The sequence below is a fragment of the Microbacterium sp. A20 genome (assembly GCF_004794515.1).
Taxonomy (GTDB): Bacteria; Actinomycetota; Actinomycetes; order Actinomycetales; family Microbacteriaceae; genus Microbacterium.
The window spans coordinates 1-54,446 of sequence record NZ_SSDF01000060.1 but is presented as its reverse complement, the minus strand read 5'-3'; the positions used below and the strand labels follow the sequence as shown (position 1 = coordinate 54,446).

Annotated in this window: 63 protein-coding genes and 1 tRNA gene (1 of these 64 running past the window's edge); 49 read left to right on the top strand and 15 right to left on the bottom strand. The window is 68.5% G+C overall.

The annotated features are described in order from the left end of the window. Nucleotides 1-3, top strand: partial view of a DUF4287 domain-containing protein gene (locus tag DW298_RS04985; protein WP_136041352.1) — the 3' end only. Its footprint begins 288 nt before the window's first position; the window shows 3 of its 291 coding nt (coding positions 289-291); the start codon falls outside the window, past its left edge; its stop codon occupies nucleotides 1-3. Between the two features lie 51 nt (nucleotides 4-54). Then, on the top strand, nucleotides 55-1,029 hold the full coding sequence (locus tag DW298_RS04980) for a 1,4-dihydroxy-2-naphthoate polyprenyltransferase (protein WP_136041351.1): 975 nt from the start codon (nucleotides 55-57) through the stop codon (nucleotides 1,027-1,029). 280 nt (nucleotides 1,030-1,309) lie between these two features. On the opposite strand, the gene DW298_RS04975 is transcribed toward DW298_RS04980, so the two are convergent. Together DW298_RS04975 and DW298_RS04970 are read right to left on the bottom strand one after the other, a co-directional pair. Then, a complete protein-coding gene (locus DW298_RS04975) occupies nucleotides 1,310-1,609 on the bottom strand; it encodes a DUF4229 domain-containing protein (RefSeq protein WP_136041350.1) in 300 nt (99 codons plus the stop codon). Nucleotides 1,610-1,618: 9 nt separating this feature from the next. After that, nucleotides 1,619-2,545 carry a hypothetical protein gene (locus tag DW298_RS04970; RefSeq protein ID WP_136041349.1) on the bottom strand — a complete coding sequence of 309 codons (927 nt, stop codon included), beginning with the start codon at nucleotides 2,543-2,545 and terminating at the stop codon, nucleotides 1,619-1,621. Nucleotides 2,546-2,953: 408 nt separating this feature from the next. Between DW298_RS04970 and DW298_RS04965 the strand changes: the two genes are divergently transcribed. From DW298_RS04965 to DW298_RS04950, 5 genes are all read left to right on the top strand, one after another. Next, complete coding sequence (locus tag DW298_RS04965) at nucleotides 2,954-3,934, top strand: glycosyltransferase family 2 protein (protein ID WP_136041348.1); 981 nt, start codon at nucleotides 2,954-2,956, stop codon at nucleotides 3,932-3,934. Further along, the gene (locus DW298_RS04960) at nucleotides 3,931-5,277 is read left to right on the top strand and encodes a polysialyltransferase family glycosyltransferase (RefSeq protein WP_136041347.1); all 1,347 of its coding nucleotides are present in this window, start codon (nucleotides 3,931-3,933) and stop codon (nucleotides 5,275-5,277) included. Before DW298_RS04965 ends, DW298_RS04960 begins: the two co-directional genes overlap by 4 nt. 50 nt (nucleotides 5,278-5,327) lie before the next feature. Further along, nucleotides 5,328-6,488: an acylneuraminate cytidylyltransferase gene (locus DW298_RS19480; RefSeq protein ID WP_136057610.1), complete on the top strand. Its 1,161-nt coding sequence runs from the start codon at nucleotides 5,328-5,330 to the stop codon at nucleotides 6,486-6,488. Between the two features lie 93 nt (nucleotides 6,489-6,581). Further along, nucleotides 6,582-7,454 carry an N-acetylneuraminate synthase family protein gene (locus tag DW298_RS19475; RefSeq protein WP_136057611.1) on the top strand — a complete coding sequence of 291 codons (873 nt, stop codon included), beginning with the start codon at nucleotides 6,582-6,584 and terminating at the stop codon, nucleotides 7,452-7,454. Next, a complete protein-coding gene (locus DW298_RS04950; RefSeq protein ID WP_136041346.1) occupies nucleotides 7,451-8,839 on the top strand; it encodes a DUF6716 putative glycosyltransferase in 1,389 nt (462 codons plus the stop codon). Before DW298_RS19475 ends, DW298_RS04950 begins: the two co-directional genes overlap by 4 nt. A 128-nt stretch (nucleotides 8,840-8,967) precedes the next feature. Here DW298_RS04950 and DW298_RS04945 read toward each other — a convergent pair whose 3' ends face one another. Then, nucleotides 8,968-9,747 (bottom strand): ABC transporter permease, encoded by a 780-nt coding sequence (locus DW298_RS04945; RefSeq protein WP_136041345.1) that lies wholly within the window; start codon nucleotides 9,745-9,747, stop codon nucleotides 8,968-8,970. Next, nucleotides 9,744-10,790: an ATP-binding cassette domain-containing protein gene (locus DW298_RS04940; RefSeq protein WP_136041344.1), complete on the bottom strand. Its 1,047-nt coding sequence runs from the start codon at nucleotides 10,788-10,790 to the stop codon at nucleotides 9,744-9,746. Before DW298_RS04940 ends, DW298_RS04945 begins: the two co-directional genes overlap by 4 nt. A 63-nt stretch (nucleotides 10,791-10,853) precedes the next feature. On the opposite strand from DW298_RS04940, the gene DW298_RS04935 reads away from it, so the two are divergent. The 4 genes from DW298_RS04935 to arfB all read left to right on the top strand — a co-directional run bounded on the left by DW298_RS04935 (nucleotide 10,854) and on the right by arfB (nucleotide 13,608). Then, nucleotides 10,854-11,840, top strand: a complete 987-nt coding sequence (locus tag DW298_RS04935) for a WYL domain-containing protein (protein WP_136041343.1) — start codon at nucleotides 10,854-10,856, stop codon at nucleotides 11,838-11,840. An 87-nt stretch (nucleotides 11,841-11,927) separates the two neighbouring features. Further along, nucleotides 11,928-12,003 (top strand) — tRNA-Met (locus DW298_RS19235). Nucleotides 12,004-12,117: 114 nt separating this feature from the next. Then, on the top strand, nucleotides 12,118-13,119 hold the full coding sequence (locus tag DW298_RS04930) for a TIGR00341 family protein (RefSeq protein ID WP_136041342.1): 1,002 nt from the start codon (nucleotides 12,118-12,120) through the stop codon (nucleotides 13,117-13,119). A 48-nt stretch (nucleotides 13,120-13,167) separates the two neighbouring features. Further along, nucleotides 13,168-13,608 (top strand): alternative ribosome rescue aminoacyl-tRNA hydrolase ArfB, encoded by a 441-nt coding sequence (gene arfB / locus DW298_RS04925; protein WP_136041341.1) that lies wholly within the window; start codon nucleotides 13,168-13,170, stop codon nucleotides 13,606-13,608. A gap of 30 nt (nucleotides 13,609-13,638) precedes the next feature. Here the strand turns inward: arfB and DW298_RS04920 are convergent, their stop codons facing one another. Then, a complete protein-coding gene (locus DW298_RS04920; RefSeq protein ID WP_136041340.1) occupies nucleotides 13,639-14,451 on the bottom strand; it encodes an SDR family oxidoreductase in 813 nt (270 codons plus the stop codon). Between the two features lie 125 nt (nucleotides 14,452-14,576). Then, entirely contained in the window at nucleotides 14,577-15,191 is a 615-nt protein-coding gene (locus DW298_RS04915) for a TetR/AcrR family transcriptional regulator (protein ID WP_136041339.1), read from the bottom strand. A gap of 71 nt (nucleotides 15,192-15,262) precedes the next feature. Here DW298_RS04915 and tet(42) point away from each other — a divergent pair, with 71 nt between their 5' ends. Next, on the top strand, nucleotides 15,263-16,546 hold the full coding sequence (tet(42), locus tag DW298_RS04910; RefSeq protein ID WP_240745017.1) for a tetracycline efflux MFS transporter Tet(42): 1,284 nt from the start codon (nucleotides 15,263-15,265) through the stop codon (nucleotides 16,544-16,546). Nucleotides 16,547-16,589: 43 nt separating this feature from the next. Here tet(42) and DW298_RS04905 read toward each other — a convergent pair whose 3' ends face one another. The 6 genes from DW298_RS04905 to DW298_RS04880 form a co-directional block, all read right to left on the bottom strand. Next, complete coding sequence (locus DW298_RS04905; RefSeq protein ID WP_136041338.1) at nucleotides 16,590-17,414, bottom strand: nucleotidyltransferase domain-containing protein; 825 nt, start codon at nucleotides 17,412-17,414, stop codon at nucleotides 16,590-16,592. A 1-nt stretch (nucleotide 17,415) separates the two neighbouring features. Continuing rightward, nucleotides 17,416-19,494 (bottom strand): DUF2156 domain-containing protein, encoded by a 2,079-nt coding sequence (locus DW298_RS04900; RefSeq protein ID WP_136041337.1) that lies wholly within the window; start codon nucleotides 19,492-19,494, stop codon nucleotides 17,416-17,418. Nucleotides 19,495-19,516: 22 nt separating this feature from the next. Further along, nucleotides 19,517-20,254 carry a hypothetical protein gene (locus DW298_RS04895; RefSeq protein ID WP_136041336.1) on the bottom strand — a complete coding sequence of 246 codons (738 nt, stop codon included), beginning with the start codon at nucleotides 20,252-20,254 and terminating at the stop codon, nucleotides 19,517-19,519. 65 nt (nucleotides 20,255-20,319) lie between these two features. Beyond that, a complete protein-coding gene (locus DW298_RS04890; RefSeq protein WP_136041335.1) occupies nucleotides 20,320-21,126 on the bottom strand; it encodes a tyrosine-protein phosphatase in 807 nt (268 codons plus the stop codon). 152 nt (nucleotides 21,127-21,278) lie between these two features. After that, the gene (locus DW298_RS04885; RefSeq protein ID WP_136041334.1) at nucleotides 21,279-21,929 is read right to left on the bottom strand and encodes a thioredoxin domain-containing protein; all 651 of its coding nucleotides are present in this window, start codon (nucleotides 21,927-21,929) and stop codon (nucleotides 21,279-21,281) included. Between the two features lie 70 nt (nucleotides 21,930-21,999). Next, complete coding sequence (locus tag DW298_RS04880; RefSeq protein ID WP_240745016.1) at nucleotides 22,000-22,428, bottom strand: hypothetical protein; 429 nt, start codon at nucleotides 22,426-22,428, stop codon at nucleotides 22,000-22,002. 74 nt (nucleotides 22,429-22,502) lie between these two features. On the opposite strand from DW298_RS04880, the gene DW298_RS04875 reads away from it, so the two are divergent. The 3 genes from DW298_RS04875 to DW298_RS04865 are packed head-to-tail and all read left to right on the top strand — an operon-like array spanning nucleotide 22,503 to nucleotide 25,376. Next, nucleotides 22,503-22,853 carry a PLD nuclease N-terminal domain-containing protein gene (locus DW298_RS04875; RefSeq protein ID WP_136041333.1) on the top strand — a complete coding sequence of 117 codons (351 nt, stop codon included), beginning with the start codon at nucleotides 22,503-22,505 and terminating at the stop codon, nucleotides 22,851-22,853. Between the two features lie 14 nt (nucleotides 22,854-22,867). Continuing rightward, nucleotides 22,868-24,517 carry a 2-succinyl-5-enolpyruvyl-6-hydroxy-3-cyclohexene-1-carboxylic-acid synthase gene (menD, locus tag DW298_RS04870; protein WP_136041367.1) on the top strand — a complete coding sequence of 550 codons (1,650 nt, stop codon included), beginning with the start codon at nucleotides 22,868-22,870 and terminating at the stop codon, nucleotides 24,515-24,517. 16 nt (nucleotides 24,518-24,533) lie between these two features. Further along, the gene (locus tag DW298_RS04865) at nucleotides 24,534-25,376 is read left to right on the top strand and encodes a PPK2 family polyphosphate kinase (protein WP_136041332.1); all 843 of its coding nucleotides are present in this window, start codon (nucleotides 24,534-24,536) and stop codon (nucleotides 25,374-25,376) included. A gap of 6 nt (nucleotides 25,377-25,382) precedes the next feature. Here DW298_RS04865 and DW298_RS04860 read toward each other — a convergent pair whose 3' ends face one another. Next, nucleotides 25,383-26,636: an isochorismate synthase gene (locus DW298_RS04860; RefSeq protein ID WP_136041331.1), complete on the bottom strand. Its 1,254-nt coding sequence runs from the start codon at nucleotides 26,634-26,636 to the stop codon at nucleotides 25,383-25,385. A 56-nt stretch (nucleotides 26,637-26,692) separates the two neighbouring features. On the opposite strand from DW298_RS04860, the gene DW298_RS04855 reads away from it, so the two are divergent. From DW298_RS04855 to DW298_RS04835, 5 genes are all read left to right on the top strand, one after another. Further along, entirely contained in the window at nucleotides 26,693-27,256 is a 564-nt protein-coding gene (locus tag DW298_RS04855) for a hypothetical protein (protein ID WP_136041330.1), read from the top strand. Continuing rightward, nucleotides 27,253-27,972 (top strand): class I SAM-dependent methyltransferase, encoded by a 720-nt coding sequence (locus DW298_RS04850; RefSeq protein ID WP_136041329.1) that lies wholly within the window; start codon nucleotides 27,253-27,255, stop codon nucleotides 27,970-27,972. Before DW298_RS04855 ends, DW298_RS04850 begins: the two co-directional genes overlap by 4 nt. A gap of 47 nt (nucleotides 27,973-28,019) precedes the next feature. Beyond that, nucleotides 28,020-29,081 (top strand): polyprenyl synthetase family protein, encoded by a 1,062-nt coding sequence (locus DW298_RS04845; protein WP_136041328.1) that lies wholly within the window; start codon nucleotides 28,020-28,022, stop codon nucleotides 29,079-29,081. Between the two features lie 56 nt (nucleotides 29,082-29,137). Then, nucleotides 29,138-30,511 (top strand): FAD-dependent oxidoreductase, encoded by a 1,374-nt coding sequence (locus DW298_RS04840; RefSeq protein ID WP_136041327.1) that lies wholly within the window; start codon nucleotides 29,138-29,140, stop codon nucleotides 30,509-30,511. A 62-nt stretch (nucleotides 30,512-30,573) separates the two neighbouring features. Beyond that, a complete protein-coding gene (locus DW298_RS04835; RefSeq protein ID WP_136041326.1) occupies nucleotides 30,574-31,581 on the top strand; it encodes an alpha/beta hydrolase in 1,008 nt (335 codons plus the stop codon). Nucleotides 31,582-31,588: 7 nt separating this feature from the next. On the opposite strand, the gene DW298_RS04830 is transcribed toward DW298_RS04835, so the two are convergent. After that, nucleotides 31,589-32,221 (bottom strand): GntR family transcriptional regulator, encoded by a 633-nt coding sequence (locus DW298_RS04830; protein WP_136041325.1) that lies wholly within the window; start codon nucleotides 32,219-32,221, stop codon nucleotides 31,589-31,591. 288 nt (nucleotides 32,222-32,509) lie between these two features. Beyond that, entirely contained in the window at nucleotides 32,510-32,998 is a 489-nt protein-coding gene (locus DW298_RS04825; protein ID WP_136041324.1) for a YajQ family cyclic di-GMP-binding protein, read from the bottom strand. A gap of 209 nt (nucleotides 32,999-33,207) precedes the next feature. Here DW298_RS04825 and DW298_RS04820 point away from each other — a divergent pair, with 209 nt between their 5' ends. The 29 genes from DW298_RS04820 (at nucleotide 33,208) to rplE (ending at nucleotide 54,423) form a co-directional block, all read left to right on the top strand. Then, the gene (locus tag DW298_RS04820; RefSeq protein ID WP_136041323.1) at nucleotides 33,208-34,416 is read left to right on the top strand and encodes an extracellular solute-binding protein; all 1,209 of its coding nucleotides are present in this window, start codon (nucleotides 33,208-33,210) and stop codon (nucleotides 34,414-34,416) included. Nucleotides 34,417-34,483: 67 nt separating this feature from the next. Then, entirely contained in the window at nucleotides 34,484-36,088 is a 1,605-nt protein-coding gene (locus DW298_RS04815) for an ABC transporter permease subunit (RefSeq protein WP_136041322.1), read from the top strand. A gap of 1 nt (nucleotide 36,089) precedes the next feature. Continuing rightward, the gene (locus tag DW298_RS04810; protein WP_136041321.1) at nucleotides 36,090-37,013 is read left to right on the top strand and encodes a sugar ABC transporter permease; all 924 of its coding nucleotides are present in this window, start codon (nucleotides 36,090-36,092) and stop codon (nucleotides 37,011-37,013) included. A gap of 70 nt (nucleotides 37,014-37,083) precedes the next feature. Then, a complete protein-coding gene (locus DW298_RS04805; RefSeq protein ID WP_168429575.1) occupies nucleotides 37,084-37,416 on the top strand; it encodes a PadR family transcriptional regulator in 333 nt (110 codons plus the stop codon). Next, nucleotides 37,413-38,066, top strand: coding sequence for a hypothetical protein (locus tag DW298_RS04800; protein ID WP_136041320.1), 654 nt, complete (start codon nucleotides 37,413-37,415; stop codon nucleotides 38,064-38,066). Before DW298_RS04805 ends, DW298_RS04800 begins: the two co-directional genes overlap by 4 nt. Before the next feature lie 62 nt (nucleotides 38,067-38,128). Then, nucleotides 38,129-38,281, top strand: a complete 153-nt coding sequence (locus DW298_RS19230) for a hypothetical protein (protein ID WP_168429576.1) — start codon at nucleotides 38,129-38,131, stop codon at nucleotides 38,279-38,281. A 114-nt stretch (nucleotides 38,282-38,395) separates the two neighbouring features. After that, complete coding sequence (locus tag DW298_RS04795) at nucleotides 38,396-39,439, top strand: ABC transporter (protein WP_136041319.1); 1,044 nt, start codon at nucleotides 38,396-38,398, stop codon at nucleotides 39,437-39,439. 65 nt (nucleotides 39,440-39,504) lie between these two features. After that, nucleotides 39,505-39,939, top strand: coding sequence for a hypothetical protein (locus tag DW298_RS04790; protein WP_136041318.1), 435 nt, complete (start codon nucleotides 39,505-39,507; stop codon nucleotides 39,937-39,939). 172 nt (nucleotides 39,940-40,111) lie between these two features. Continuing rightward, nucleotides 40,112-40,759 carry a spermidine/putrescine ABC transporter substrate-binding protein gene (locus DW298_RS04785; protein WP_205820258.1) on the top strand — a complete coding sequence of 216 codons (648 nt, stop codon included), beginning with the start codon at nucleotides 40,112-40,114 and terminating at the stop codon, nucleotides 40,757-40,759. Between the two features lie 238 nt (nucleotides 40,760-40,997). After that, a complete protein-coding gene (gene rpsL / locus DW298_RS04780) occupies nucleotides 40,998-41,366 on the top strand; it encodes a 30S ribosomal protein S12 (protein ID WP_017201609.1) in 369 nt (122 codons plus the stop codon). Nucleotides 41,367-41,371: 5 nt separating this feature from the next. Further along, nucleotides 41,372-41,842 carry a 30S ribosomal protein S7 gene (gene rpsG / locus DW298_RS04775; protein WP_017201608.1) on the top strand — a complete coding sequence of 157 codons (471 nt, stop codon included), beginning with the start codon at nucleotides 41,372-41,374 and terminating at the stop codon, nucleotides 41,840-41,842. An 87-nt stretch (nucleotides 41,843-41,929) separates the two neighbouring features. Continuing rightward, nucleotides 41,930-44,044: an elongation factor G gene (gene fusA, locus DW298_RS04770; RefSeq protein WP_136041317.1), complete on the top strand. Its 2,115-nt coding sequence runs from the start codon at nucleotides 41,930-41,932 to the stop codon at nucleotides 44,042-44,044. A gap of 169 nt (nucleotides 44,045-44,213) precedes the next feature. After that, nucleotides 44,214-45,404, top strand: a complete 1,191-nt coding sequence (gene tuf / locus DW298_RS04765) for an elongation factor Tu (protein WP_028502475.1) — start codon at nucleotides 44,214-44,216, stop codon at nucleotides 45,402-45,404. A gap of 219 nt (nucleotides 45,405-45,623) precedes the next feature. Continuing rightward, nucleotides 45,624-46,547, top strand: coding sequence for a DUF559 domain-containing protein (locus DW298_RS04760; RefSeq protein ID WP_136041316.1), 924 nt, complete (start codon nucleotides 45,624-45,626; stop codon nucleotides 46,545-46,547). Between the two features lie 163 nt (nucleotides 46,548-46,710). Next, the gene (locus tag DW298_RS04755; protein WP_136041315.1) at nucleotides 46,711-46,923 is read left to right on the top strand and encodes a hypothetical protein; all 213 of its coding nucleotides are present in this window, start codon (nucleotides 46,711-46,713) and stop codon (nucleotides 46,921-46,923) included. Between the two features lie 846 nt (nucleotides 46,924-47,769). Continuing rightward, nucleotides 47,770-48,078, top strand: a complete 309-nt coding sequence (gene rpsJ / locus DW298_RS04750; protein ID WP_017201594.1) for a 30S ribosomal protein S10 — start codon at nucleotides 47,770-47,772, stop codon at nucleotides 48,076-48,078. A gap of 8 nt (nucleotides 48,079-48,086) precedes the next feature. Continuing rightward, nucleotides 48,087-48,746 (top strand): 50S ribosomal protein L3, encoded by a 660-nt coding sequence (rplC, locus tag DW298_RS04745; RefSeq protein WP_029260921.1) that lies wholly within the window; start codon nucleotides 48,087-48,089, stop codon nucleotides 48,744-48,746. A gap of 2 nt (nucleotides 48,747-48,748) precedes the next feature. Next, a complete protein-coding gene (gene rplD, locus DW298_RS04740) occupies nucleotides 48,749-49,411 on the top strand; it encodes a 50S ribosomal protein L4 (RefSeq protein ID WP_021201122.1) in 663 nt (220 codons plus the stop codon). Beyond that, the gene (gene rplW / locus DW298_RS04735; protein ID WP_017829206.1) at nucleotides 49,408-49,731 is read left to right on the top strand and encodes a 50S ribosomal protein L23; all 324 of its coding nucleotides are present in this window, start codon (nucleotides 49,408-49,410) and stop codon (nucleotides 49,729-49,731) included. Before rplD ends, rplW begins: the two co-directional genes overlap by 4 nt. 20 nt (nucleotides 49,732-49,751) lie before the next feature. Then, nucleotides 49,752-50,591, top strand: coding sequence for a 50S ribosomal protein L2 (gene rplB / locus DW298_RS04730; protein WP_017201590.1), 840 nt, complete (start codon nucleotides 49,752-49,754; stop codon nucleotides 50,589-50,591). A gap of 12 nt (nucleotides 50,592-50,603) precedes the next feature. After that, nucleotides 50,604-50,885 (top strand): 30S ribosomal protein S19, encoded by a 282-nt coding sequence (gene rpsS, locus DW298_RS04725; protein ID WP_017829205.1) that lies wholly within the window; start codon nucleotides 50,604-50,606, stop codon nucleotides 50,883-50,885. Continuing rightward, on the top strand, nucleotides 50,885-51,283 hold the full coding sequence (rplV, locus tag DW298_RS04720; protein ID WP_017829204.1) for a 50S ribosomal protein L22: 399 nt from the start codon (nucleotides 50,885-50,887) through the stop codon (nucleotides 51,281-51,283). The genes rpsS and rplV overlap by 1 nt, the downstream gene beginning before the upstream one ends. Continuing rightward, on the top strand, nucleotides 51,283-52,038 hold the full coding sequence (gene rpsC / locus DW298_RS04715) for a 30S ribosomal protein S3 (protein ID WP_017201587.1): 756 nt from the start codon (nucleotides 51,283-51,285) through the stop codon (nucleotides 52,036-52,038). The genes rplV and rpsC overlap by 1 nt, the downstream gene beginning before the upstream one ends. Beyond that, the gene (gene rplP / locus DW298_RS04710; RefSeq protein WP_017829203.1) at nucleotides 52,038-52,457 is read left to right on the top strand and encodes a 50S ribosomal protein L16; all 420 of its coding nucleotides are present in this window, start codon (nucleotides 52,038-52,040) and stop codon (nucleotides 52,455-52,457) included. The genes rpsC and rplP overlap by 1 nt, the downstream gene beginning before the upstream one ends. Beyond that, a complete protein-coding gene (gene rpmC, locus DW298_RS19715; protein ID WP_017829202.1) occupies nucleotides 52,457-52,774 on the top strand; it encodes a 50S ribosomal protein L29 in 318 nt (105 codons plus the stop codon). Before rplP ends, rpmC begins: the two co-directional genes overlap by 1 nt. Then, a complete protein-coding gene (gene rpsQ, locus DW298_RS19710) occupies nucleotides 52,774-53,106 on the top strand; it encodes a 30S ribosomal protein S17 (RefSeq protein WP_021201120.1) in 333 nt (110 codons plus the stop codon). Before rpmC ends, rpsQ begins: the two co-directional genes overlap by 1 nt. Further along, nucleotides 53,103-53,471 carry a 50S ribosomal protein L14 gene (gene rplN, locus DW298_RS04695; protein ID WP_017201583.1) on the top strand — a complete coding sequence of 123 codons (369 nt, stop codon included), beginning with the start codon at nucleotides 53,103-53,105 and terminating at the stop codon, nucleotides 53,469-53,471. Before rpsQ ends, rplN begins: the two co-directional genes overlap by 4 nt. 2 nt (nucleotides 53,472-53,473) lie before the next feature. Continuing rightward, nucleotides 53,474-53,833: a 50S ribosomal protein L24 gene (gene rplX / locus DW298_RS04690; RefSeq protein ID WP_017201582.1), complete on the top strand. Its 360-nt coding sequence runs from the start codon at nucleotides 53,474-53,476 to the stop codon at nucleotides 53,831-53,833. After that, nucleotides 53,833-54,423 carry a 50S ribosomal protein L5 gene (gene rplE / locus DW298_RS04685; protein ID WP_029260923.1) on the top strand — a complete coding sequence of 197 codons (591 nt, stop codon included), beginning with the start codon at nucleotides 53,833-53,835 and terminating at the stop codon, nucleotides 54,421-54,423. The genes rplX and rplE overlap by 1 nt, the downstream gene beginning before the upstream one ends. Nucleotides 54,424-54,446 lie beyond the last annotated feature (23 nt).

Here is a 54,446-nt window from a genome sequence, read left to right as displayed (position 1 = left end):
TGATCCGTCGTCCCGCTGAGGTCCGGCATCGGCCCGGCCAGTAGGATTCCCTGCGTGGCAGCATCCTCCCAGCGCAAGAAGAAGAGTCGGACCGCGAAGCACGCCCCGGCCCGCACCAGCGGCAATCCGGCGCGGCGTCCGGTCGTCGAGGCGGGGCCGGTCACGGCATCCGATTGGATCGGAGCCGCACGGTTGCGCACCCTCCCGCTCGCGATCGCCCCGGTGATCATCGGGACCGGTGCGGCGCGCAGCACCGGTCCCGAATTCCACTGGGTGATCGCGCTCGCGTGCCTCGCCGTCGCGGTGCTGCTGCAGATCGGCGTGAACTTCACGAACGACTACAGCGACGGCGTCCGGGGCACCGATGCCCACCGGGTCGGTCCCGCGCGACTGACGGCATCCGGCCGGGTGAAGCCGCGGACCGTCCTGGTCATCGGACTGATCTTCTTCGCGCTCGCCGCTCTCGTCGGCCTCGCGATCGTCGTGCGCACCGGGCAGTGGTGGATGCTGGCGGTCGGTGCCGCGTGCATCGTCGCGGCCTGGTTCTACACCGGAGGCAAGCGCCCCTACGGCTATTACGGCCTCGGCGAGGTCTTCGTGTTCGTGTTCTTCGGGCTCGTCGCGACGCTCGGCACGACCTGGGTGCAGGTGTTCGAGCTGCCGCTGCAGGCGTGGCTCGGAGCCATCGCGGCCGGCCTGTTCGCGTGTGCCGTACTGCTCGCCAACAACCTGCGTGACATCGACCAGGACCGCGAGGTCGGCAAGCGCACGCTCACGGTCTTGATCGGGCGCCGTGCCACGCAGGTGCTGTTCACGCTCTTCGTCCTGGCGCCGTTCGGGATCGCCGTGGCCATCGCACTGCTCTACCCGATCGCCTGGATCTCGCTCCTCGCGCTGCTGGCGGGGCTCCCTGCCATCGTGATCGTCTGGGCCTACCGGCAGCCGAGGGAGCTGGTGACCGCGCTCGCCCTGACGTCGCTGACGTCACTCCTGTACGCCGGCGCCCTGTTCTGGGCGTTCGTCGGCTGACCTGCCCGGTTTGCCGTCCGGCTGAGCCGTCGCGGTTCGCCGTCCGGCTGAGCCGTCGCGGTTCGCCGTCCGGCTGAGCCGCCGCGGTTCGCCGTCCGGCTGAGCCGTCCCGGTTTGCCGTCCGGCCCACTCCCCGCCGCAGCCTCATCCGCTCCTCGCACAACTTCGGAGATGTGACGCGACACGCCGAACGGAGTGCGGATGCCGTGGCGCGCCGTCGTCGATCTCCGAAGTTGTGTCGGGACGGGACGTGGCGGGAGCGCGGGGCAGGGGAGGGCGGTCAGGCCTTCGGGTCGTCCCCGAGCTCGGTCGCGTCGATCGCCTGGTCCTCGGCGTCGGCATCGGCCTGGCCGCCCGACGACCGGTTCTCGCGACGCTCCGCGAGTCGGGCCGAGGCGTCGGTGAGCGGCGTGCGCAGGAACAGCATCGAGATGCTCATGCCGATGAGCGCGGCGAAGATCGCGGCGAGCCACCAGTACTCGCGGAAGATCGGGAAGAAGAACCAGAGGATGGCGAGCGGGACGAGGAACGCCAGCAGCCGCAGCACGGTGTAGACGAGGAAAGGCGCGGGCTTCTTCACCCCTCCAGTCTACGTTCGCCGCGCGGGCCGCTCGGCGCCCGGGACCTCGATCCCCAGCCGAGCGAACGGGATGCCGCGCACGACCCGATGCCACGGGTGCTCCCCGAGCGACCAGAGCAGCCCCGCGTCGATGTCGAGCGCCAGGTCTTCGCAGCCGACCGGGAGGGGCTCGTCGTCCTGTTTCAGTGCCGTCCGCGGCCCGCTCCACAGCGCCCCGGGTCGCAGGCCGTCGGACTGCGACACGAAGTGGCGGTCTCCCCAGCGCACGGCGCCCTGCATGCGGGGGATGCCGGGCGTGAACATGTGCTCCTCAGCGAATCGGCCGTCGGCGTCCTCGGGGATGGAGAACTCGCCGATCCGCCCGCTGTCGTCGGTGCGGTGCTCGCCGATGAGTACACGCCGGAGCGGAGTGCCGCGCTCGTCGAACACCCGGCCCAAGTACGAGCAGCGCAGCGCGACGGGATGCACGCGCGTGCGAACGGCGACGAGTGCCGTGGTGCGACCGCGCCGAGGTCGCCTGCCGGCGATGCGCTGAGCGGTGGCGCCGCGGACCTCCCGCACGTCGGCGAGGTCGAACTCCCAGATGCCCCGACCGGTCGCCGCGACGAAGAGACGGTCGTCGAACCAGGCGAGTCCGCCGGCGTGGATCGGCGCCGGGTGCAGCTCGCCGTCGTCGCCGGGAATGGCGAGCAGCACGTCCAGATGGCGCGAGCGCTCGAGGTCGACGAAGGTCACGCGGGAGGCGAGGTGCACGCCGTCGAGCTGCTGCCGGAACCAGCTCACCGCCAGGGTGCGTCGCCCCCGCCACTCTCCGAGGTCGATGCCCTGCGGGTACCAGCGTCGAGTCCAGGTGCGGGCGGTCAGCCAACGCAGATCCACCGTCTCGCGCTGCTTCCGTCGCACCGGACGCCATATCGATCCGAACGGCCAGAGCATGCTCCCATGGTCCCCGATGGGACGTGTCCTCGCGAACACCGTCGCGACTCGTGTCCTGTATCTCGGCCTACGTACAGCTTCACGAAATGCGACATGTATCATGTTACGTGTCGTCGCGGGTATCTCTGGGGGGAGGGAACGCGACGATGTCACACGTCCCGAGTCCGGCTGATGGGGGTCAGCAGGGCTCGTGGCGGGTGGGGTCGCCATCGGCGGCCCTGCTCCCCGAACGCTCCGCGTTCGGCAGTGCGCAGCACTGGGAGGTGTGGCTCCGTTCGGGTACGGGGCCACACCTCACTGCCACCACGAGGCTGCGTCGTGTGCGGACACCGATCGTTCACCTTCGCGTCGCCGTCCGGCAACGGCGACCTGGCACGATTCCGGAACACCGCCAGTCCCTGGAGTTCCGTGCGCACACCCCTCGTCACCGTCATCCTGCCCGCGAAAGACGCCGGCGAGTACATCGGGACGACGCTCGAGACACTCACCCGTCAGTTCGAGGATGCGTCGGCACTCAAGCTCGTCGCGATCGACGACGGCTCGCGCGACGACACGGGAGCGCTCATGCGCGCGTATGCGGAGCGGCTCCCGCACGTCGAGGTCATCCGGAACCCCATCGCCCGGGGCCTCGCGACCGCCCGCAACCAGGGCCTGGAACGCGTCGAGGGTGATGCCTTCTGCTTCCTCGACGGTGACGACTGGATGCAGCCGCGGCGGCTCGAGGTACTCGTGTCACGGTTGCGCGAGCTGGACTGCGACTTCCTCCGCACCGACCACGTCACGGTCACCGGTACGCACCGGTCGCTCATTCGCGCCCCGCACCCGTGGCGCGAACGCGTGGTCGTGCCGCGCGAGGCGATCCTGCCCGAGAACGAATCCACGATGGTCGACTACCCCTACGCATGGGCGGGTGTCTTCCACCGACGGGTCCTCGACGACGGACTGGCGCAGTTCCCGGAGGGGCTGTTCACGGCGGAGGACCGTCCCTGGATCTGGCGGCTCCACCTTCGCGCACGGTCGTTCGCGGTCGTGGACGCGCCCGCGCTGCTGTACCGGCGCGGCGTCGCGACCTCCCTCACGCAGGCGAGGGATCGGCGGCAGCTCGACTTCGCCCGGGCGATGGACGAGGTCATCGCCGTGGTCGAGGAGGACCCCGAGGCGGAGCGCTTCCTGCCGAAGGTCGTGTGGACCGCGCTCGCGCTCAGCTCCCACCACCTGGTGCGCGCTCGCCGCATGCACCCGCGGCTGCGTGCCGAGATGCGCGGCGGCATCCGGGACATGCTCCGTCGCCTGCCGGATGCCGAACTCGACGAGACCCTGACCCGCTTCGACGGGCCGCGCCGACGGGTGCTGGCGCGGGTTCTCCGGCAGGCGGGGCGGTCGGTATGACTCAGCTCTTCGCGCTGCACAGCGCCTACGGGCTCGCGACAGCCGCCGCAGCGATCGACGCCGGACTCCTCGGCCACGACGGTGGGGCGGAGCGCATCCTCGCGCCGTTCACCTCGAGCCGGGTGCCGGAGACGGCGGTCGGCATCGCGGACGACCCCGTGCTCGGACCGCTGCGCACGCGGTTCGATCGCGTCGAGCCCCTGGAGGAGCTGCTCGGTCCGCTGCATCCGAGCGGGTGGGAACCTGCCGAGGCCGACCTCCCGATGCTGGAGCGGCTGTTCGAGCGGGCATGGCGACTCGATCCGCGAGAGCTGGAGCTCTTCGTGCAGAGCCCCCAGGTCGCACCGGCCCGCACTCTGATGGCGCTGTTCCCGCACGCGAGGATCACCATCATGGGGGATGGGCTCATGACGTACTCGCCGATGCGCGTGCGGCTGCCGTATGCGGTCGCGGCGCGCATCGAACGAGTGGTCCATGCGGACGTGGTGCCGGGGGTGCGGCCGCTCGTCGGGTCGCCGCGAGCCGAGGTCGTCCCGGTTCCTCCGGCCGCGTTCGCGGCGGTGCTGCGAGAGACGGATGCCGGAGGGCCAGGCGCCGATGACGACGTGCCCAGCGTGCTGGTCCTCGGCCAATACCTGTCGGCGCTCGGACTCATGACCCCCGCCGCGGAGATCGACCTGCAGAAGCAGTTGATCGACCGCGCCGCGCGATGGTCTCCGCAGCGCATCGTCTTCAAGCCGCACCCCGCTGCGCCGCCATTGGTGACCGCGGCGGTCCGCGATCGGGCGCACGTGCACGGGATCGACTTCGTAGAGTATCGCGGCCCGCTCGCGGCGGAGCTGCTGGCCGAACGGCTCGACGCATTGGCCGTCGTCGCCGGATTCTCGACCGCCTTGCCGACCGTGCACACGCTCTTCGGCCGGGCGATCGGATCGGCGGGCAACGACCGGATGCTGGCGGCGCTGACGCCGTTCGAGAACAGCAACCGCATCCCCGTGACCCTGGTCGACGCCCTCACCCGTGACGATTCGCCCTACGACGACCCCGACCGGCTGCAGCTGTTGGTCGACGCGGTGGGCTATGCGATGCAGCCCGAGAACGCCGCCCACCTGCGCGCTCGTGCCGAAGAACTGCTGCGGGGCCTCGACCCGGTCGAGCGGGATCGGTACTTCGCGCCGCGACGGCTCGCGGAGCTGCGGCTGCCGGGGGCGCCGCGGGAGAGCGCCGCGCGTCGGGCGTTGCGCCCCGCCGGGGGAGTGGGCAGGGTCGAGGAGTGGCGGCTCAACGCCCTCGGCGCCCGGCGACGCGTCGGCCGTGCCTGGAAGGCGCTGCGCGGGCGATGACGATGACGACGACGATGACGCGATGACGCGATGACGCGAGGATGAACGACATGGACGAGCAGCAGCCCCTCACGGTGGCGATCATCCCGGCGCGCGGCGGGTCGAAGCAGGTGCCGCGCAAGAACCTCCAGCGGGTGGGCGGAGTGCCGCTGGTCGAGCGCGCCGTCCGGGCCGCGGCCGCGGCATCCGGCATCGACCTGGTCGTGGTGTCCACCGACGACGACGAGATCGCGGCGGTCGCGACCGCGGCAGGCGCCCGCGTCATCCGGCGACCCGCCGAGCTCGCCGGTGACACCGCGACTTCGGAGAGCGCGATCCTGCATGCCCTCGACGACCTCGAGGCACAGGGTGAACGCGTGGAGATCGTGGCGTTCCTGCAGGCGACCTCTCCGTTCATCCCGAGCGACCCGCTCGCCGCGGCCGTCGAGGAGATCCGCGCCGACCGGGCCGACAGCGTGTTCGCGGCCCACGAGACCTACGGGTTCCTGTGGCGGGAGGATGCCGACGGCGCCGCGGTCGCGATCAACCATGAAGCAGCTCACCGCCCGCGGCGCCAGGACCGCGAGCCGCACCACCTCGAGACCGGTGCCTTCTACGTGTTCCGCGCCGACGGCTTCCGTGAGAGCCGGCATCGGTTCTTCGGCAGGGTCCGCATCGCGGCGGTGCCGGAGTGGACGGCGATCGAGATCGACGATGCGGATCAGCTCCGGGTCGCCCGCGCTCTCGCGACCCTGCACGAGGTCCCAGAGCGCATCCCGGTGCGGGCGGTCGTGACCGACTTCGACGGCGTGCACACCGACGACACCGCGATCATCGATGCCGACGGCGGGGAACGGGTGCGGGTCAGTCGCGAGGACGGGATGGGCGTGGCCCTGCTGCGCCGCGCCGGGGTTCCCCTGCTGATCCTGTCGACCGAGGTGAACCCGGTCGTCCGCGCTCGTGCCGACAAACTCCGCGTGCCGGTCCTGCACGGCATCGATGACAAGGAGACGGCGCTGCGGAAGTGGGCCCGGGAGAACGACGTGCCCCTCGCCGACATCGCCTACCTCGGCAACGACGTCAATGACCTCCCGGCGCTGCGGATCGTGGGGTGGCCGGTCGCGGTCGCGAACGCGCATCCGCTCGTCATCGAAGAGGCCAGGGTCGTACTCCGCCGCCGGGGAGGAGAGGGCGCGGTGCGGGAGCTGATCGAACGGGTGTTGTCGAGCTGACCGATGCCGGTAACCCGGCCGTCGCCCGGTGTTCACTCTGGCCCCGTAGTCAGGAGGGAGGGGTTGCACCAGCGCTCGACGACCGGAGGAATCATGACTGTCAGCATCGGCTCACGAGTGATCGGCGGCGGGCGTCCTGCCTACGTCATCGCCGAGATCGGACTCAACCACAACGGCGATGTCGACATCGCGAAGAAGCTCATCGATGTCGCGGCCCGCGCCGGTGCCGACGCCGTGAAGTTCCAGAAGCGCACGCCCGAGATCTCGACTCCCGAGCACATGCGCGATGTTCCGCGCGAGACGCCGTGGGGCGTCATGAGCTACCTCGACTACCGTCGTCGCGTCGAGTTCGGCCGCGCGGAGTACGTCGAGATCGGCGACCACGCCACCATGCTCGGCCTCGACTGGTTCGCGTCGCCGTGGGATGTGCCGAGCGTCGACTTCCTCGAGGACCTCAACGTGGTGGCGCACAAGGTCGCCTCGGCGAGCCTCACCGACACCGAGCTGCTCGTCCGTCTGCGCGAGACCGGCAAGCCCGTCATCCTCTCGACCGGCATGTCGACCATCGAGCAGATCGACCGGGCGCTGGACACGCTCGGCACCGACCGCGTGGTCCTCATGCATGCGACCTCGACCTACCCGCTCGAGCCCGAAGAGGCGAACCTGCGCGTGATCGCCACCCTGCGCGACCGCTACCCCGGTGTGCCCGTCGGCTACTCGGGGCACGAGCGCGGCCTCCAGATCTCGCTCGCCGCCGTGGCGATCGGTGCGGTCGCGGTCGAGCGTCACATCACCCTCGATCGCACGATGTGGGGCTCCGACCACGCCGCCTCCCTCGAGCCGACCGGCCTCGAGCACCTCGTGCGCGACATCCGGGTGATCGAGCGGGCGACCGGCGACGGCGTCAAGCGCGTGTTCGACAGCGAGCGCGCGCCGATGGCGAAGCTGCGTCGCGTCTCCGCATGACCGACGCCCCCGGCATCCGCGTCGTCGCCATCGCGGACGCCGACTCCTTCGTGAAGTGGGCGGCATCCCTGCTGGGCTCGGTCCCGGGCCTGCAGCCGCATCTGCTGGTCGTGCGTACGCCGCTCACGGCCAGCGCCGAGCAGCAGCGCACCGCGCTCGCCGGCACGACGCTCGGACCCGACGACGTCACCCGCATCGGCTTCGCGGAGGCGGCGGACTGGCTGGCCGGGCAGCGACCGGACGTGGTCCTGCTCGCGGGGCGCGGACCGTTCGTGCGCCTGATGGGGCGGGTGATCGACACGCTGGAGCACCGACCGGTCACCGTCTCGGGCCTGCCGGGGATGGCGATCCCCGCGCAGCGCGGAGCGCTCGACTATCGCCGTCACACCGACCTGCTGGTGGTGCACTCGCATCGTGAGGTGCGGGCGTTCGAAGAGCTGGGGCGGCGCATCGGCGTACAGACGCCGGTTGCTCTCGCGACCCTGCCGTTCGCCCGGCGTCGGCAGCGGATGCTGCGCCCGGAGCGGATGCGGATCGACGCTGCTGCGGGCAGTCGCGGTGGCATCGCGGTCGCCGAACGCGCGTCTCCGACGGTGGCGGAGCGACCTCCCGCGACCGACATCGTGTTCGCCGCGCAGGCGCTCGTGCCCGTCGGGAAGGACGAGCGTGCCGAGATCGCGGCCATGCTGGTTCGGGCGGCGGAGGCCGAGCCCGCTCGACGCGTGGTGGTGAAGCTGCGGTCGCGGCCGGGGGAATCGGAGACGCACCTCGAACGCGAGCCCTACGCGGGGTTGCTGCCGTCGCGCCTTCCGCAGAACCTCGTGTTCTCCTACGACTCGATGTCCGCCGCATTGCAGACCGCGGCCGGCCTGGTCACGGTGAGCTCGACCGCCGCGATCGAGGCCACGGCCCTCGGGGTGCCCGTGATTGCGCTCGACTCGTTCGGGGTGAGCAAGAGTCTGCTGAACACGGTGTTCGTGGGAAGCGGACTGCTCGGCGGTCGGAGCGAGGTCGTCGCCGGGCGGTTCCGGCATCCGCATCCGGATTGGCTCCGCGACAACTACTTCCATCCCGAGGCGGAGTCGACGTGGTGGGAGCGGGTCGAACAGCTCGTCGCCCTGCGGCGCTCGGGGGCGTTGCCGGCGCGGCGTGTCCCGGCGGCTCGAGGAGGTGCCCTGCACGAGGCCTGGCATCGGGCGAGCGTGCTCGGGGCCGAGGATCGCACGGCGCAGGGGAGAGTGGCGCTCGCGATCGGCGTTCCCGCCACCCGCGCGATGGCCGCGGCCCGCACGCGCCGGGCTCCGGCAGGCGGCGGCACCTGGTCCGACGCGTCGACCGACTACACGCTCGAGCCGAACCCGTTCGACGACTCGATCCGGCGCTGAGTCGCCCGGCGCGACCAAAAACCAGACGAGGCCTGTTCCCGTCCGTGTGTCGAGGTCGGACACGCCGACGGCGGGCCGCTGCGTCTGGGTTTTGGCATCCCCGCGCCGCGGCGCACCGTCGGGTCGAATCAGTTGCTGCGGCGGATGGCGCGCACTCCGACGATCAGTCCGACCACCGCGACCGCCAGTGCCGACACCCAGCCCCAGAGCACGGTCACATCTCCCAGGTCGCCGGCGAATAGCGCCCGCTCGGCCTGCACGACCCAGTTGACCGGATTGACCGAGGCCACGGCGCGCATCCACTCCGGAGCATCGTCGAGCGGCAACAGCATCCCCGAGAGGATCAGCAGCGGGAAGATCAGCGACTGCTGCACGCCCCAGAACAGCCATTCCCGGTCTTTCGTCGCCAGAGCCAGCGAGTACGACAGTGAGCCCAGGCCCACACCGAACACGGCCAGCAGTGCGAGTCCGATGAGAAGGCCGGGGATGTCGGCCGCGAAACCGAACGGCCAGGCGATCAACACAATCACGAGCGCCTGCACCACGATCGGCGCGATCTCCTTGAGAGCACGTCCGATCAGCAGCGAGGAGCGCGCGAGCGGGGCGACCAGGGTGCGCTCGTGCGAGCCGGTCATCATCTCGTACTGCAGGTTCGAGCCGGTGGCCCCGGTGCCGAACAGCACGATCATCACGAGCACGCCCGGCACGAACCAGGCCAGGGTCTCGCCGGCCGGCTGCCCCGAGTCGCCGATCAGCAGAGGAGCGAACAGTCCGAGGAAGACGAGCGGCTGCAGCAGGCTGAAGATCAGCGTGAACGGATCGCGGAGCACGGGCTTGAGCTCACGCGTCAGCACGTTCCGGGTGTCGCGCGCGAGGTTGGGGCGCACGAGGGTGTCGGTGGTGGTCATGAGAGGGCTCCTGTCGTGCTGTTCGCTGAGGGGGTGGGGGTGTCGGCGGATTCGGGTGCCGCGCCCACGGCATCCGCTCCTTCGCCGGCGTCGCGCAGTGTGCGGCCGGTGAGGGCGAGGAACACGTCGTCCAGCGTGGGTGGCACTCCGGTCGCGCGGCGGACGAGGATGCCGGCGGCGTCGAGCTCGCGCACGATCACCGGCAGCAGTCGGTCGCCGTCCGGCACGGCGAGCGAGATCGCCTCGCCGTCAACGGTCACTTCGGCGCTGCTGAGACGGGCCACCACGGCACGTGCGCTCGCCGCCTCGGCGGCATCCGAGAATCCGAAGGTCAGCACGTCGCCGGCCAGTGTCGCCTTGAGGGAGGCGGCGTCGTCGTCGGCGATGATGCGGCCCTTGTCCATGACCATCACGCGCTCGGCGTAACGGTCGGCCTCTTCCAGGTAGTGCGTGGTGAGGAAGACCGTGGTGCCGTGCTGCGTGCGCAGGTCGAGGATGTGCTCCCACAGGTTCGCCCTGCTCTGCGGGTCGAGTCCGGTGGAGGGCTCGTCGAGGAAGATCAGCGGCGGCGCGTGCATGAGCCCGAGGGCGATGTCGAGCCGGCGCTTCTGTCCGCCGCTGAGCTGCTGCACGCTGCGAGTTGCGAAGGAGGAGAGGTCGAGCGACTCGATCAGCTCGTCGGCCCGCTTCGCGCTGTCGCGTCGCGACATCCCGTAGAAGGCGCCCTGGCTGAGCAGCTCGTCGCGCACGCGCTGCGAGAAGCTGCCGCTCGTGAGCTGGCCGACGTAGCCGATGCGGGCGCGAACCCCGGCCGCGTCGGTGCGGATGTCGTGCCCGACCACTCGCGCGCTCCCCGAGGTGGGCGGGATCAGAGTGGTCAGCATCCGCAGGGTCGTCGACTTTCCGGCACCGTTCGGTCCGAGGAAGGCGACGAGTTCGCCGCGCACGGCGGTGAAGGAGACGTCGGTCACGGCATGCACCGGCGTCTTCTTGACGGTGAAGACCTTGGTCAGGCCTTCGGTCTCGATGAGGGATTCGTTCATGGGAGTGAGCGTAGAAAGCCATGCGGACAGATCCTGTCCGCATCATCTGGCAATCTGAGACGCATGACCGACACCACCTCGCGTGCACTCGCTCTGCTCAACCTCCTGCAGACCCACCGGCACTGGCCGGGCACCGAACTCGCCACCCGGCTGGGCGTCACCGAGCGCACCGTGCGACGCGACGTCGACCGGCTGCGCGAACTCGGATACCGGGTGGAGTCGACCCCGGGCGTCGCCGGCGGCTACCGCCTCGAGGCCGGAAGTGCGGTGCCACCGCTCCTGCTGAACGACGACGAGGCGGTCACGATGGCAATCGGCCTGCGCGTCGCCGCCACCCAGCAGCTCGTCGGCGGTCCCGAGGTCACGCTCACGGCCCTGGCCAAGCTCGAGCAGGTGCTGCCCTCGGCGCTGCGCCAGCGGGTGAACGCGCTCGCCGCGTCGGTGCAGGCGCCGCGCATCGGCGACGGTCCGGTCGTCTCGCCGGAGGTGCTGGGAGAGATCGCCCTCGCGACCCGCGACACCGAGCGGCTGCGCCTGCGATACGTCGACGGCGAGGGGCGGGAGAGCGTGCGCCGGATCGAGCCGCACGCGCTGGCGCCGGCCGGCCGCAAATGGTTCCTGCTGGGCTGGGACCTCGACCGTGCGGACTGGCGCACGTTCCGTGTCGACCGCATCGCCGCGGTGGAGCACACGCGCGTGCTTTTCACCCGGCGTGACATCACCGAGGAGGAGATCGAGGAGCGCGTGCTCATCGCCTCGTCGTGGTCGCCGCAGAAGGTCGAGGCGGCTGCGGTGATGGAGCTGCCTCTCGCCGAGATGCAGGACCGCTTCGGCCCCTGGTCGCAGGGCGCGACGGCCGTCGGCGACGACCGCACGCGGTGGCCCTTCGGCGGATCCGATTGGCGCGAGGCCATGTACGCGCTGCTGTGGATCCCCGAGGGCGTCGACTACGCGGTGGCGCTCGCGGAGCCCCACCGGGCAGAGCTCCGTGAGGCGGTCGCTCGGCTGCTGCGCGCCCTCGACGCCCCGGATCCGGATGACGCCGGGTGACCGGCATGCGTCATCCTCAGACTCATAGGGTTATCCCAGGCAACGGTCCTGGCGGGTCAGATCACGGCCGGGTAACGTCATCCCCATCGCGGCGATCCGGGCGGTCCCGGGCCTCAGCTCATATCTGATGGCGTTGCGGGTTCGACTCCCGCCGTCGCGTCCACTCCGGTCGCCGACCCTCCTCCGGCACGGGTGACCGGCCATTGCCGTATGTGGTCCGGCGCCCCTAGCTTTCGGCTATGACGAACGCATCCGGCGCAGGGCGAAGGACCCGAACATGTCGCGATTGACGCAGACACTGATCCCGCGGTCGCAACGGCTGTCAGCCGAGGCGCTGGACGACGCAGTCAATCTGAGCGCGGGAGACACCCTCAGCAAACGTTCCGGATTCCTCATCATGCTCACGCTGTCGGGGGTCATCGCGATCGCGGGGGTGCTGACGGACTCGACGGCGACGGTGATCGGGGCGATGATCATCGCGCCGCTGGGTACTCCGATCCTCGGCATCGCCTGGGGGATCGTCACGGGGCATCTGCGCCTGGTGGTGTCCTCGATCCTGTGGGTCCTCAGCGGGGTCGGCATCGTCGTCGCGCTCGGGCTGGCGCTCGCCGTCTTCGTCGCGACACCGGAGAGCCTGTCGACCAACTCGCAGGTGATCGGGCGCACGTCGCCGAGCCTGATGGATCTGATGGCCGCGCTCGCGACCGGGCTCGCCGGCGGCTTCGCGATGTGCCGGAAAGACCTCAGCGCGGTGCTGCCGGGTGTCGCGATCGCGATCTCCCTCGTGCCGCCGCTCGGGGTGGTCGGAGTCTGCGCAGGTCAGGGGCAGTGGCCAGAGGCCCTCGGCGCGCTCGTGCTGTTCCTCTCGAACGTCTTCGCCCTGGTGATCGCCGGAAGCATCGTGTTCACGATGGCCGGTTACGCCCGCGACCCCGGATCCTCACCCACCGCCAATCGACGCCGGGCCTACGCGATCGTCGCGACTCTGAGCCTCATCATCGCCATCCCGCTCGCCGCGAACTCGATCGCCTCCGTCGCCGTCGGCCGGTGGTCGGTCGAGATCCAGAACACGACGACCGACTGGCTCGCCGGGGATCCGGATGCGCACATCCACGGCGCCGTGCAGTGGAGCGGACTGACCGCCACGATCTCCCTCACGACCCCCGACGGGTCGACCCCGCCGCTGGACGAGCTGCGGGACGACATGGCGAAGGTGATTCCCTCGTACGTCGGGGTGATCGTCGATGTGGGGCAGGGGACCGAGTTGACCGTGCAATGAACAGCGCTCGCTGCGGCGGTGGCCCCCGTTAGCCCCGATGATGGAGGTATGCCCTCCGCCCATCGTCCCGGTCTGCGGGTCTCGTCGGGTCTCACGATCCCCGAGGCCGAGCTGTCGTGGCGCTTCTCGCGGTCATCGGGCCCGGGCGGACAGGGCGTGAACACCGCCGACTCGCGCGCGGAACTCGTCTGGGACGCGGCGAACTCCGCGGCACTCACCCCGTATCAGCGCGAGCGGCTCCTCGAGCGGCTGAGCGGGCGCCTGGTGGACGGGGTCCTGACGATCGCCGCGTCCGAGCATCGCGCGCAGCTGCGCAACCGGGACGCCGCCCGGGATCGGCTCGTCGCGCTGGTGGCCGAGGCGCTGCGGCCACCGTCACCTCCGCGGCGGCCGACCAAGCCCAGTCGGGGCTCGAAGGAACGCCGACTGAAGGCCAAGCAGCGCCGCACCGACGTCAAAAGTCTGCGCCGCCGGCCCCGCGAGGACTGAGGCGCCGCCGCTCGCCGGATTGCCGAGCCGTCAGACCGTGCGCCAGTCGTCGCTCGTGATGCTCGCCCCCGCCTGCGGGCCCATCTGCAGCATGCCGCCGTCGACGACGAGCGATGTTCCGGTGATGTAGGCCGCCTCCGGTGACGCGAGGAACGCGATGAGGGCGGCGACCTCTCGGGCATCGCCGGGCCGCCCGAGGGGGATGCCCGGTCGACGCTCCGTGTGCGGGTCGGCGTCGGTCTGGCCGGTCATCGGCGTCGCGATCTCGCCCGGCGCTACGCTCACCGCGCTGATGCCGTGGGCGCCGAGTTCGAGCGCGAGGTTCTTCATGAGTCCGTCCAGGCCGTGCTTCGCCGCGTCATAGGCGCTCGAGCCGACCATCGGCTGGTGCGCGTGCACGCTCGTCACCGAGATCAGCCGGCCGCCGCGCTCGCCGGCCACCATCGCCCGAGCCGCTCGCTGGAGACAGAAGAACGCGCCCGTGAGGTCGGTGAGCAGCACCCGGTTCCAGTCGCCGAGGGTGAGGTCGAGGAAGGGCGTGCTCACGCCCGCTCCGGCGTTGTTCACGAACACGTCGATGCCGCCCAGCTCCGCGATCAGCCCGTCGATCACCTCGCCTGAGCGCGGGATGTCGGTGACATCGAGCTGTGCGACGACGGCGCGGGCGCCATGCGTGCGCACCTCTTCCGCGGTCTCCTCCGCGCCGAGGCGGTCGGAGTGCCAGGTGACGCCGACGTCGATTCCCGCGGCGCCGAGCGCCACGGCGGTGGCGCGACCGATCCCGGAGTCCGCCGCCGTCACGATCGCATGCCGGGGCTTCCTGTCGTGGTGAGCTTCGAACATCTCCGCCTCCTCGTCGTTGTCCGCTCGACGGTAGGCGCAGTGTTCGTGCCGAGGGATCGGGTTGACGGAACGGACCGGCGACGCTACGGGATTGCTCTCGTCGACGTCGTCGCACCTGAAGCCGATCAATCCGTGGAATCGGCGATCTTCGCTTCGATCGGCGCCCACCCGCTGTCGAGCAGCCGGAACCCTGCGTCGACGGTGCCGAGGGGGTCGTCGCTGTCGTTCACCAGCAGCTGCACCTGCAACACGAACCGGGCGTAGACGCGGATCTCGGCCATCGGCTCGGCGAGACCGAGTTCGTCGGCGATGGCCTCGGCGAGGGCATCCTCGTGCCGGAGCCACATCTTCGCCGCGTAGTCGCGCAGCGCCGGGGTCTCATTGAGGAAGCGCATGAAGATGCGGGTGACGTCGTTGCCGTGCTCGTCGACGTTCGCGCGGAGTTCGGCGGCGTAGAAATCGTGGATCGCGCGGTTGATCGTGCTGCCGGCCGGCCGGTCGCGCACGGCGGAGACGAGCCGGTCGCGCTGCTCGTCGTCCTCGTCGAAGACGAGGGCTTCCTTCTGTGGGAAGTGGGCGAAGACGGTGGTGGGAGAGACATCGGCGGCGTCCGCGACCTCGCGGATGCTCACGTTGTCGAAGCCGCGCTCGAGGAACATCATCGTCGCGACGTCGGAGATCGCCTTGCGGGTCGCGGCCTTCTTCCGTTCGCGGCGCCCGAGGGGCTCTGGGGTCTTCATGCTCCTCACTCTATCGTGAACTGACCATAAAACTGGCTTGACACCAAAACTGGTATCGCTACACTTTCGGTATGACTTCACCAAACACCCTCACGCGTCGGGAACAGAACCGCGCCTGGATCATGCTCATCGTGCTGACGATGCTGACCGTCATCGGGATGACGGTCGTCCTCCCCGTCCTGCCCTTCGTCGTGCTGCAGTACGTCTCCCACGAGAGCGACCTCGCCATCTGGGTGGGAGTGCTCGAGGCGATCAACGGTCTCTGCGCCTTCCTTGCGGCTCCGTTCCTCGGGCGCCTCTCCGACCGCTTCGGCCGTCGACCCGTCATCATCGTCGCCGCATTCGGAGCGGCCTTCTCGATGGCCTTGTTCGGCATCGGCGGTGCGATCTGGGTCCTCGTCCTCGCGCGGGTCATCCAGGGTCTGACGGCGGGCGACCTCCCGGCACTGTTCGCCTATCTCGCCGACATCACCCCGCCCGAGCAGCGTGCCAAACGCTTCGGCATCCTCGGCGCGCTCTCCGGCATCGGCACCATGGTCGGTCCGGCGATCGGTGGGCTCCTGGCCACCGTGAGCCTCGAGCTGCCCGTCTTCCTCACCGCCGCCGTCGCCCTCACGATCGCGATCCTCAGCATCTTCCTGCTCCCCGAGAGCCTCAAGCCCGGCAACAGGATCACCACGATCAGGCTGCGCGACGTGCAGCCGTTCGCCGTCTTCAAGGAGGCGTTCGGCCGCAAGGAGCTGCGCGGGCTGATGATCGGCTTCGGGCTGCTCGCCCTGCCGTTCGGGTTCTTCGTGAACAACTTCAGCGTGCTGGCCCTCGACTCGATCCAGTGGGGCCCGACCCAGATCGGCCTGCTGACCGCGGCCGTCGGCATCATCGACATCCTCATCCAGGGCGTGCTGCTGGGCATCCTGCTCCCGCGCATCGGAGAGCGCGGCGTGATCGTCAGCGGCATCATCGCGCAGATGATCGGTCTGGCCGCCCTCGCGATCGTCGCCTCGATCTTCGCCCAGCCGTGGGTGTTCATCGTCGGAGCCCTCATGCTCGCCGCCGGCCAGGGGGCCTCGCAGGCCGCGATGGACGGTGCGATGTCGAACGCCGTCGGCGACGACGAGCAGGGATGGCTCGGCGGTGCCACCCAGTCGCTGAACGCGGCCATGGGCACGGTCGCTCCGCTCATCGCGGGCGGGCTCTACGCGCTGGTCAGTCCCGCCGCCCCGTACTGGCTGGGCGTCGGGCTCATGATCGTCGCCGTGATCGTCGTCAGCCGCGCCCACATCGCGAACACGGCCAAGCGGCCGGCGCATGACACCGCAGACGGCGAGGTCGCGCTCGCGGATGCCGTGGGCTGACGGAGCAACCCGGATGCCGAGTCCGACTGACGCGCGAGGTGCGTCAGTCGGACTCCGGTGCGTTGGCCCCCGGGCGCGGGAGTTCCCGGAGCCGTGCGATCGATGCGAGCAGCTCTTCGGGGGAAGCCCCGAGGTTCCCGAGCGCCGCGGCGGCCGCTGCGCTGAACCCGCCGGTGTCGATCGGGAGGCGGGCGACGTTCGTCACGAGTCCCTTCTCGTTCGTGACCCAGTTGCCGGCGGCGGCGTGCCAGGCGTGGGCGGTGAGCATCGTCGTCGTGGTTCCGCACAGCGACACGTAGGCGACGTCACCGGACTTCGCGCCCTTCAGGGCAGCGTTCAGCAGGAAGTCGACCTGCCAGAGGTTCGCGAGGAGCGCGCGCCGCAGAGCCTCCGGGTAAGGGGTCACGCGGCGGGCCAGATCGACCAGGAGCCCTTCCGGATCGCGCAGCGGCACGCTCGTGGCGACCTCACCGGCGTAGGCGACGTCGAGGAACCCGAGCGGATGCCCGGGCTGAGTGTGGAAGGCGAACTCACCCCTCGCCGCGCGGGCGCACTGCTCCGCCACGCGGTCCACGTCGCGGAGGATCAGGTCGACCGGCACGCCGTCGATGATCAGCCAGGCGCCGCCGTCGACCCATGGCCCCCATCCGCCGCGTTCGGCGACCTCCACGGGCGCACCCGTCCAGCCGCTCGCCACGCGCGCGACGCCGGCACGGTCGACGTCCGCGTCGACGTAGAGGCCCAGGTCGATGTCGGAGTCCGGGCGGTGTGTACCCCGAGCCCGGCTGCCTCCCAGCGCGACTGCCCGCACCCCGTGCACGGTGGTGAGTTCGTCGGCCATGGAGCGGAGGCGGTCTTCATCGAGCATGTCAGTCTTTCCCGCCGCCGCGCACGAGTTCGAGCCCGGCGCCGGCGAACTGCCGCAGCGTGGCATCCGGAAGGAACGCCCGCGTGAGCGCGCCGCCGATCCTCGTGAGGTCGCTCTCGTCGCGGAACAGGAGGTACATGGTCTCGTAGCGCGGGTGGAACTTCTGCTTGAAGCGGTGCAGCGACCCGAAGCCGTAGACCGGTTCCAGGGCATCCGCGAGGCGGTCGCTCAGCGCGGCGATCACGCCGGCGTCCGGCGGATAGTCGTGGGCGAGGGGAGCGCCGGAGAGCGACATGATCTCGGCCCCCTCCTCGGAGAACTGCTTGGCGGAGGAGCCGATGAGGTACTCCATCACCGGGCCGAACCCACCGTCGCGGCGGCGCATCAGATCGAGGGTCCACCCGCGCACCGCGCCGTCGCCGCCGTACACGGGCAGCCACGAGAGGAAGCCATCGATGTCGCCGTTGGGTGCGACGGCCAACGCGAGTCGCACTTCGGGGTCCTCCGCCTCATCGAGCGTGCCGAGGGTGAAGCGCATCTCGGGCAGATCCTTGTCGCCGACCCAGGCCTCGGAGATCGCACGCAGCTGCTGCTGCACGCCCCACGACTCGGACTTCAGGTGCGTCATCCGGAAGGTCATGTCCTCGCGGCCGGCCTTGTTGAGCGAGGTCCGCACCGAGTTCCACCGCTTGCCCGTGAACTCGAGCCCCGGCAGGTCGACGATCGTGTCGTCGGCCACGACGATGCTGCGCCAGGTCGAGGGCACCGCAGCGCGCGTGGCCTCGTCGGCGCTGAAGAAACACGGCACGAGGCCGGCCTGCTCGGCGGTGCGGACGAACTCCGTCACCGCCTCGGCGCGAGCATCCGCCGGTCCGATCGGATCCGCCAGCGCCAGCGCGACGCCGTTGCGGCGCTGGTACGCGACGATGCCCCCGGCCACGCGCGCGTAGCTGTTGCCGTCCCAGGTCGTCATCCACGACAGCGTCCCTCCGCCATGCGTGCGCAGCTGTTTCTTCATGTCCTCCGTCGTGGGGGAGGGCTGGATGCCGAGCTTCGTCTGGCGTCGGGCCCCGAACGCCCGGCGCACCCGGATGAGGTAGACGAGCATGATCAACCAGAGGAATCCGTTCGCCAAGGCGAGCTCGGTCTCGCCGTCCCAGCGGAAGTCGACTTGCGCCTGGCTGAAGACCGTGATGAGGGCGAGCACGAGGGCCGCGACCAGGATGTTGAAGAGTCCGAGCAGCAGCGCGATCACCCACGTCCAGCGGCGGCCGCGGCGCAGGCCGTTGACGAGCACGAGGATCACGACGAGGTCGATCGCGAGGTCGATGAATCCCCCGGACGCGGGCTCGGTGGGACCGAACGGACCATCGGTGGGCAGGAGGGTCGTGATGATCTCGACCGCGCCGAGGACGAGGATCGCGACGACGGCGATCAGTCTCTGCTCGCGGACGGTCGTGCGCTGCACCCGCAGTGAGCGGTCGACAGCGAGGATCAGCAGCACCGCCAGCAGGTGCTCGAGGTCGGCCAGCTGGCCCCAGAAAAGCATCGCGATGAACACGAAGCCGAGCAGGATCAGCCAGCCGCGCACCCGCCAGGGTGGACGGAACAGTCCGACGGCGGCGGCGATGCAGGCCATGGTCCCACCGGATGCTCCGACGTCGAGTGCCTGCGCCTGGGTCGTGGCCCACTCCCAGGGGAACTGCGAAAGCACAAGGAGCAGCAGCGCGGTGGCGAAGATCGCGAACAGCTGACCGATCCAGTAGTAGGCGAGTGCCACGCGCGAACCGCGGCGGAACTCCAGGTAGGCCATGCCCCAGAAGCCGGCGATCGTGAACAGGTAGACCCACGGCTGGTTCACGAAGAAGGTGCCGGTCAGCGGAGTCCACCACTTGCCGTCGGCGAGGTTCGGCAGGCCGTAGGCCACGGTCGGGAACAGCTTCGTGTCTTCGAACGGCGCCCAGAGCCCGTTCCAGGCCACGCCGACGACGAGGATCAGCAGCACCATGATCAGCGTCGCCGGGATGCGGCGGACGACGGCGACGGCCGGGTGGGGCGTGGGGGAGCGCTCCGCAGTCATGCGCTCAGCGTAGCGATGGGGTTCACGCGGCGGGAGTCGTGCGCCGCGGGACGTAGTGACTCCAGGCCGAACGGAAGCCGAAGCCGCCGAAGGTCATGAACCCCGCGGCGTACAGCAGCCCCAGGGTGACGCCGACGCCGACCGCCCACCCCAGGGCCCCGCCCGCGGCGACGACGGCACAGCCGACGAGCAGTCCGGCGACGCACGCGTTCACGACGATCAGCAGCATGACAGAGCTACCGAGGAGGATGCTCACGCTGCGGCGCCGGAGAAACGAGTAGGTCTGCTTCATCCCGGCCGGGTCGTCATACGTCGACGCCAGGAAGATCTCCTCGACCTGCGGATCGAGATCGACATAGGCGCCGCGGAGCCGGTTCATCGCGACGACGTACATCATGTCCTCCTCGGACACGTTCATCACGCGCACCTGCGTCATGAACCCGATGAGGGTGAGGAACGCGAGGATGGCGAGGGAAGCGCCGCCGAACCAGCCCGCGAAGCGTGACGCCTGGCCGAGGAGTCCGATCGTCACGAGCCCCGCCGACACCAGGGTGAGGAAGATCGTGATGCGCGTGAGCACCTCGCTCTGCGCCGTACTGCGTGCGGCGAGCAGCCCCCAGTGCTCGGTGGCGAGGATCTGCGCGCGCCGACCGAGCGCCGCATCCGATTCCGCGGGTACGGCGCGTGTGCCCTCGACCTCGTGGTCCGATACAGGTGCCGGTTCCGGCTCCGGCTCGTCCGGCGGTGAGCCAGCGCTCATACCGTCATTGTGCTCCGCGGGAGCGCTCGGCGACAGGGGGACAGCGTGCCGCTGCGCGCCGGGTGCTACTCGCCGCGCAGCACCCGGCGGAGGTCCGCGATCTCGTCGTTCGTCATGCCGCCGCTGCGCAGATAGCCGGCGACGTCGCCGTGGTTCGCGTCGATCCAGTCCAGGGCCGCCTCGATCGCCGACGCAGGAGACTCGGTCGCGAGCGTCTTGAGCGCGGGAGTGAGGGGGACGCCGAGCGAGGTGATGAGCCCGGTGAGCGCTTCCGCGAAACCGAGAGCGAGGTTCTGCTCCGTCTGCGTGTAGTCCGCGACGATCGCGTCGCGTGGCACGTCGGCCACCGACAGCAGGATCGCTGCGGCGAGACCGGTGCGATCCTTGCCCGCGGTGCAGTGGAACAGCACTCCGGGGTGGTCGGTGCGAGAGGCGTCGAGCACGGTGCGCGCCACCGTCGCGAAGTGCACGGCGCTGGCCTCGAGGATCGCCACGTACAGCCCCTCCAGCGTCGGCACCTGCTTGAGCACGTCGGCGACCTGGGTCACCGACAGGCTGGCGCCGGCCGTTGCGGGAAGCAGCTGCTTGACCATCTCGTCCATGGCCCCGCCCTGCATCGGCAGCGGCAGCAGGGTGACGCTGCCGTCTTCGGGAAGCCGGTCTGCCGCGCGGGAGCGCTCGCCATCGGTGCGCAGGTCGATCACGGTTCCGATCCGCAGGTCGACGAGTTCCTGCAGCCCCTCGGCGGTGAGCCCTGCGAGGGCGTCGGAGCGGAAGAGGAGGCCGGAGGCGAGCGTTCCTCCACCGGTGAGCGGGAGCCCGGAGAGCTCTCGAGCGTTGTGCGTCCCCTGCAGAATCGACGTCAGTTCCATGGTCGTCCGGGCCCTCTCCCTGATTTTGGTCTCAGCGTATCGGGAGCGCAGCCGAGACCCCGGCTTCTCGCCGAGACCCCCTCGTGTTGCGGTGCGCACCGCGGGGTCTCGGCGAGAGGCCGGGGTTTCGACAGTGTCAGAGGCGCGCGGACTCAGCCGTTGACGGCCTGATCGATCGCCTGCTCGAGGTCATCCCACTCCTGCAGCTCGACCTTCCGGCCGTCGACGAAGAACGACGGGGTGCTGCTCACCTCGAGCTTCTCGCCGTCGCTCTTGTCGGCCTGCACGCGCTCCGCGGTGGCGGGGTCGGCGATCGCGGCGTCGTACGCGTCCATGTCGAGGCCCAGGTCCTCGGCGAAGCCGCGGAACACCTCGGGGGTCTCCTCGGTCTGACCGCCCCACTGCGCCTGGGTCTCGAACAGCCGGTGGTACATGTCCTCGAATCGGTCCTGCTGTGCCGCGGCTTCGGCGGCGAGGGCGGCCTGCGTGGAGTTGATGTGTCCGGGCAGCGGGAAGTAGCGGACGACGTAGGTGATCTTGCCCTCGAACTTCCCGCGCAGCTCCTCGACGATCGGGTAGAACGCCCCGCACGCCTCGCACTCGAAGTCGAGGAACTCGACCACGGTGACGGCGCCCTCGCCGCCGTCGTCGAGCACATGCGAATCGGTGCGGACGGTCGGCCGCTCCTCGCCTTCGGGTGGCGCGGTGTTCGCCCTCTGGTTGAGGGCGAACACGATGCCGACGATCAGCAGCACGATGACGACGGCGATGGCGACCAGGGTCGCTTTGACAGAGTTCTTCATGGGGTCTCCAGACACAGGGGTACGACGGGGGTGGATGCCGCGCGAGGCGGCTCGGTGCACGCGTCGGAGATCAGGTGCGGGAGATCGAGAGCTGTGTGAGGGAGAGGGCGGGGACGACGGTGCGCGGGCCGGCGCGGCTCGGCGACGTCAGGCGGGGAATGCGGGTGCCGAGGGGCCGGGAGTCGCGGCCGCGGAGCCGGAGGAACAGCAGCACCAGCGCGACGCCGCACAGCACGGCGAGCACGCAGACGCCGAAGTCGGAGGAGAGCACGTCGATGGTCGTCGCACTGTCGGCGCCGTCGTCGGCGGCTGCGGTGCCGGCCGAGGGGGAGACGCCGGACGCGAGGCAGAGGGAGGCGTGCACATCGGCCGGTCCGTGGGAGCTGGACCAGGCGCCGATCACGAGCAGGAGCGCGAGGCCGACGGCGGTGATCGCGCGGGCGATCAGCATCCGGTCAGCCCGCGCTCGCGGCATCCGATCCAGCGATGAGGGCAGCATTTCCCGCGCAGTCTAGCAACGGCGCCTCTGTCTCTCCGGGGCCGGGCCGGCGCTGACACGCCTACACTGGAAGGGTGGCGAGACTACTGATCGTCGGCGGCTTCCTCGCCGCCGTGTTCTGGGTGTACAGCATCGTCGATTGCGCAGTGCAGCCGGCGACGCGGCACCGGGGTGTGTCCAAGGCCGCCTGGATCGCGATCGTGGTGCTCCTCCCCGTGATCGGTGGGATCCTCTGGTTCGTGATCGGCCGGCGCCGTGCGAACGACAGCGGTGTGCGCCCCGTCATCGCCCCGGATGACGACCCGGCGTTCCTCCGCAGCATCAGCAAGACCGAGCAGGATGCGCGCATCCGCCGCCTCGAAGAGGAGCTCGCCCGTCTGGACGAGGAGACCGACGAGCCTCCCGCCTCGGACCCGCGCCCGTGACGTCGTCGCCGGCGATGGATGCCGCGGCGTCCCTGCTCGCCGACCTCGTCGCGCACGGTGTGCGCGACATCGTGTTGTCCCCGGGGTCGCGGTCGCAGGCGCTCGCGCTCGCCGCCGTGCGCTTCGCCGACGACGGGCACGTCCGCGTGCACGTGCGCATCGATGAACGCGTCGCCGGGTTCACCGCACTCGGGCTCGCCCGGGAGACGGGTGTGCCCGCCGCGGTGATCTGCACTTCGGGCACGGCCGTCGCCAACCTCCTTCCCGCGGTGCTGGAGGCGTTCCACTCCGGTGTGCCGCTGCTGCTGCTGACCGCCGATCGCCCACCCGAGCTGCGCGGGGTCGGCGCGAATCAGGCGACGCTCCAGGACGGCCTCTTCCACCCCTGGGTGCGTGACCAGGTGGATGCCCCCGTGCCGGGGGAGGGCGAATGGGCAGGACTCGCCGAGCGCGCCGTGACGGTCGCGATGGGTGTGCGCCAGGTCGACGGTGCACTGCCCGGCGTCGCAGGACCCGTGCACCTGAACCTCCCCGCCAGAGAGCCGCTCTCGGGGGCCCTCTCCGCGGTCACCGTCACTCCCGGCGAGGCGCCGGCTCAACCCGCCGCCGAGCCGTTCGAACTCGATCGTGGTCCGCGCACGGTCGTGATCGCCGGCGCCGATGCGGGCGCCGACGCCGAGGAGATCGCCTACACGGGCGGCTGGCCTTTGATCGCGGAGATCGTCAGCGGTGCGCGGTTCGGGCGACAGCTCGTGCACGGCTACCGCCGGCTGCTGTCGCGCGAAGAACTCGGCGGTCGCGTCGAACGCGTCATCGTGCTCGGGCATCCGACGTTGAGCCGTGAGGCGGCAGCCCTCCTCTCGCGCGCGGATGTCGACGTGATCGCGGTGCGCCGCGGAGGGGAGGAGCTGAACCTCAACCACCACACCCGTGCCGTCGGCGCCGTGTCCGTCGCCCCCGGGCCCGCCGACCGTGCCTGGCTCGGCGAATGGCTTCAGGCCTCGGCCGCCGAGGTCGTCGACCTGAGCGAGAACGCGCCCGACCCCGACGGGCTGGCCTCCACGGACTTCGCCGCCCGCAGAGAAGCCGTCAGAGCCGAGCTCGATGCCGTCCGTCGTCCGCTCGACCGCGCGCTCCTGGTCGATGCCGTGTGGCGGGCGACCTGGCCCCACGACCGGCTCGTGTTCGGTTCGTCGCGGCTCGTGCGCGTGGCCGACCAGGTGCTCGGCGGCAAGAAGGTGCCCGTGCACGCCAACCGCGGGCTCGCCGGGATCGACGGCACGATCGCGACGGCGACCGGCATCGCGCTCGCCAGCCAGGCGGCCGGAGCCCCCGGGGTGACGAGGGTGCTGCTGGGCGACCTCGCCTTCCTGCACGACGTCGGTGCGCTGCTGCTGCCTCCGGATGAGACCGAGCCCCGGCTCCAGGTCATCGTCGGCAACGACGGCGGCGGCACCATCTTCGATTCCTTGGAGGTCGCAGGGTCCGCGCGTCCTGCCGACCTCGATCGAGCGTTCTACACCCCGCACACCGTGCGCCTGGAGCAGCTCGCCCTGGCCTACGGGTGGGAGTACCAGCGGGTCACCACCCGCACCGCGCTCGACCAGGCGCTGACCTCCCCGCGCGGTGGCCGCCAGATCATCGAGGTCCCGCTGCCGCGTTGACTGGCAGTATGTGCGTATGGACGCGCACACCTGGACGCAGACGCTGCGAGTGGGCGAGGGATTCCGCCTCGCCGACCTCGACCCCGACACCAAGCCCGGATACGTCGGCGGCAAGTCGCACGGCGCCCGCGACCTCGCGGCAGGGCTCGAGAAGCTGAACGACCTGCAGGAGCGGTTGTTCGCCGAGAGCCGGGTCGGAGAGGCGAACGACGCCGTCCTGCTGGTGCTGCAGGCGATGGACTCGGCGGGCAAGGGCGGCATCGTGCGGCACGTCGTCGGCGGCGTCGACCCGCAGGGCGTCGCGCTCGCTGCGTTCAAGGCGCCCACGCCCGAGGAGCGCAGCCACGACTTCCTCTGGCGCGTCGAGAAGCGTCTGCCCGAGCCGGGCTTCATCGGCGTCTTCGACCGCTCCCACTATGAAGACGTCCTGATCGGGAAGGTCCGCGAGCTGGCGGACGGCCCGGAGATCGAGCGCCGCTACGACGCCATCAACGAGTTCGAGGCCCGTGTCGCGGCATCCGGCACCCGCATCATCAAGGTCATGCTGCACATCTCGCCGGAGGAGCAGAAGGAGCGGCTCATGGAGCGGCTCGACCGCCCCGACAAGCACTGGAAGTACAACCCCGGCGATGTCGACGAGCGGATGCTGTGGCCGCAGTACATGCAGGCATACCAGACCGTTTTCGACCGGACCTCCACCGAGGTCGCTCCGTGGCACGTCATCCCGGCGAACGCCAAGTGGTACGCCCGCCTCGCGGTGCAGGAACTGCTGCTCGCGGCGCTCGAGGACATCGACCCGCAGTGGCCGGTCGCCGACTTCGACGTCGAGGCCGAGAAGAAGCGTCTCGCCGCGAGCTGAGCAGGCTCAGGCCAGCGCGTCGACCAGCGGCCGGAATTTGACCCGCGTCTCGAGCAGCTCGCTCTCCGGGTCGGACCCCGCGACGATCCCGGCGCCGGCGTACGCGGTCACCCCGATCGAATCCGAGCCTGCGGTGAACTGGGCGCAGCGCAGCGCGATCGCCCACTCGCCGTTGCCCGCGGCGTCCACCCAGCCGACCGGGCCGGCGTAGCGTCCGCGGTCGAAGGGCTCGAGGTCCCGGATGGCGGCGATGGCCGCAGGGGTCGGAGTGCCGGCGACAGCGGCGGTCGGATGCAGCACCTGCACCAGGTCGAGCGCCGACTCGCCGTCTGCGAGCTCGCCCTCGACATCGGTCGCGAGGTGGAAGAGGTTCGGCAGCTTCAGCAGGAACGGCTGCTCGCTGGCGGCCAGTGCCCGGGTGTGGGAGCGCAGGGAGGCGAGCACGCTCTGCACCGCGTACTGGTGCTCGTCGAGATCTTTCGTGCTCGAGGCGAGGTGGGAGGATGCCGCGGTGTCGGCATCCGCGTCCGCCCCGCGGCCGATGGTGCCGGCGAGCACACGAGCGGTCACCGTGCCGTCGTGCACCGTGACGAGGGTCTCCGGGCTCGCGCCGATCAGCCCGTCCACTGCGAAGGCCCAGGTGTCGGGGTAGCCGGTCGACAGGGCGCGCACGAGTCGGCGCAGGTCCGATCCTGCAGGGATGCTGCCGGTGAGGTCGCGCGCCAGCACGACCTTGCTCAGCTCCCCGTCGGCGATGCGGCCGAGCGCTCGGCGCACCGAGTCCTGGTACCCCTGCGGGCTCTGGGCTCCCGGTCCCACCGTGCCGGCCCAGTGCGGGCCGTACGGCTGCGTGGCGAACGCCTCGTCGGCGGCGGGCGATCCGGCGAGCCGGATGCGGGTCTCCCAGAAGCGATCGCCGTGACGCCCGAGCACCTGACTCGGCACGACGAGCACACTGTCCGCTGCCGATTCCTCGTCGAAGGCGAACGCGCCGAACGCCACCAGCCCGCTGCCGGGCAGGCCCACGGGGTCGGAGATCTCGGCCTGGGCGGTCATCTCGCGCCAGAGGGCCGCGAGCACGGCGGTGCGTGACTCTCCGGCGCCCGCAGGAGGGCGGACCTCGGCCACCGGTTCCCCCACCGCGACGATGCCGTCTCCGCGCCGCAGCCAGGCGAGCGGGCGGGCGGGATCCGCGTAGGCGAGGAGGTCTTCGACCGGGTCGATCTCTCGGGTCTCCACGACCAGGTGGGTGGTGTGCACGCATCCAGCCTATGCCGGACAGGAGCCACGGATCCGCGCCGTCGTAGGGTGAACGGATGAGCGACGCACGCCCCGCACCCGGCACCGAGATGGTCTTCCAGTGGCGCAAGTGGGATGGGTCGCCGCACTGGCGGCACGAGTGCGTGTATCTCGGCGCCGACGAGTGGGGCGACTGGATCGGGCAGCCGGTGGGCTGGCACAGCTTCCGACCGGGCGCCGAGTTCCATGCCGGAGGGCCCAACGTCACGCTCGTCCCTGCGAGCGGCGATCACGCCGTGACGGTGAACCGTCGCCACCGCCGCGGCATGCGCATCTACATCGACCTCGGTTGGGACATCCACTGGTCCGACGACCCGCTCCTCGCGACCGGCATCGACATGGACCTCGATGTCGTGCGCGTGGCCGGCGCCCGCGGCACCTGGGTCGACGACCGTGACGAGTGGGCGGAGCACAGCGCCCGCTACGGCTATCCGGCCGACGTCATGGAGCACCTCGAGACGCTCGCGCTCGACCTCGAGGAACGGGTCCGCGCGCAGGTCGCCCCGTTCGACGATGCCACGGCCGATCCGTGGCTCGACCGCCTCGAAGCCCTGGGGCTCGCGCCTAGACTGAACGCGTGACTTCGAACGAGAAGAACCGCGCCGATCTCGGCAAGGACCCCGCCCGCGTCAGCGGCATGTTCGACCAGGTCGCGGCCGGGTATGACCGCACGAACACGGCCATGACGTTCGGCAACGACGTGCTGTGGCGCGCGGCGACCACCCGTGCGGTCGCACCGAAGCCGGGGGAGCGGATCCTCGATCTCGGCGCCGGCACCGCGTCGTCGTCGGCGTCTCTCGCGCGGAGCGGTGCCGAGGTGGTCGCGGCCGACTTCTCGCCCGGGATGCTGGCCGAGGGGGAGCGCCGGCACGGAGCGATGCGCAACCTGTCCTTCGTGCAGGCGGATGCCACGGCGCTTCCGTTCGCGGACGGCGAGTTCGACGCGGTCACGATGTCGTATGCGCTGCGCAACGTCAACGACCCGAAGAAGGCGCTGAGTGAGTTGTACCGGGTGACCAAGCCCGGCGGCCGGCTCGTGATCAACGAGTTCTCCACGCCCCCCGGCAAGCTGTTCCGCGGTGCGTACCGTTTCTACAACGCGCAGGTGCTGCCCCGGGTCGCCCGGGTGGCGGGCACCAACGGCGACGCGTACGACTACCTGAACGAGTCGATCCGCGAGTGGCCCGACCAGAAGAAGCTGTCGGCTTGGATCCGCGAAGCGGGCTGGAGCGATGTGGCCTACCGCAACCTCACGTTCGGCATCGTGGCGCTGCACCGAGCGCGCAAGCCCGCGTGAGCGCCTCGCACGCAACTGCGGCATCCCGGCGCAGGTAGGCTGGGACCGTGACTTCGAGCCCCATCGCCCCGGGTTCGCGGCTGGCGAGCCGTCTGGGGTTCAGCGACCGCGTCTTCATCGGCCCTGCCGCACGCAAGGTCGCCCGCGCGATCGAAGACGGCCTCGAGCTCGTCGAGACCGGCCTCGCGCAAGACGTCCGCGTCGCCGACCCGTTGGCGGATGCCGCCAGCCGCTATCTCTACGAGGCGGGTGGCAAGCGCATCCGCCCGGTGCTCACGCTCCTCGCCGCTCAACTCGGTGACGGCAACACCTCCGAGGTGATCGATGTCGCCAAGGCGCTGGAGATCACCCACCTGGGCTCGCTCTATCACGATGACGTCATGGACGGCGCCGACCGCCGGCGTGGCGTGCCGGCGGCGCATGCGGTGTGGGGCAACAACATCGCCATCCTCACGGGCGACATCCTCTTCTCCCGCGCCAGCCAGCTGATGTCCCGGCTCGGTGAACGCGCGATCCGGCTCCAGGCCGACACGTTCGAGCGCCTGGTCCTCGGTCAGATGCACGAGACCCTCGGTCCGCAGCAGGATGACGACCCGATCGCGTTCTACATCCAGGTGCTCGCCGACAAGACCGGCTCGCTCATCGCCGCCGCCACGCAGGGCGGTGTGATCTTCTCCAACGCGCCGAGCGAGTACGAGGAGCCGCTGCGCGTGTACGGCGAGAAGATCGGCGTCGCGTTCCAGCTGCTCGACGATGTGATCGACCTGTCGGCCAAGCCCGAAGAGACCGGAAAGGTGCCCGGCACCGATCTCCGCGCCGGCGTCCCGACCATGCCGTACCTGCTGTTGAAGGCCGAGCACGATGACGCCGCCGTCGACCTCGCCGCGCGCATCGACGACGGGGTGGCCCTCATCGCCGATGGCGCAGACCCGTCGATCCTCGACGGCCCCCTCGACGAGCTGCGCGATCACCTGGTGACGCAGAAGACCCTCGAGCTCGCGCACGCGTGGACGCGGGATGCCGTCGATGCGCTCGCACCGCTGCCGCGTGGCACCGTGCGCGAGGCACTGACCCGATTCGCAGAGACCCTCGCCGAACGCTCCAGCTGACTGCTCGCGGCCTTCGGGTCGCGCGCCGGCTGTGTCGGCAGATGAAAGGACCTCCCATGACCAAGCTCAGACTGGCCATCGTCGGTGCGGGCCCCGCCGGGATCTACGCGGCGGACATCCTGCTGAAGGCCGAGCGCAAGTTCGACGTCTCGATCGACCTCTTCGAGCAGCTCCCTGCTCCGTACGGACTCGTCCGCTACGGCGTCGCCCCCGACCACCCCCGCATCAAGGGCATCGTCAACGCGCTGCGCGACGTGCTCGACCGCGGCGACATCCGCCTGTTCGGCAACGTGCGCTTCGGTGAGGACCTCACCCTCGACGACCTGAAGAAGCACTACAACGCCGTCATCTTCGCGACGGGAGCCATTCGCGACACGTCGATGGAGATCCCCGGGATCGATGCCGTCGCCTCCTACGGCGCCGCCGACTACGTCAGCTGGTTCGACGGACACCCCGACGTGCCGCGCGAGTGGCCGCTGGATGCCGCATCCGTCGGAGTGCTCGGCAACGGCAACGTGGCGCTCGACGTCGCGCGCATGCTCGCCAAGCACGCCGAGGACCTGCTCGTCACCGAGGTGCCGGCCAACGTCTACGAGGGCCTCAAGGCCAGCGAGATCACCGACGTGCACGTCTTCGGTCGCCGTGGTCCCGCACAGGTCAAGTTCACGCCGCTGGAGCTCCGCGAGCTCGGTGAGCTGCGCGATGTCGACATGGTCGTCTACGACGAGGACTTCGACTATGACGAGGCTGCGAAGGATGCCGTCGCCAGCAACAAGCAGGTCATGGTCATCGACCGCATCCTGCAGTCGTGGCGCAAGCGCGACTCGGTCAACAACGCGGGGGGCACGGCCTCGCGTCGTCTGCACCTGCACTTCTGGGCGCGGCCGGTCGAGGTGCGCAAGGACGAGAACGGTCGCGTCGCGGCACTGGTCTATGAGCGCACGCAGCCGGACGGTCAGGGCGGTGCGGTGGGAACCGGCGAGCTGCGCGAAGTGCCGATCCAGGCGCTGTACCGCGCGATCGGGTACTTCGGCTCGCCGTTGCCCGGCGTGCCCTTCGACAAGAAGCACGGTGTGATCCCGAACCGCGAGGGTCAGGTGCTCGCGAAGGACTCGAACGAGCGCGTCCCCGGCATCTATGCCACCGGATGGATCAAGCGCGGCCCGGTGGGTCTGATCGGTCACACCAAGTCCGACGCGATGGAGACCGTGCGGCACATCATCAACGACCAGGGCTCCTGGTGGCACCCGGAGGATCCCTCCGAGGAGTCCATCGTCGAACTGCTGCAGGAACGCGGCGTCCGGTGGACCGACCTGGACGGATGGCACCGTCTCGACGAGCATGAGATCTCCCTCGGGGCGCCCGAGGAGCGCGCCCGCGTCAAGGTGGTCCCGCGCGACGAGATGGTGCGCGTCTCCCGCGGCGAGTAGGCGGTTCGCCTCCGCTGCCCGGGGAATCGTCGGCTAGCCTGGCGACGACGGGGGAGGCAGGCATGACCGAATGGGTCCCGGATGTGCTCGGGGATGAGTTCCAGCAGCTGACCCTCGAACTCGGCACAGACGAGCAGGGTCCGGTGGTGGCGACCCTCGTCCGCGCGCTTCCTGCCGAGCCGGACCTCTGGAAACGCATCCGCGGTCGATGGCCGCTGCTCGACGGCGTCGACGTGCTCTACGTGCACGGCTGGTCCGACTACTTCTTCCAGAAGCGGCTCGCGCGCTTCTGGACCTCGCGCGGAGCCCGGTTCTTCGCTCTCGATCTCCGCAAGTACGGCCGCAGCCTTCGCGACGGGCAGACGCCGGGGTACGTCGCCGACCTCGCAACCTACGACGAAGACATCGGTGCGGCATTGGATGCCATGGGGCGAGGCGAGGGCGGCGCCGAGTCTTCGCGGCGCCTGGTGCTGCTCGGGCATTCGACCGGCGGGCTCATCCTCAGTCTCTGGGCTTCACGCCACGCCGGTGCGGCGGATGCCGTGATCCTGAACAGCCCCTGGCTGGAGTTCCAGTTCGCGCCGGCGCGCGCGGCGATCGCCCCCATGGTGGAGCTGCAGGCGCGGATCCGACCGATGGAGGCGGCGCCGCAGGTCGATCTCGGTTTCTACACCCGTGCACAGCAGGAGGTCGCCGATCCCGATGATCCGATGGAGGTGAATCCGCTCTGGCGCCCGGCACAGACCATGGCCGTGTACGCGGGCTGGCTGCACGCGATCCTCTCCGGACACAAGACCGTGGCGGCAGGGTTGGCGATCACGGCTCCGGTGTGCGTGCTGCTCTCTTCGCGGTTCGTTCCGCCGACGCGGTGGTCGGACGAGCTCACCGCCGCTGATTCCGTGCTCGTCGTCGACGACATCGCGCGCGCGGCGCTGCGTCTCGGGACGAGCGTCACGGTGGAGCGCATCGACGGTGCGCTGCACGATGTCTTCCTCTCACGCCATGACGCGCGCGAGGATGCCTATCGACGTCTGGAGCGCTGGGTCACGGGCTGGCGAGCGGCGACCTGAGCTCGCGTCACAGGTAGTACATCGTCCGGACGAGGCGCTCCGCTTCGTCGCCGTCCCCACTGCGGACAGCTGCTGCGAAGGCGACGTACACCTCGCGCATGCGGGCGTGGTCAGCCCGGGGGACCACCCAGTCGCGGAGGTTGCGGAACAGGACCATGCTCGCGTCTTCCATCAGCGTGCGATGCTGCGCGTTGCCGCTCCGATCCCCGAGATACGAGAACACGGCCCATCGAGCGTCCGAAGTCGTCTCCGCCTTCTCGAGAGATGCGTGCATCCCGGCAACGAGACGGACCACGTGATCGCGTTGCGCGTCGCTGATCCGCGGCACGGCCAGCCGCGCGGCGATCCCCGCCTGGTACCCGGCGAACTCGAGGGACTGCGCGATCGTCTCCGAGGTCACCTCGGTCACCTCGGTGTACCGGCTCGGATACATCGTCACCATCCCCAGCCGCTCCAGACGCTGAAGCGCTTCGCGGACGGGTGTTCGCGACACGTGCAGTTCCTCGGCCACGTCGACGTCGCGAATGCGTTCGCCGGCCTCGAGCGTGCCCTCGATGATCTGTCTGCCCAGGTGGTGGAACACCTCTTCGGCCAGAAGCTGCTTGCTCTCGCCGACACTCGTCGATCCGATAATGCTCATGGACCTGCCCCCAGTTGCCCTTCATTTCCCGAGCATCCCCATGATTCGCCCCGGGTGGGCCACCACATCATGAGTCGCGTCGGTTCCCAACACGATCTACGCCTGTCGACGCGTGTGGGGGCACACGGCTGTCGGCGACCTTTCCAGTCTTGGCCACTCGGGCCCATATTCCGGTATGCGATCCTACCGCTCCGCCCTGGAAGACCGAAGTCACGCCCGTGGGCAGACGAAAGGCCCCACTCGGTCGTGCGCCGAGTGGGGCCTTTCGTCGTGCAGGTGGGGGCCCGCCTAGCGGTAGTTGATGAACTGCAGATCGAGATCGAGGTCGGAGCCCTTCAGAAGGGCGATGACCGACTGCAGGTCGTCGCGGCTCTTGGACTGCACGCGCAGTTCGTCGCCCTGGATCTGGCTCTTGACGCCCTTGGGGCCCTCGTCGCGGATGATCTTGTTGATCTTCTTCGCGTTCTCCGAGGAGATGCCGTCCTTGAGCGTCGAGACGATGCGGAACTCCTTGCCGCTGGCGAACGGGTCGCCCGACTCGAGGCTCTTCAGCGAGATGCCGCGCTTGATGAGCTTGGACTGGAACACGTCGAGCACGGCCTTCGCCCGCTCCTCGGTGTTCGCGATGATGAGGATGCTCTCGCCGCTCCAGGCGATCGATGCGCCGGTGCCCTTGAAGTCGTAGCGCTGCTCGATCTCCTTGCGGGCCTGGTTCAGGGCGTTCTCGGCCTCCTGATGGTCGACCTTCGAGACGATGTCAAATGAGCTGTCTGCCATGGTTTCATCCTACTCAGGGGCTCAGTGCGTGCACATTGTCGGAGAGCCTGGTCGCTCCGTGGAAGCGTTTCCAGGCTGCGCACCTCCAGTCCTCCCGGTCACGGCTTGATATCGACGCCTCCGTTCATTGCGAAAATCCCCGGATCCGATGCATACTGTAAGCGCTTGCAGTCTGTGCAGGCCACCAGCACCGAGAGAGGCACACACCAATGAAGGTGAACAAGAGGGGCATCGCCGCCGCAGGCGCGATCGCCATCGTTTCGACTCTGACGCTTGCCGGCTGCTCCACCGGGACCAGCGGCGACGACACCTCCGACTCCAAGGACGGCGGCAAGCTGGTCGTCTGGGTCGACGCCGAGCGCGTGGATGCGCTGCAGGACGCAGCCGACTCCTACGAGGACAAGACCGGCGTCAAGGTCGAGCTCGTCGGCAAGTCGGTCGACGACATGAAGGACGACTTCATCCAGCAGGTCCCGACCGGCAAGGGCCCCGACGTCGTCATGGGCGCACACGACTGGCTGGGCGAGCTCTCCACGAACGGCGTCGTCGCGCCGATCGAGCTCGGTGACAGCTCCGAGGACTACCTTCCGGTCGCGCTGCAGGCCGCAACCTACGAGGGCACCGTGTACATGCTGCCGTACGCGGTCGAGAACATCGCGGTGCTGCGCAACGCCGACCTCGTCCCGGCCGCGGCCACCAGCTTCGACGACATGGTCTCGAAGGGCACGTTCGTCGTCGAGCAGGGCACCGAGGGCAACCCGTACCACCTGTATCCGTTCCAGACGGCCTTCGGTGCGCCGGTCTTCGGCACCGATGACTCCGGCAGCTATGACCCTGCCGACCTGCAGCTCGGCAGCGAGGGTGGCTTCGCGTTCGCCGATTGGCTGGGTGTGCAGGGCGCTGCCGGCGTGCTGAACACCGACGTCGACGGCGAGATCGCCAAGCAGCAGTTCCTCGACGGCACCGCCGCCTTCTGGCTGACCGGTCCGTGGAACGTCGGTGCCGCGACCGAGGCCGGCATCAACGTCGCGATCGACCCGATCCCGAGCCCGACCGGCGAGACCGCTTCGCCGTTCGCCGGCGTCAAGGGCTTCTTCGTCAGCTCCGAGTCGAAGAACAAGGTCGCCGCGAACGACTTCCTCGTCAACTACATCGGCACCGAAGACGTGCAGCTCGAGCTCTTCAAGGCCGGCAACATCCTGCCCGCGCTCACCGCCGCTGCGGACACCGCCGCGTCCGACCCGATCATCGCCGGCTTCCAGGCTGTCGGTGAAGACGCCGTCCCGATGCCCGCCATCCCGGCCATGGGCGCGGTGTGGGAATTCTGGGGCGTCGCCGAGGCCGCGATCATCAACGGTGCGGACCCGACGGCGATGTGGCAGAAGCTCGTCGACGACGTGACCGCCGCCATCAAGTAACAGCACCCACTGGCCCTGCCGGGGCGGACCTCTCCGTCCGCCCCGGCAGGATCATGACGAGGACGAGATGACAGACATCGACGAGCGCACTGCCCCTCCGACCAGACGCCAGCGCCAGGCCGCGAAGATCGCCGAGGCGGCATCCGGCCCGATCGGCTGGATGCTGCTGAAGATCCTCCTGCTGGCGGTCGTCGACGCGATCGCGCTGTACGCGGCGTTCGTGCTCTTCGCCAACAAGGAGTGGCTGATCCTCGGCATCGTCGTCGCGGTGGCCGTCCTCGTCAACTACATCTACTTCTCCCGCAAGCGCATCGCCGCGAAATACCTCACGCCGGGAATCATCTTCCTGATCCTGTTCCAGGTGTTCACGCTGCTCTACACCGGCTACATCGGATTCACGAACTACGGCACCGGGCACAACGGCACCAAGGATCAGGCGATCTCCTCGCTTCTCGCCTCCGCGCAGGAGCGGGTCGAAGACTCTCCCACCTATCCGGTCACGGTCGTCGAACAGTTCGGCACCTACGGTCTCCTCGTGACCGACCCGGAGTCCGGCGACGCGCTCCTCGGCACGGCGGAGCAGCCGCTCGAAGAGGTGGATGCCGAGTTCGAGGGCGGGCAGGCCGTCGCGGTCGAGGGCTGGACGACGCTCCCGCTGGCCACGGTGTTCACCCTCTCCGAAGAGCTCGAGAAGCTGTCGGTCCCCTTCAGCGATGATCCCAACGACGGCAGCCTGCGCGCACCCGACGGGCAGAAGGGGTACCTGTACGTCTCGACCCTCGCCTACGACGAGGCCGCCGACACCATCACCGACACGACCACGGGCACGGTGTACTCCGACACCGGCGAAGGAGCCTTCACCGCCGACGACGGCGAGCAGCTGCTCCCGGGTTGGCAGACCACGGTCGGCTTCGACAACTTCGTGCGCGCAGTCACCGACTCGTCGATCCGCGGACCGCTCATCTCCGTGACGCTGTGGACCTTCGCGTTCGCGTTGATCTCGGTCGCCACGACGTTCTTCCTCGGGCTCCTGCTCGCGCTGGTCTTCAACAACACCCGGATGCGGTTCCGCAACGGGTACCGGATCATCCTGATCCTTCCGTACGCGTTCCCCGCCTTCCTGTCGGCTCTCGTCTGGGCCGGCATGATGAACGAGAGCTTCGGCTTCATCAACCAGGTCATCTTCGGGGGAGCGGAGATCCCCTGGCTCACGGATCCGACGCTGGCCAAGGTGTCGGTGCTGCTGGTGAACCTGTGGCTCGGCTTCCCCTACATGTTCCTCGTCTGCATGGGCGCCCTTCAGGGCATCCCGGAAGACGTGAACGAGGCGGCCGTCATGGACGGCGCGAATCCGTGGCAGGTCTTCCGCCGCATCAAGCTGCCGCTGCTGCTCGTCACCGTCGCGCCGCTGCTGATCTCGTCGTTCGCGTTCAACTTCAACAACTTCAACCTGATCTACATGCTCACCAAGGGCGGACCCCGCTTCAGCGACGTGTCCATCCCCGTCGGACACACCGACATCCTGATCTCGATGGTCTACAAGGTGGCCTTCACCGGGCAGACCCGTGACTACGGGCTCGCCTCGGCATTCACGATCCTGATCTTCATCGTCGTCGCGACGATCTCGATCATCAGCTTCCGCAAGACCAAGGCCCTCGAGGAGCTGAACTGACATGAGCACCGCCGGCCCCGCCACCACTCGCGCCACCACCGAGGCGCAGAGCCTCGCCCCCCGTCGCCGCAGTTTCGGCGCCTGGTTCGCCGACACCGGATGGCGTCACCTCGTCGCGATCGTCGTGAGCGCCTTCGCCCTGTTCCCGCTGCTGTACGTCGTCTCGGCGTCACTGAATCCGAAGGGGACGCTGACCGGCTCGAACCAGCTGTTCTCCGCGATCGGGATCGACAGCTACGTCCGCATCCTGAGCGACCCGCAGAATCCGTACGCCACGTGGTTCCTCAACACGCTCCTGATCGCCGTGGTCACCGGCGCGGTCACCGTCTTCATCGGCGCCTGCGCGGCATATGCGTTCTCGCGCATGCGGTTCGCCGGACGCCGGGTCGGCCTCGTCACGATCGTGGTCGTGCAGATGTTCCCGCAGCTGCTGGCCGTCGTCGCGATCTTCCTGCTCATGTCGACGCTGGGGGACTGGTTCCCCGCCATCGGGCTGAACACCCACACCGGCCTGATCCTGGTCTACCTCGGTGGAGCGCTGGGTGTGAACACCTACCTGATGTACGGCTTCTTCAACACGATCCCGAAGGAGATCGACGAGGCCGCCCGCATCGACGGCGCCGGTCACGCGCGCATCTTCTTCACGATCATCCTGCGTCTGGTCGCGCCGATCCTCGCGGTCGTCGGGCTCCTCTCCTTCATCGGCACGGTCAACGAGTACGTGATCGCGAGCGTCATGCTGGTCGACGTGGAGCAGCAGACGCTCGTCGTCGGACTCACCAAGCTCGTCGCGAACCCGCGCTACGCGGACTGGTCCGCCTTCTCTGCGGGCGCCGTGATGGCCGCCATCCCGGTGATGATCCTGTTCCTCTTCCTGCAGAAGTACATCGTCGGCGGTCTCACCGCTGGTGCGACGAAGGGCTGATCGTCCGGGATGCCCGTCCGCTGAGAGTGAGCGGCAGCGGTAACGTGCATCGCATGGTAGCTTGTCATGCATGACAGCTGACGTGGGATCGCAGATGCGCAAAGGGGTGGTCGAGTATTGCGTGCTCGGGCTCCTCGCGCGCGAGCCCATGTACGGCTGGCAGCTGGCCGATGCGCTCACGGGCGCCGGGCTGATCGCCAGCATCGGCACGCTCTACCCGCTGCTGGGACGGCTGCGGGACAACGGCTGGGTCAGCACGTTCGACCTGCCGTCGGAGAGCGGTCCGGTACGCAAGTACTACCGGCTCACCGAGTCGGGTACGGAGCAGCTCGAGCGTTTCCGAGTGCAGTGGACACCGTTCGCCCGTGTCGTCACGGGCCTCGTCGGAGAGGGACGACCATGACAGAGACCACCGCAGACACCCTGCGCGAGGAGTACCTCGCCCGACTCGACGAGGCGATGCGCGGGCTCCCGCACGGTGTCGCGACCGACATCCGCGGCGGAATCGTCGAGGAGCTCCAGGGCCTCGACGCCGCAGAGACGGCCGCGCGGATCGCTCGACTCGGCGATCCGGTGGCCATCGCGAGGGAGGCGCAGGACGAGGTGCCGGCGAGCCCGACCATCGTGGTCGCACCTCCGGTCGTCGCGCCGCCGGCTCCTCGGCTGCCGACGACATCGACGCGCGGGTTCGCGATCACGGCAGCGCTGACGCTGAGCTTCGGCGGCTTCGTGCTCCCCGTCCTCGGCTGGTTCGTGGGGGCCGTGCTCGTCAGCATCAGCACACTCTGGAAGACGTGGGAGAAGGTCGTGGCCATCGTCGTGCCGTTCGCGTTCGGTGCGCTGTCGCTGATCCTCGTGCAGTTCATGAGCTTCGTGGATTACAGCTCGACCGGCAGCTCCTCCGGCACCGGCACCCCGCCCGACGAAGTCGTGAACAACCCGCTGCTGCCGAGTTTCGGCATGTGGCACGTCCTCCTCCTCCTCGGGTTCCTGCTCATCCCGGCATCCGGTCTGTGGCTGCTCTGGCGATTGCGGGGTCGGGTCGCACGCTGAGTCGTGCCGCATGCTCGGCGTTGCTCCCGGCCAGTATCCTGGTCGACCCGTACCGTGGAGGCATGGCACGGGTGGCGGGGCGCAATCTGGCGATGAGCTGGTTCGCAGGCATCGTGTGCGCCGGGGTCATCGGCGCGCTCGTCTGGCTGTCCCTCCCGATCCTCCCCGCGCTCGCCGAGTTCGCGGGGACCGCCCTTCGCAACGCCCTTCCCTGACGGTTCGCGTCGGAGTGCGCACGCGTGTATCCCGACACGTCGGCACGCCTGCGTCAGCGGCCGTCGGCCCGGCGGTACCCTCACAATGCACATATCCGATGAGAGGCGCACACCATGAGTGACCCCGACGCTCCCCAGCCCGAGAAGCCGACTGACGTCGACGACGTCGTCGGCAGCGCGAACGCCGGTCTCGACGCCGCCGCCGCAGCGGGCGCGGATGTCCCCGGTTCCACCGATGCGCCGGAGCACACGCAGGCCGCCCCGGTCGACGAGAGGGTCGCCGACCCCGACCTCGCCGCGTTCGAAGCCGCCGAGCGTGATCACCCGGGAACGTTCGCGTCCCCGCCTCCTGCCGTCGTTCCCGCTCCGGTCGTCGAGTCGCGTGAGAGCGCGCGCGACGTCAGGGCAGAAGCCGATGCCGAGAGCGAGTCGTTCTACCCCGAGCCGATCGTGGGCGAGCCCATCCCGTTCGGCCACGAGCAGTCCGGCATGGCCGGCGCAGCCTACGCCCAGTACGGCGACGAGGCCGAGACACGGATCGTGCCGTCGGAGCCGCTGATCGCCGCGTCCGGTGCGGCCGCCGCGGCGCAGCCCCAGCCGATCTTCGTGCAGGCTCCCGAGCCGCCCCGTGACCGCGGCAACCGCGGCACCGCCGGTCTGATCGGCCTGCTCGCGACCCTCGTCTTCGCCGTGCTCTACCTCGGCACAGCGCTGGGCCTCGCCGCGATCGCCGGCGACGTCAACGGCGAGAACATCGGTGAGGCCGCGCTCGCCCCGCTGATGACCTGGGGTTACTGGACGCCAGTCGTCGTCTTCTTCCTCGGCTTCTGGCTGCTCGGCGCGATCATCAACCGCGGTCGCTGGGGGCTCTGGGTCGTCTTCGGCATCATCGTCGGCGTCATCGCCTACGCCGGACACATCCTCGGGCAGCTGTTCGAGGCTCCGTTCTGGAAGCTCACGTCGTCGCAGGGGCTCGAGCTCGTCGGTGAGCAGCTGCTCGCCCCGCTCGCCATCGCCGCATTCGTGTTCGCCCGGGAACTGACCATCTGGTTCGGCGCATGGGTCTCCCGCAGCGGTGCGCGCAAGACCGAGCTGAACGCCGAGGCGCAGCGCGAGTACGAGCGCACCCTCGAAGCCGGTCCGACGCTGTCGAGGTAGTCACGCACTCCACCACGCCGAACCCCCGCGGGCCCGAGTCCGCGGGGGTTTCGGCTGTCCTGGCGGTGGTCCTCGCGACGATCGGCTTCTTCGCGCTCGCGGTGTTCGGGCTGGGGGCGCTGAGCGTGGCCACCGACACCGACATCATCGCGGTTCCGGGTCTGGGGCAGGAGCCCGGTGCGGCAGGGATGGTCGTTGCGGTCATCGCGTTCGCGCTCGCGCTGTGGTCGACGCTCCGACGAGGTGCTCCGTCCTACGTGGCGACGGTCGCCATCGCCCTGTTGACCGCCCTCGCTCATCTCGTGGCGGTGTGGATCACGGTGGTCATCAACTCGTCCGACTTCGTGATCGCCACAGCCGTCGCGGGTGATCTGGTCCGCGGCGGTGCGAGTGCGGTGCTCGTGGCCGCAGGGCTGATCGCGGCGTGGTGCGGCATCGCCCTTCGTCGCACCCGTGCCGAGCATCCGCGCTGGCCATGGGAGCGCGACGAGGAGGAGTGACCGGGCTCCTCGGGCCGACGATTCGCCGACCCGGCGACGATTCGCCGACCATCCTGCGGCGAAGGGACGGTCGAACGTCCTCTCCTCGGCGGATCGTCCGGTCGGCTGCATGCGCCCCGCCGTGACGAGTGAAATCGCGGCGACGACGTGCGGCGCGCCGTACGCTGGTGGGGTGGAGCGCTCATTGGAGACGCAGGTGGACCAGGCCGTCGAGGCCTGGTTGCGCTGGGTGCCGCGCTGGGAGCCGGCAACCCACCGCGGTCGCGTCGCGCCGTGCCGCCGTTGTCTCGGCTCACCGATCCTCTCGGCGGCGGGAATCGGCGCGAACACCCCGCACGGCGTGCAGCACGGACTGTCAACGCGCATCAAGACCATCGTCGACCACGCCGTCGCTGACTACACGGCACGGAATCTCCCGATGCTGCAGCGCGAACTCGACCAGCAGGCCGCCCGCAACCGGGCTCGCAGCTACCGCCCCACCGAAGACCTCGATCCGGAGTTCGACGGTCTCCCGCTCGACCCCGAGCCGGTTCCCGGAGCGCCGTTCCTGTTCACCATCGCCGGACTCGCAGACGACTCCGCCGCGGAGCTTCCGGCGCTGCCACCTCTGACCGAGGAGGCCAAGATCGCCCTCCGGCAGGAGGTCGCCCTCGCCGACGAGTACGCCAACATGGTCGGGCGGGAGATCTGCGGCATCCTGTTGCGCCACCGGATCTATATCCAGGCGGCCATCTCCCAGCACGTCGAGCCGCAGATCGAGGCCCTGCTCGCCGAGCTGACGGAATCACTGGACTCCCCGTTCGACCCCGACCTGCCGTGACCCTCCGTGGGCCGCGCCGCCATCCGGACGGGCTCGCGCTCATTTGACCGCCACGTTACGCGGCATTACACTTGACCAGGTGTGTGCACGTCTCGACGTGCGCACTGGGCGTCGGCACCATGCCGGTCCGCCCCCACGGCATACCCACCACACCAAAAGCTCGTCGATTCCGGCGTGCCGGTGGGTCATGATGTGAAACCCATCACGCTGTCACCGTGCAGCACTATGAGGAGAGAACGTGCCAACCATTCAGCAGTTGGTTCGCAAGGGTCGCTCGCCCAAGGTCACCAAGACCAAGGCGCCGGCGCTCAAGTCGAACCCGCAGCAGGCCGGGGTCTGCACCCGCGTCTACACCACCACGCCCAAGAAGCCGAACTCGGCGATGCGCAAGGTCGCTCGTGTGAAGCTCCGCAACGGCACCGAGGTCACCGCGTACATCCCCGGTGAGGGTCACAACCTCCAGGAGCACTCGCTGGTGCTCGTCCGTGGCGGTCGTGTCAAGGACCTCCCCGGTGTGCGTTACAAGATCGTCCGTGGCGCCCTGGACACCCAGGCAGTCAAGAACCGTAAGCAGGCTCGTTCCCGCTACGGCGCGAAGAAGGGTTGAGTTAGATGCCTCGTAAGGGACCAGCCCCCAAGCGCCCCGTCGTCAACGACCCGGTATACGGCGCTCCGATCGTCACCTCGCTGGTGAACAAGATCCTCGTCGACGGCAAGAAGTCGCTGGCCGAGTCGATCGTCTACGGCGCCCTCCGCGGTGTCGAGGCGAAGAATGGTCAGGACGCCGTCGCCACGCTGAAGAAGGCGCTCGACAACGTGCGCCCGACTCTCGAGGTCCGCAGCCGCCGCGTCGGTGGCTCGACCTACCAGGTGCCGGTCGAGGTCAAGCCTCACCGCGCCAACACGCTCGCTCTGCGCTGGCTCGTCAGCTACGCGAAGGGCCGTCGTGAGAAGACGATGACCGAGCGTCTGCAGAACGAGATCCTCGACGCGTCGAACGGCCTGGGTGCCGCGGTCAAGCGCCGCGAGGACACGCACAAGATGGCCGAGTCGAACCGCGCGTTCGCTCACTACCGCTGGTAACCAGCTTCGCCCGACCCTCGGCCACTCGCCGAGGGGCGGGCACCCCCTCTTCGCAGTACACCTGCTCCAAAAGATAAGGACACTCCTGTGGCACAAGACGTGCTCACGGACCTGAGCAAGGTCCGCAACATCGGCATCATGGCGCACATCGATGCCGGCAAGACCACGACGACCGAGCGCATCCTGTTCTACACGGGCGTCAACCACAAGCTCGGCGAGACGCACGATGGCGCCTCGACCACCGACTGGATGGAGCAGGAGAAGGAGCGCGGCATCACGATCACGTCTGCCGCCGTGACCTGCTACTGGAACAAGAACCAGATCAACATCATCGACACCCCCGGCCACGTGGATTTCACGGTCGAGGTGGAGCGTTCGCTCCGCGTGCTCGATGGTGCTGTCGCCGTGTTCGACGGCAAGGAGGGCGTCGAGCCCCAGTCCGAGACCGTGTGGCGTCAGGCCGACAAGTACAACGTCCCCCGTATCTGCTTCGTCAACAAGATGGACAAGCTCGGCGCGGACTTCTACTTCACCGTCGACACCATCATCAACCGCCTGGGCGCCAAGCCCCTCGTGATCCAGCTGCCGATCGGCGCCGAGAACGACTTCATCGGCGTCGTCGACCTGGTCGAGATGCGTGCACTGGTCTGGGCCGGAGACTCCAAGGGTGACGTCACCATGGGCGCCTCCTACGAGATCCAGGAGATCCCGGAAGACCTCAAGGAGAAGGCGGCCGAGTACCGTCAGCAGCTCCTCGAGACCGTCGCCGAGACCGACGACGCGCTGCTCGAGAAGTTCTTCGGTGGCGAGGAGCTCACGGTCGCCGAGATCAAGGGCGCGATCCGCAAGCTGACCGTCGCCAGCGAGATCTACCCGGTGCTCTGCGGCTCCGCGTTCAAGAACCGCGGCGTCCAGCCGATGCTCGACGCGGTCGTCGACTACCTCCCGAACCCGCTCGACGTGGGCTCGATCGAGGCGCACGACCCGAAGGACTACGACACGATCATCGAGCGTCACCCGGACTCGAAGGACCCGTTCGCGGCCCTCGCGTTCAAGGTCGCCGTGCACCCGTTCTTCGGTCGTCTGACCTACGTTCGCGTGTACTCGGGACACCTCGACTCCGGTTCTGCGGTCGTCAACTCGACCAAGAACAAGAAGGAGCGCATCGGGAAGATCTTCCAGATGCACGCCAACAAGGAGATCCCGGTCCCCTCGGTCACCGCCGGCAACATCTACGCGGTCATCGGCCTGAAGGACACCACCACCGGTGACACCCTGACCGACCCGGCAGCGCCCGTCGTCCTCGAGTCGATGACGTTCCCCGAGCCCGTCATCGAGGTCGCCATCGAGCCGAAGACCAAGGCCGACCAGGAGAAGCTGGGTGTCGCCATCCAGAAGCTCGCTGAAGAGGACCCGACCTTCCGCACGGAGCTCAACCCCGAGACCGGTCAGACGACCATCAAGGGCATGGGCGAGCTGCACCTCGACATCCTCGTGGACCGCATGAAGCGCGAGTTCAACGTCGAGGCCAACGTCGGCAAGCCGCAGGTGGCGTACCGCGAGACGATCAAGAAGGCCGTCGAGAAGCACGACTACACGCACAAGAAGCAGACCGGTGGCTCCGGCCAGTTCGCGAAGATCCAGTTCACCATCGAGCCGATGGACCTGGACTCCGAGAAGACCTACGAGTTCGTGAACGCCGTCACCGGTGGTCGCATCCCTCGTGAGTACATCGGCTCGATCGACGCCGGTTTCCAGGACGCGATGAACGTCGGTGTGCTCGCGGGCTACCCGATGGTCGGCGTCAAGGCGACCATCGTCGATGGTGCGGCGCACGACGTCGACTCCTCGGAGATGGCGTTCAAGATCGCGGGCTCCATGGGCTTCAAGGAGGCCGCTCGTCGCGCCAACCCCGTGCTGCTCGAGCCGCTGATGGCCGTCGAGGTCCGTACTCCCGAGGAGTACATGGGCGACGTCATCGGCGACCTGAACTCGCGTCGTGGCCAGATCCAGTCGATGGAAGACGCCGCAGGCGTCAAGGTCGTCCGCGCTCAGGTCCCGCTGTCCGAGATGTTCGGCTACATCGGCGACCTGCGCTCGAAGACCTCGGGCCGCGCCGTCTACTCGATGGAGTTCCACAGCTACGCTGAGGTTCCCCGCGCAGTGGCCGACGAGATCGTCCAGAAGACCAAGGGCGAGTAATCGTTCTTCTGGGTTCCCCGCGGCGCCGAGCACCGCGAAGCGCCGCGGGGTTCCCAGGTCACCTACAACTTCACATTCCCTCTCTACTAAACTGAGAACCTAACCCGTAGAGAACCGGTCGCAAACCAGTGCCCGGTCACCTTTACAACGACGTCCTGAGGAGGACCCAGTGGCTAAGGCCAAGTTCGAGCGGACCAAGCCGCACGTCAACATCGGAACGATCGGTCACGTCGACCACGGCAAGACCACGCTCTCCGCAGCGATCTCGAAGGTGCTTGCTGACAAGTTCCCGTCCGACACCAACGTGCAGCGTGACTTCGCTTCCATCGACTCGGCGCCGGAAGAGCGCCAGCGTGGAATCACCATCAACATCTCGCACATCGAGTACGAGACCCCCAAGCGCCACTACGCTCACGTCGACGCTCCCGGCCACGCCGACTACGTCAAGAACATGATCACCGGTGCTGCTCAGATGGACGGCGCGATCCTCGTGGTCGCCGCCACCGACGGCCCGATGGCTCAGACGCGTGAGCACGTGCTGCTCGCCAAGCAGGTCGGCGTTCCGTACCTGCTGGTCGCGCTGAACAAGTCGGACATGGTCGACGACGAGGAGATCCTGGAGCTCGTCGAGCTCGAGGTCCGCGAGCTGCTCGCAGCCCAGGGCTTCGACGAGGACGCTCCTGTCGTCCGCGTCTCGGCTCTCAAGGCTCTCGAGGGCGACGAGAAGTGGACCCAGGCGATCCTGGACCTGATGCAGGCTGTCGACGACAGCGTTCCGGACCCGGAGCGTGACCGTGACAAGCCGTTCCTGATGCCCGTCGAGGACGTCTTCACGATCACCGGTCGTGGAACCGTCGTCACGGGTCGCGCCGAGCGTGGCACCCTGGCCATCAACTCCGAGGTCGAGATCGTCGGACTCCGTCCGACCGTCAAGACCACGGTCACGGGTATCGAGATGTTCCACAAGCAGCTCGACGAGGCATGGGCCGGCGAGAACTGTGGTCTCCTGCTCCGTGGCACGAAGCGTGAGGACGTCGAGCGCGGCCAGGTCATCGTGAAGCCGGGTTCGGTCACGCCGCACACCGACTTCGAGGGCACCGCGTACATCCTGTCCAAGGACGAGGGTGGGCGTCACAACCCCTTCTACACGAACTACCGCCCGCAGTTCTACTTCCGCACCACCGACGTCACCGGCGTCATCTCGCTGCCCGAGGGCACCGAGATGGTCATGCCCGGCGACACCACCGACATGACGGTCGAGCTGATCCAGCCGATCGCCATGGAGGAGGGCCTCGGCTTCGCCATCCGTGAGGGTGGACGCACCGTCGGCGCCGGTACGGTCACGAAGATCGTCAAGTAAGCAGCTGCTTCCTCGCAAAGGGGCCGGACCTTCGGGTCCGGCCCCTTTGTGGTTCCCTCGCGAGAAGGGAAACGCCGCGACTCAGCCCCGAGTCGCGGCGTTTCCCTGCTTCCGTCGAGGGGTCTGCACAGGAGGGCGGGGGAGGGCGTTGTACCCGGATGCCGGGGGAGGAAGCGGCGGCGGAGGATTCGAAGCGCGGTTGCAGCGCAGCCTGGGCGGATGCGACGACCGAAGCCCCTCCCGCCGGACCTCGGCGACTCGTTCCACATCGCTCACGCCGACGCCACGGGCGTGCGGCGCTGGAGACGCGATCACCGTGCCCTCGTGCGCCCCTTCCCCGGCATCCGCTCCACGTCCGTCCCCGAGACTTTCCGGGCCCGGGTCGACTGCTACGCGCCGCGGCTCCGAGCGGAGCAGTGCTTCACCGGCAGAACGGCGGCACGACTGTGGGGGCTGCCTCTCCCGTGGCGCTGGCATCCGGATGAGCCTGTCGAGGTCGTCGTTCCCTCGGACGGTGCGCCGCCCGCGGTGGCGGGGGTTTGCGGACGCAGACTCGGTGTGCGGCGTCGGACTGCTTCTCTCATCGAGGGACTGCCGGTGCTGGACCCGGTGCCGACGCTGTTCACCCTCGCAGCGAGCCTGACGCTCACCGAGGCGGTGGTGCTCATCGACGCAATCATCACGACGTCCGTCAACTACCCGTCATTGGATGTTCGTCGTCCGCCGGCGGACAGCGAGGGGATCCGTGCGGCTCTCCTCCGCTGGGGACGGTTCCCCGGTGTGGCGACGATACGCGCGGCTCTCGGGTTCGCCCGAGAAGGAGTGGAGTCGCCCAAGGAGACCGAGACGCGCCTGATGATCGTGATGGCCGGGATGCCGGAGCCCGTTGTGCAGCACGTCATCCGAAGCCGAGGGCGCCGTCTCGCCAGGGTCGACCTCGCGTACGTCGCGGAACGGATCGCGATCGAGTATGAAGGCGACCACCACCGCACCGATCGTGCGCAGTGGCGCGAGGACATCCGTCGGCAGCGGGAGCTGGAGGAAGCGGGCTGGCTGGTGATCCGTCTGACGCAGCATGACCTGCGTGCCGGGCGTGCCGTGTTCATCGCCCGGCTGCGTCGCGCCCTCGCCACCCGCAGTTGAAAGAAGGAAAACGCCGCGCTGAGAGGGGTACGTCCCGGCGTGTTCCTTCTTCCAGGGGGGAGGGGCGGAGAGGGGGCGCGGGGGGTTCCATGCGGGGAGGAGGGACGGCACAATGAGGAGCGTTCCTGCCGGCCGGCAGGGCGCACCGGAGAAGGGGATTCACATGGGTATCGACGACGCGGTCAACAAGGGCAAGGACCTCTACGAGCAGAACAAGGACAAGATCGCCGAGGCCGTCAAGAGCGATCAGGCGGAGGACATCAGCGACAAGGTCCTGGACGGCGTCGCGGACTTCGCGAAGAAGATCGCACCGGGTGCAGCGGACAAGATCGACGAGATCCGGGAGAGCGCGGACAAGGCTGTCGGCAACGAGTAACAGCCCACGCATTCTTGGAGCGGCGATCCACCAACCGGAGGGTCGCCGCTTTCGCGTACCGAGACCGTCGGCGACCGAGCTACTGGTCGTCAGATGTGGCGGATTCGCAGATGTATCGAGTAGGATCGTCTCGACTGCCTGGGGATCTTGCGGTCGGGGAAGCCGAAGGGGTTCGGTTTCCCGAAGCACGCGGTCTTTCCGCGTTGAAACTGGGGACAAGCGATTTTGGGGATCATCGTGCGACGCGCGCACTCTGTGCGCCTGAGCGTCACCCTGCCTGCGCGGCGGCTCTTCCGCCGCGCCCTCGATCGAGGAGTTCGGCGTCCCTTCACGCCGGGCTACTCGCGTTCGGTGTGCCCCCTCGCACTGAACGCCCTCCCCAAGCGGGGCGAGGCATGGGGATGCCTCGCCCCGCTATCTCCAGCCTTCTGACCGGATTTCGCCGTCCGTCGTCGCCGCTTCGAGAGGCGCGACACGCCCGGGTTTGCAGAAGTGAAATCGGGCATGGCAGAATAGACAGGTTCGATATTCCGTCGCCGCTGTGCGTGCGACGGATCACTGCCAGGGCAGTGCATAGACGGCGGCTCCTCCGGGAAGCTGCAGGGTTCTAGGCCGCGGGTAGCAGAACACACCCCGACACCCTTCCCACCGAGGGGTTCGCCGTGCGCGGCGGAGGTCGGGCATCCGTTCCCCTCATGGTGTGCGGCTGACAGAAGAACAGTGGTGCAGCAGATCGACTCGTGAGAGCCGTTCTCGTGCCGAGGCGCGAACAGCGCCGACGTGCGTCCAATGCCCCAGGGCCACCCGGTCCCGGACGGTATGACGCCTAAAGAGAGAGAGCAGACAATGGCGGGACAGAAGATCCGCATTCGCCTGAAGTCGTATGACCACGAGGTCATCGACACGTCCGCACGCAAGATCGTCGACACCGTGACCCGCGCGGGCGCGACCGTCGTCGGACCCGTGCCCCTTCCGACCGAGAAGAACGTCGTGTGCGTTATCCGGTCGCCGCACAAGTACAAGGACAGCCGCGAGCACTTCGAGATGCGCACCCACAAGCGTCTGATCGACATCGTCGACCCGACGCCGAAGGCCGTCGACTCGCTGATGCGTCTCGACCTGCCTGCCGATGTCAACATCGAGATCAAGCTCTGAGGTCGGACATGGTTGACATCAACTCCAAGATTTCCAAGGGCATGCTCGGCACGAAGCTCGGCATGACCCAGGTCTGGAACGAGAGCGGCAAGCTCGTTCCCGTCACCGTCATCGAGCTCGCCTCGAACGTGGTCACGCAGATCCGTACGCCCGAGAAGGACGGCTACAACGCCGTGCAGATCGCCTACGGCCAGATCGACCCCCGCAAGGTGAACAAGCCCCTCACGGCCCACTTCGAGGCAGCCGGCGTCACGCCGCGCCGTCACGTCACCGAGATCCGCACCGCGGACGCCGGCGACTACAGCCTGGGCCAGGAGCTCACGGTCGACGGCACCTTCGAGGCCGGCCAGCTCGTCGACGTCGTCGGCACGAGCAAGGGCAAGGGCTTCGCCGGTGTCATGAAGCGTCACAACTTCAAGGGCGTCTCGGCTTCGCACGGTTCGCACCGCAACCACCGCAAGCCCGGCTCGATCGGCGCATCGTCGACCCCGAGCCGCGTCTTCAAGGGCATGCGCATGGCCGGCCGTATGGGTGGCGAGCGTGTGACCGTCCTCAACCTCACGGTGCACGCCATCGACATCGAGAAGGGTCTGCTGCTCGTCAAGGGCGCCGTCCCCGGTGCTCGTGGCCGCATCGTCTATGTCCGCAACGCAGTGAAGGGTGCCTGAACATGGCTGACTCCACTCTCGCGCTCGACGTCCTTAAGGCAGACGGCAAGAAGGCAGGCTCCATCGAGCTTCCCGCCGCGCTGTTCGACGCCAAGACGAACATCCCGCTCATCCACCAGGTCGTCGTCGCGCAGCTCGCGGCGGCTCGCCAGGGCACGCACTCGACCAAGCGTCGTGGCGAGGTCTCCGGTGCCGGCCGCAAGCCCTTCAAGCAGAAGGGCACGGGTAACGCCCGCCAGGGTTCCATCCGCGCGCCGCACATGACCGGTGGTGGCATCGTCCACGGCCCGAAGCCGCGTGACTACTCGCAGCGCACCCCCAAGAAGATGATCGCCGCCGCCCTGCTGGGCGCGCTCAGCGACCGCTTCCGCGGTGACCGCATCCACGCCATCGAGTCCTTCGGCATCGACGGCACGCCTTCGACCAAGACCGCGGTGAACTTCCTCACCAACGTCGTCTCGTCGAAGAACGTGCTCGTCGTGATCGAGCGCAACGACGACGTGACGCTGAAGAGCATCCGCAACCTGTCGAACCTGCACGTGCTGACGTTCGACCAGCTCAACGCATACGACGTGCTCGTCTCCGACGACATCGTCTTCACCCAGGCCGCGCTCGAGGGCTTCATCGCCTCCAAGTCCGGCGCCAACCAGGAGGTCTCCGCATGAGCGAGCAGGCATCTGTTCTCCAGACGGCCCTGAACAAGGACCCGCGCGACATCATCCTGAAGCCGGTCGTGTCCGAGAAGAGCTACGGGCTCATCGATGAAGGTAAGTACACCTTCCTCGTCGACCCGCGCGCTTCGAAGACCGAGATCAAGCTCGCCATCGAGAAGATCTTCGGCGTCAAGGTCGCAGGGGTCAACACCCTCAACCGCGTCGGCAAGGCTCGTCGCACCCGCTTCGGCACCGGCAAGCGCAAGGACACCAAGCGCGCCATCGTCACCCTGAAGTCGGGCACCATCGACATCTTCACGGCAATCGGCTGATCCGGGGGATAAGGACAATAATGGCTATTCGCAAGTACAAGCCCACGACCCCGGGCCGTCGCGGCTCGTCGGTGGCTGACTTCGCCGAGATCACTCGATCGACGCCGGAGAAGTCGCTGCTGCGCCCGCTCTCGAAGACCGGTGGTCGCAACAACCAGGGCCGCATCACGACCCGTCACATCGGTGGTGGTCACAAGCGCCAGTACCGCGTCATCGACTTCCGTCGTAACGACAAGGACGGCGTCAACGCCAAGGTCGCTCACATCGAGTACGACCCCAACCGCACCGCGCGCATCGCGCTGCTGCACTACTTCGACGGTGAGAAGCGCTACATCCTCGCTCCGGCGAAGCTGAAGCAGGGCGACATCGTCGAGTCGGGTGCAGGGGCTGACATCAAGCCGGGCAACAACCTCCCGCTGAAGAACATCCCCACGGGTACGGTCATCCACGCGATCGAGCTCCGCCCCGGTGGCGGCGCGAAGATGGCACGTTCGGCCGGTGCATCCGTCCGTCTCGTCGCCAAGGACGGCCCCTACGCCCAGCTGCGTCTCCCTTCGGGCGAGATCCGCAACGTCGATGCGCGCTGCCGCGCGACCATCGGCGAGGTCGGCAACGCCGAGCAGTCGAACATCAACTGGGGTAAGGCCGGCCGCATGCGCTGGAAGGGCGTCCGCCCGACCGTGCGTGGTGTCGCGATGAACCCGGTCGACCACCCGCACGGTGGTGGTGAGGGTAAGACCTCTGGTGGTCGTCACCCCGTCTCCCCGTGGGGCCAGGCTGAGGGTCGCACCCGTCACGCCAACAAGGAAAGCGACAAGTACATCGTGCGTCGTCGTAACGCCGGCAAGAAGCGTAAGTAGGAGTAAGAGAAGATGCCTCGCAGTCTTAAGAAGGGCCCCTTCGTCGACGATCACCTGCTTCGCAAGGTGGTCGTGCAGAACGAAGCCGGCACCAAGAACGTCATCAAGACCTGGTCCCGTCGGTCCATGATCATCCCGGCCATGCTGGGTCACACGATCGCGGTCCACGACGGACGCAAGCACATCCCCGTGTTCGTGTCCGAGACCATGGTCGGTCACAAGCTGGGCGAGTTCGCGCCCACCCGCACCTTCCGCGGCCACGAGAAGGACGACAAGAAGGGGCGGCGCCGCTAATGGTCGAATCGATCGCACGCGTGCGACACATCCGCGTGACCCCTCAGAAGGCTCGTCGTGTCGTCGCGCTCATCAAGGGCAAGCAGGCCCAGGAGGCTCTGGCGATCCTGAAGTTCGCACAGCAGAGCGCCAGCGAGCCGATCTACAAGCTTGTCGCGTCGGCCATGGCCAACGCGCAGGTCAAGGCAGATCGCGACGGCGAGTTCCTCGACGAGAAGGACCTGTACGTGGCCAACGCGTACGTCGACGAGGGCACCACGCTCAAGCGTTTCCAGCCCCGTGCACAGGGTCGCGCTTTCCAGATCAAGAAGCGCACGAGCCACATCACGGTCGTGCTCTCGACGCCTGAGGCAGCTCCGGCCGCCGCGGGCGACAGCAACAAGAAGGCGAGCAAGTAATGGGACAGAAGGTAAACCCGTACGGCTTCCGTCTCGGCATCACGACGGACCACGTCTCGCGTTGGTTCTCTGACTCGACGAAGCCGGGTCAGCGTTACGCCGACTACGTCGCCGAGGACATCAAGATCCGCAACCTGCTCAAGACGCAGCTCGACCGCGCCGGTGTCTCGAACATCGAGATCGAGCGCACCCGTGACCGCGTCCGCGTCGACATCCACACCGCCCGTCCGGGCATCGTGATCGGTCGTCGTGGCGCCGAGGCCGAGCGCATCCGCGGCGACCTCGAGAAGCTCTCGGGCAAGCAGATCCAGCTGAACATCCTCGAGGTCAAGAACCCCGAGGCCGACGCTCAGCTCGTCGCACAGGGCATCGCCGAGCAGCTCTCTGCTCGCGTGGCGTTCCGTCGTGCGATGCGCAAGGGTCTGCAGGGCGCTCAGCGCGCCGGCGCCAAGGGCATCCGCATCCAGGTCTCCGGCCGCCTCGGCGGCGCCGAGATGAGCCGTTCGGAGTTCTACCGCGAGGGTCGTGTGCCGCTGCACACGCTGCGCGCGAACATCGACTACGGCTTCTACGAGGCGAAGACCACCTTCGGCCGCATCGGCGTGAAGGTCTGGATCTACAAGGGCGACCTGACCGCCAAGGAGCTCGCTCGCGAGCAGGCCAACGCACCCAAGGCTCGTCGTGACGACCGTGGTGGCGACCGCCGCCGTGCCCCGCGCAACGAGGCACCTGTCGCAGAAGGAGCGTCGGCATAATGCTCATCCCCCGTAAGGTCAAGTTCCGCAAGCAGCACCACCCGGGTCGCTCGGGCCAGGCCACCGGCGGCACGAAGGTCTCCTTCGGCGAGTACGGTATCCAGGCACTGACCCCCGCTTACGTGACGAACCGTCAGATCGAGTCCGCTCGTATCGCGATGACCCGTCACATCAAGCGTGGTGGAAAGGTGTGGATCAACATCTACCCCGACCGTCCGCTCACGAAGAAGCCTGCCGAGACCCGCATGGGTTCCGGTAAGGGTTCCCCCGAGTGGTGGGTCGCGAACGTCAAGCCGGGCCGTGTCCTCTTCGAGGTCGCGGGTGTCGACGAGGAGCTCGCACGTGAAGCTCTGACCCGTGCAATTCACAAGCTGCCGCTCAAGGCACGCATCATCAAGCGCGAGGAGGGCGACGCGTAATGGCGATCGGCACCAAGGAGCTCGCCCCGGCAGAGCTCGACACATTCGAAGACCAGCGCCTCGTCGAGGAGCTGCGCAAGGCCAAGGAGGAGCTGTTCAACCTCCGTTTCCAGTCGGCCACCGGCCAGCTGGAGAGCCACGGCCGCATCCGCGCCGTCAAGCGCGACATCGCGCGCCTCTACACGGTGATCCGCGAACGCGAGCTGGGCATCCGTGCGACGCCTGCTCCGGTCGAGGCTCCGGCCAAGAAGGCGACCAAGTCGAAGGCGAAGAAGGCGGACTCCGCCGACGACGCCGTGAAGGAAGAGGCTGAGTGATGGCCACCAAGAAGGAAGCGACTGTGGAGACGCAGGCCGCAGGACACGAGTCGTCCGAGCACGACGTCCGCGACTCCGCTGCCCGCGGTTACCGCAAGGCACGTCGCGGCTACGTCGTCAGCGACAAGATGGACAAGACCATCGTGGTCGAGGTCGAGGACCGCGTGAAGCACCCGCTTTACGGCAAGGTCATCCGCCGCACCTCGAAGGTCAAGGCGCACGATGAGGCGAACTCCGCCGGCATCGGCGACCTGGTCCTGATCAACGAGACCCGCCCGCTGAGCGCCACGAAGCGCTGGCGCCTGGTGGAGATTCTGGAGAAGGCCAAGTGATTCAGCAGGAATCCCGACTCAAGGTCGCCGACAACACCGGCGCCAAGGAGCTCCTCACGATTCGTGTCCTCGGTGGCTCGAAGCGTCGTTACGCCGGTCTCGGCGACACCATCGTCGCGACCGTCAAGGACGCGATCCCCGGTGGCAACGTGAAGAAGGGCGACGTCGTCAAGGCGGTCATCGTCCGCACCAAGAAGGAGGTCCGTCGTCCGGACGGCTCCTACATCAAGTTCGACGAGAACGCCGCAGTGATCCTGAAGAACGACGGGGAGCCCCGCGGCACCCGTATCTTCGGGCCGGTCGGTCGTGAGCTTCGCGACAAGAAGTTCATGAAGATCGTCTCGCTGGCGCCGGAGGTCATCTAATCATGGCGAAGATCAAGAAGGGTGACCTGGTTCAGGTCATCACCGGTGCCACGCAGGAGCGTGGCGGCGACCGTGGCAAGCAGGGCAAGGTCCTCGACGTCCTCGCCGACAAGAACCGCGTGATCGTCGAAGGCGTGAACTACGTCACCAAGCACACCCGCGTCGGACAGACGCAGCGTGGCACCAAGACCGGAGGCCTCGAGACCGTCGAAGCCTCCATCCACATCTCGAACGTCGCACTCGTCGACCCTTCGACCAAGAAGCCGACCAAGGTCGGCCACCGGGTCGAGGAGCAGACCAAGGACGGCGTCAAGCGCACCGTCCGCGTGCGGTACGCGAAGAAGAGCGGTAAGGACCTCTGATGAGCACCGACACTGCCGCGCCGGCTGGCAAGATCCAGCCGCGCCTGAAGCAGAAGTACAACAGCGAGATCAAGAAGGCTCTGCAGGACGAGTTCGGTTACGCGAACGTCATGCAGATCCCCGGACTGGTCAAGGTCGTCGTGAACACCGGTGTCGGCGAGGCAGCTCGCGACAGCAAGGTGATCGATGGTGCGGTCGACGACCTCACCAAGATCACCGGCCAGAAGCCGATCGTCACGAAGGCCCGCAAGTCCATCGCGCAGTTCAAGCTGCGCGAGGGCCAGGCCATCGGCGCGCACGTCACCCTCCGCGGTGACCGCGCGTGGGAGTTCGTGGACCGTCTCGTCTCGCTGGCTCTGCCCCGTATCCGCGACTTCCGCGGTCTCTCGGGCAAGCAGTTCGACGGCAACGGCAACTACACCTTCGGTCTCCAGGAGCAGAGCGTGTTCCACGAGATCGATCAGGACAAGATCGACCGGGTTCGCGGTTTCGACATCACCGTCGTCACCACCGCGAAGACGGATGACGAGGGTCGGGCGCTGCTCCGTCACCTCGGCTTCCCGTTCCGCTCGGAAGACGCACAGGCGTGACCTTTCGACAGGCTCAGGGACCC

Coding starts and splice junctions, on each gene's coding strand:
- DW298_RS04890 (WP_136041335.1), bottom strand. CDS start 21,126: ATGGAACTGACGTCGATTCTGCAGGGGACGCACAACGCTCGAGAGCTC.
- DW298_RS04880 (WP_240745016.1), bottom strand. CDS start 22,428: ATGCTGCCCTCATCGCTGGATCGGATGCCGCGAGCGCGGGCTGACCGG.
- DW298_RS04865 (WP_136041332.1), top strand. CDS start 24,534: ATGGACGCGCACACCTGGACGCAGACGCTGCGAGTGGGCGAGGGATTC.
- DW298_RS04825 (WP_136041324.1), bottom strand. CDS start 32,998: ATGGCAGACAGCTCATTTGACATCGTCTCGAAGGTCGACCATCAGGAG.
- rpsG (WP_017201608.1), top strand. CDS start 41,372: ATGCCTCGTAAGGGACCAGCCCCCAAGCGCCCCGTCGTCAACGACCCG.
- DW298_RS19475 (WP_136057611.1), top strand. CDS start 6,582: ATGACTGTCAGCATCGGCTCACGAGTGATCGGCGGCGGGCGTCCTGCC.
- DW298_RS04885 (WP_136041334.1), bottom strand. CDS start 21,929: ATGAAGAACTCTGTCAAAGCGACCCTGGTCGCCATCGCCGTCGTCATC.
- DW298_RS04895 (WP_136041336.1), bottom strand. CDS start 20,254: ATGAGCGCTGGCTCACCGCCGGACGAGCCGGAGCCGGAACCGGCACCT.
- rplX (WP_017201582.1), top strand. CDS start 53,474: ATGGCGAAGATCAAGAAGGGTGACCTGGTTCAGGTCATCACCGGTGCC.
- DW298_RS04915 (WP_136041339.1), bottom strand. CDS start 15,191: ATGAAGACCCCAGAGCCCCTCGGGCGCCGCGAACGGAAGAAGGCCGCG.
- DW298_RS04810 (WP_136041321.1), top strand. CDS start 36,090: ATGAGCACCGCCGGCCCCGCCACCACTCGCGCCACCACCGAGGCGCAG.
- arfB (WP_136041341.1), top strand. CDS start 13,168: ATGCCCTCCGCCCATCGTCCCGGTCTGCGGGTCTCGTCGGGTCTCACG.
- rplV (WP_017829204.1), top strand. CDS start 50,885: ATGGTCGAATCGATCGCACGCGTGCGACACATCCGCGTGACCCCTCAG.
- DW298_RS04815 (WP_136041322.1), top strand. CDS start 34,484: ATGACAGACATCGACGAGCGCACTGCCCCTCCGACCAGACGCCAGCGC.
- DW298_RS04820 (WP_136041323.1), top strand. CDS start 33,208: ATGAAGGTGAACAAGAGGGGCATCGCCGCCGCAGGCGCGATCGCCATC.
- DW298_RS04795 (WP_136041319.1), top strand. CDS start 38,396: ATGAGTGACCCCGACGCTCCCCAGCCCGAGAAGCCGACTGACGTCGAC.
- DW298_RS04905 (WP_136041338.1), bottom strand. CDS start 17,414: ATGCTCGATGAAGACCGCCTCCGCTCCATGGCCGACGAACTCACCACC.
- menD (WP_136041367.1), top strand. CDS start 22,868: ATGGATGCCGCGGCGTCCCTGCTCGCCGACCTCGTCGCGCACGGTGTG.
- DW298_RS04940 (WP_136041344.1), bottom strand. CDS start 10,790: ATGAACGAATCCCTCATCGAGACCGAAGGCCTGACCAAGGTCTTCACC.
- DW298_RS19230 (WP_168429576.1), top strand. CDS start 38,129: ATGGCACGGGTGGCGGGGCGCAATCTGGCGATGAGCTGGTTCGCAGGC.
- DW298_RS04840 (WP_136041327.1), top strand. CDS start 29,138: ATGACCAAGCTCAGACTGGCCATCGTCGGTGCGGGCCCCGCCGGGATC.
- DW298_RS04755 (WP_136041315.1), top strand. CDS start 46,711: ATGGGTATCGACGACGCGGTCAACAAGGGCAAGGACCTCTACGAGCAG.
- rplP (WP_017829203.1), top strand. CDS start 52,038: ATGCTCATCCCCCGTAAGGTCAAGTTCCGCAAGCAGCACCACCCGGGT.
- DW298_RS04920 (WP_136041340.1), bottom strand. CDS start 14,451: ATGTTCGAAGCTCACCACGACAGGAAGCCCCGGCATGCGATCGTGACG.
- rpsS (WP_017829205.1), top strand. CDS start 50,604: ATGCCTCGCAGTCTTAAGAAGGGCCCCTTCGTCGACGATCACCTGCTT.
- DW298_RS04935 (WP_136041343.1), top strand. CDS start 10,854: ATGACCGACACCACCTCGCGTGCACTCGCTCTGCTCAACCTCCTGCAG.
- rplD (WP_021201122.1), top strand. CDS start 48,749: ATGGCTGACTCCACTCTCGCGCTCGACGTCCTTAAGGCAGACGGCAAG.
- DW298_RS04800 (WP_136041320.1), top strand. CDS start 37,413: ATGACAGAGACCACCGCAGACACCCTGCGCGAGGAGTACCTCGCCCGA.
- DW298_RS04950 (WP_136041346.1), top strand. CDS start 7,451: ATGACCGACGCCCCCGGCATCCGCGTCGTCGCCATCGCGGACGCCGAC.
- DW298_RS04855 (WP_136041330.1), top strand. CDS start 26,693: ATGAGCGACGCACGCCCCGCACCCGGCACCGAGATGGTCTTCCAGTGG.
- rplB (WP_017201590.1), top strand. CDS start 49,752: ATGGCTATTCGCAAGTACAAGCCCACGACCCCGGGCCGTCGCGGCTCG.
- DW298_RS04805 (WP_168429575.1), top strand. CDS start 37,084: ATGACAGCTGACGTGGGATCGCAGATGCGCAAAGGGGTGGTCGAGTAT.
- rplC (WP_029260921.1), top strand. CDS start 48,087: ATGGTTGACATCAACTCCAAGATTTCCAAGGGCATGCTCGGCACGAAG.
- DW298_RS04830 (WP_136041325.1), bottom strand. CDS start 32,221: ATGAGCATTATCGGATCGACGAGTGTCGGCGAGAGCAAGCAGCTTCTG.
- DW298_RS04970 (WP_136041349.1), bottom strand. CDS start 2,545: ATGCTCTGGCCGTTCGGATCGATATGGCGTCCGGTGCGACGGAAGCAG.
- rplE (WP_029260923.1), top strand. CDS start 53,833: ATGAGCACCGACACTGCCGCGCCGGCTGGCAAGATCCAGCCGCGCCTG.
- rpmC (WP_017829202.1), top strand. CDS start 52,457: ATGGCGATCGGCACCAAGGAGCTCGCCCCGGCAGAGCTCGACACATTC.
- DW298_RS19480 (WP_136057610.1), top strand. CDS start 5,328: ATGGACGAGCAGCAGCCCCTCACGGTGGCGATCATCCCGGCGCGCGGC.
- DW298_RS04835 (WP_136041326.1), top strand. CDS start 30,574: ATGACCGAATGGGTCCCGGATGTGCTCGGGGATGAGTTCCAGCAGCTG.
- rpsC (WP_017201587.1), top strand. CDS start 51,283: ATGGGACAGAAGGTAAACCCGTACGGCTTCCGTCTCGGCATCACGACG.
- DW298_RS04960 (WP_136041347.1), top strand. CDS start 3,931: ATGACTCAGCTCTTCGCGCTGCACAGCGCCTACGGGCTCGCGACAGCC.
- rpsQ (WP_021201120.1), top strand. CDS start 52,774: ATGGCCACCAAGAAGGAAGCGACTGTGGAGACGCAGGCCGCAGGACAC.
- DW298_RS04945 (WP_136041345.1), bottom strand. CDS start 9,747: ATGACCACCACCGACACCCTCGTGCGCCCCAACCTCGCGCGCGACACC.
- DW298_RS04760 (WP_136041316.1), top strand. CDS start 45,624: ATGCGACGACCGAAGCCCCTCCCGCCGGACCTCGGCGACTCGTTCCAC.
- DW298_RS04900 (WP_136041337.1), bottom strand. CDS start 19,494: ATGACTGCGGAGCGCTCCCCCACGCCCCACCCGGCCGTCGCCGTCGTC.
- DW298_RS04930 (WP_136041342.1), top strand. CDS start 12,118: ATGTCGCGATTGACGCAGACACTGATCCCGCGGTCGCAACGGCTGTCA.
- rplW (WP_017829206.1), top strand. CDS start 49,408: ATGAGCGAGCAGGCATCTGTTCTCCAGACGGCCCTGAACAAGGACCCG.
- rpsJ (WP_017201594.1), top strand. CDS start 47,770: ATGGCGGGACAGAAGATCCGCATTCGCCTGAAGTCGTATGACCACGAG.